The sequence below is a fragment of the Flavobacterium rhamnosiphilum genome (assembly GCF_004349195.1).
GTDB lineage: Bacteria > Bacteroidota > Bacteroidia > Flavobacteriales > Flavobacteriaceae > Flavobacterium > Flavobacterium rhamnosiphilum.
In genome coordinates this window covers 115,343-173,013 of sequence record NZ_SMLG01000001.1, presented here as the reverse complement: position 1 = coordinate 173,013, position 57,671 = coordinate 115,343, and the positions used below count along the sequence as shown (strand labels likewise).

Below are 57,671 nucleotides of genomic sequence, written 5' to 3'. Positions count from 1 at the left end.
AGAAATTGACGTCTTCAGAAATAAAAAAATACATCAGCCGAAAAACGGAAGCCATACAAAATCAATTCAAGGAAGTAAATATCACGCTGATTGAAGACGATAAAGACGTGGAACGTTATACTTCGAAAAAATCAAAAACAGCAACGCCTAAGAAATCAACGGTTCAGGAAACCTATGAATTGTGGGTAGAAAAGAAATCAATAACTGATATTGCGACAATCAGAGTGCTGACCAAACAAACGATTTACTCGCATTTTGTGAAGCTGATACAAACCAAAGCGGTATCCATTTCGGAAGTTTTACCCGAAGATAAAATGCAGGATTTAGCAGCAGCGTTTTCTGGATATAAAGAAGAATCCCTGAATGCCTTAATGGAAAAGCACGGTCATAAATTCTCTTGGGAAGAAGCCAGAATGTATAAAGCGAGTTTGAATTAAAAAAACAGAAAGGGCTAAAATGAAAAAAACCTATTCAAATGATTGTGTGAATAGGTTTTTTTATGTGTTATAGAGATTTGATAAAAATCATTCAGGTAGTTGTTTTTTATTAATAAAATTCGGGTTTAGCGGGATATAATTTAAAAAATTTATAGGATTAATAAAATTTTAACAAAAAAAATTGTACAATTCTAGTTTTAATTCTAATTTAGAGCAATTATTAGATTTCTAAATTTTTGTACCGATTGAGGAATTTTTTTAAATCTATTAAGAAACTACTTATTAATTAAATTAAAACGTATGAAAACAAAATCGATTAAATTGTTAGTTTTTGGAATTGCTTTAAGTTTGTTTAATGTTAGTTGTTCTTCTGAAATGGATACTAATCCAGAAAATTTAGGAGCAACATCAAATTTAAAAACAACATCTACTTCAAAAAGTTCGAAAAAGGCAAAATTCAAGAAAGAAACGTCTCTATTGATAGGGAGATTACTTTCGAAAAAAGAAGTTAGAGACGAAGTTTTATCAGAAATGAAAAAGGTGAGTCCTGATGGTGAGGTGATAAGTTTTGGGTATTTGTTAGGAAAAAATAAAGGAATCAGAAAAAATGAAAAAGGGAAATTAACTTCTAAGTTATCTAAAAAGAGTAATTTATTTTCTCAGTCCTTAGCTAAGGAATTGGAAGAGAATAAAGAGGATTATGTAGCAATTAGAGAATTAATTTCTAAGAAAAATAAGGTAGCATCGACGAGTAGATACTCTATTGAAGAGGATCCGTTTTCAGGCGAAAACTTGCAATTATACTCTCCGTATAATGAAGTTAATGGTTATTCTGCAACTTCCTATGATAGGTATTATACTTCTGAAGAGACTGAGGATGGTTCTCCTACAAATTCCGGTTATTATTTTAACGGTTTCGATGAAACATACATCCCCAGCATGGATAATAATTTTATCGATTCCCACCCAAGTTTTATTATATCAACTATTGATGATTGTGACTTAGAGGGAGGAGTATGTACTACAATAGAATTACTTGCAGCAGGAGTACCACCTCCATTGATTACCGCCCCCGTTTTATTAACTTACAGTGTTGATCATAATAATATACCAGATGCGGACATTGTTTCTTCAAGAATTCCTATGTTAAAAATAAATGGAACAGATTGGATGGAATTTGGAGGTACGCATCAAAAAATGAGAATTTTTAGGGGAAGTTATGAAGGGGGAATGACTCAAAATGCGGACGGAACAATTTCGGTCACTGGTTTAAAGTATCAAATCGGGGAAGATTTTAGAACCAAAAGAAGAAATGCCAGAAAATCTAATTGGATAACATTTAATACAGAATTTGATCCTGATTGGAATCAATCGGAAAACACGCAGCAATTAGTGATTTTTTCTCTTCATAAATGGAGAGGTAGTGATGAAATTTCAGCAGGCGTAAAATATGGTTTAAAGAAAAACGACAAAGGAGGTTGGGATAGCGCACCAGAAGCAACCGGAGCTGCGAGTGTTAAATTTACTTCAGGCTCGTCTATATTTAGAGCAAATTCAGAATTACCACGAAGACAAGTGTTATCTACTATTACAGGTGATGGTTCGACTGGAAAAACCTATTCAGATGGTGGTGTATTGTATAATGTAAAATCAGTAGGAATAGTAGATTATTATTATAAACATTGGTATACAGATTTGCAATAAATTTAACAGGCAAGGGGCTAGATGCCTCTTGCTTATTTTTAATAGATACAATGAAAAAAATATTTTTTATATCACTCTGGTTTTGTAGTTTTTTCACTTTTGCGCAAGAAAAAAACAAAGTCTTTGTCAATTCAGGACTGAGCATTTACCCAAATATGAAAGAAAACCAGAGAAATTTCAATATTTCAGTCAGTTACCACAGACAAAGAAACGAAAAATGGTCCATGGAATATTATTTTTTATATTCTCAAAACGATTACTTCCCCAGTTTTTATGACAATGAAAAAGAATTGGATCGATTTATTTTTACAGGTAATCCTGAAACAATTTTTGAAGATACCACATGGGATAAAGTACAAAACCATGAAATAGGAGCTAAAATTCATTATTCCATTTATAAAAACCAAAAAATAAACCTATCCTGCAACATGGGGTTGGGAATTATTGCTTATGATGGCAAATTATTTAGACTTTCATCGATTCAGGTCGATGAAAATAATGTCATTTATTCATACAATTGGTTTCAAGTTAAAGGTGTTGACGGCTATAGTTATACCGCTGGCATATTCCCGGGTTTACATGTAGATTATAAGGCAAATAAAAATTTTCTTATTGCTTTAGACGGTGGCTATCATAAAACGATAGATAATGGTTATTTTTGGAATTTTTCTTTAGGAATAGGCAGGAAGTTTTAAAAATTAAAACGCTGTTTGAAAATTTTTCAAACAGCGTTTTTTAATAGTTTTCTTTCTAAAACTAGATTACATATAAATGTAATTACAAAGATTGAATCAGTATCCAAGCCTCTGGATTGTGCTTTTCATTAATTTCCTGTTTCGCTTTTTCTGCTTCAGCAAATGTGGCATAGCTGCCATATAAAACTGGGAATAAACCGTTTTTGTTAGGAGCGATTCGTTTGGCAGCATATCCTAAACGATTTAAAATTCGCAACGTTTTATCAGCATTTTTTTCTTCTCTGTACACTCCAGCCATAATGTGATACGGCATTTTTATTTCCTTTGTCGATTTAACGGATAGTGTAACAGCGGGAACAGGGCTTTCAATGAAGAAAGTGGCTTGCTGAATTTTATTTTGAACTTGTTTTTGAACGGCAGTTTCAACAAGAATCGTTTCTGAAGCGATTTGGTTTTGATACATTGGATAACCAACACTTCCTGCAAGTCCCAATCCTAATACAAAAATAGCGGCGTATTTTAAATACGGATTCGCTGTTCTGGTTTCTTCTTCAGGAATTAATGTGATTGTTGCTTTTTCTTCAATTGCTTCTACTTCTTTTTCGAAGATTTCTCTTTTTACAAGTGGAGAAACAAAAGGTGCTAATCCAAAAGAACTGGTTAAATAATTCGTTTGATCGTACGGAGTGAAAACTATATTTTTATCCGCGTTCAAACGAAGATCACCTACATTCTTTATAGAAAAAAGTTCGTTTTCTTCTAATGCTTTTTTCCAATTAAAAACTTCATATTGAATTGCGCTTACTGCATATTCATAAGAAGTTTTCTCTGCTAAAGCGATATGATTGGCTAATAAACCATCATTGTTTTTCAAATTAGCATTGAAAGCGATCATTTTTTTGGGAGGAGAAAATGAATTCAAGCTTTCGTTTAGTTTAGCCGATTGAATTTCGGTCAAAAAAGCTCCGAAACCCGGAACGGTTACACATTGATAACGGTATAAAAGCTGCGCGATGTATAGTTCGATTTTCATACTTACAAAGTTATACAACGAAAATAGTTATCAAAATTTTATTCACAATTTTTATTAACAATCCGCATAAAAATTTATACATTTCACTCTCAAATAATTAGCATGAAAGAGCAGGATTTATTTTATTTATTGGCATTGCAAAGAATAGAAGGAGTGGGCGACATCATGGCTAAAAAACTGCTCACCCATTTTGGAACTGCAGAAGCTGTTTTTAATGTAAAGGCATCGCAACTTGCTGCAATTGATGGAGTAGGGTCTGTTTTGCTGAAAAATTTAAAAGATAAATCGGTTTTCGAAAAAGCAACTCAGGAACTGGAGTTTATAAAAGCGAATGAAATCAATGTAGTTTATTTTCAGGACTACGACTATCCGGAACGGTTGAAACATTGCATTGACGGACCACTTTTATTATTCACGTCGGGAAATATTAATTTAAAAAACAGAAGAATAATCAGCATTGTGGGAACGCGACAAATTACCTCGTACGGAACTGAATTTTGCAGAAAACTGATTGAAGATTTGGCTCCGCTCGATCCTATTATCGTCAGTGGATTTGCGTATGGTGTTGATATTGTCGCACACCAACTGGCGATGGAAAATAATTTACAGACGATAGGTGTGGTGGCGCATGGTTTGAACCAAATTTACCCGAAAACCCACAAAAAATATGTCGCCAAAGTGGAACAAAACGGTGGTTTCATGACTGAGTTTTGGAGTTCCTCCAATCCGGATAAAGAAAACTTCGTGAGAAGAAATAGAATCGTTGCAGGAATGTCTGAAGCAACTATTGTTATTGAATCAGCTGATAGAGGCGGATCATTGATTACGGCAAATATGGCGAATGATTACAACCGTGATGTTTTTGCTGTTCCGGGTCGTGTTACTGATAAGTACAGCCAGGGTTGCAACAATCTGATAAAAACCCAAAAAGCAAATGTCTTGACGAGTGCCGCGGATTTGATTTATATTTTGAATTGGGATATTCAAAAAGAAACGAAACCGGTACAAAAACAATTGTTTGTAAGCTTAGATGATGATGAGCAAAAAGTATACGATTACCTTTTAAAAACCGGAAAAGAACTGATGGATATTATTGCTTTGCGCTGTGATTTTCCTATTTATAAAATCTCAGGAATGCTGTTGAATATGGAATTGAAAGGCGTGATACGACCTTTGCCGGGGAAATTGTTTGAGGCGATTTGATTTTTACCATATAAGTCATATAAGCTTATGTGAAATAATATTACATTGAACTATAGTAACTTAAAAAAACTTAAATGACTTATATGGTTTAAAAAATGGATTGTTATATCTCAAACCCTAATTTTTTTCTCACTCTTGCCAGAACGGCATTAGCAACAGCTGCTGCTTTTTCGGCTCCTTTCTTGAGTAAAGCATCAACTTCAGGAAGGTTGTTGATGTAGTAATTGTATTTTTCTCTTTCGGTTTTGAAAGTCTCTGTAATCAATTCAAACAACTCCTGTTTGGCGTGACCGTAACCATAATTCCCACCAAGATAATTGGCTTTCATCGCCGCGATTTGTTCTTGATTAGCAAGTAATGAATAAATAGCAAAAGCATTGCACGTATCCGGATTTTTAGGATCTTCCAGTGGCGTGCTGTCGGTTTCAATACTCATCACTTGTTTTCGTAGTGTTTTATCGTCCAAAAAGATATTGATGGTATTATTGGCTGATTTACTCATTTTTCCGCCGTTGGTACCCGGAATTAGCATGCTGTCTTCCTGAATTTTTGCTTCTGGGAGTATGAATGTTTCTCCCATTTGATGGTTGAAACGGGATGCTACATCACGAGTGATTTCAACGTGCTGCAATTGGTCTTTTCCTACCGGAACCTGTTCAGCGTCGTATAATAAAATATCGGCAGCCATTAACATTGGATAGGTAAACAAACCAGCATTGACATCTTCCAATCTGTCTGCTTTGTCTTTGAAAGAATGCGCTAATGTCAAGCGTTGAAAAGGGAAAAAACAACTCAAATACCAGGATAATTCCGCTGTTTGCGGCACATCCGATTGTCTGTAGAAAACTACTTTGTCCACATTCAAACCACAAGCAAGCCAAGCTGCAGCGGTACTGTAAGTATTGGTTCGTAAGGTTTCACCGTTTTTTATTTGTGTTATCGAGTGTAAATCAGCAATGAAAAGAAAGGATTCGTTTTCAGGTTTATTTGATAATGCTATTGCGGGAATGATTGCGCCAAGTAAGTTTCCTAAATGCGGTGTTCCTGTACTTTGAACGCCTGTAAGTATTTTTGCCATTATGATTTTTAACTTTTACCGCAAAGGTTGCAAAGTTTTTCGCAAAGTTCGCAAAGATTAATGTTTTTTTCTTGTTATAAGGTTTAAAAGGAAATAAAAACCAAATGATTATAATTGATTCACGACTCTTCTAATTCCTTTTTTTAATAAAATTTCATTAAAGTTTATAAGAAGTCCCAGTTTATATTTCCCTAATTTTAAATACGTTAAAGTCTGAGCTAAATGAATATCAGTTAAACAATCTACACTTTTAAGTTCGATTATTAACTTCTTCTCAACTAACAAATCCACTCGATAACCACAATCTAAATAAACATTTTCAAAGACTAATGGCATAGCTTTTTCTTTTTCAACAAATAGCCCAGCTTGATTAATTTTAAAAAATAAGCATTCTTTATAAGCATTTTCTAACAATCCGGGACCAAGTCCACGGTGTACTTCAATTGCCAAACCAATTACAATATTAGAAATCTCATTTTCTGTCATTCTTATTTTTTTTACTTTGCGTAAAACTTTGTGTTCTTTGCGGTTATTAATTAGCAAATTTAATTCTTTTACCAATATTTACATCTGATTTCTTACTTTTGAACTTATGAAAGGATTAAAAATTGTTTTTTGGGTACTGTGGCGTGTATGGTTTTATGTTTTGATGACCATTCCCATATTGGTGATGTTTCCTTTTCTGGTATTGTCTATTTTGACCGAAGGCGGCTATCCCTATTTCTTTAAGATGGCTCGTATTTGGGCAAAATTTATTCTTTTTGGAATGGGATTTTATTATAAAATAGATAAAAGTCAAGAAATGGAATACCAAAAAAGTTATATGATTGTTGCCAATCATACTTCTATGGCCGATATCATGCTGATGCTTGCCTTGACTAGAAATCCGTTTGTTTTTGTGGGTAAAAAAGAACTTTCAAAAATTCCTTTGTTTGGATTTTTCTATAAAAGAACCTGTATTTTGGTGGACAGAAGTTCTTCAAAGAGCAGAATGGAAGTCTTTAATCGTGCTCAAAAAAGAATCAATCAAGGATTGAGTATCTGTATTTTTCCAGAAGGCGGCGTTCCAGATGATGAATCGGTACTGTTGGATACATTCAAAGACGGTGCTTTCCGCTTGGCGATAGAACATGAAATTCCCATTGTTCCCATTACTTTTGCGGACAATAAGAAAAGATTCTCCTATACTTTTTTCAGTGGAAGCCCAGGAATTATGCGAGTGAAAATGCATTCACACGTAGAAACTTTGGGAAAAACTGGCGTTCACCGAAAAGAAATTCGGGATGAAGTACGCGAAATAATTTATACTCAATTATTAGCTTTCGATTCTAATCCGATTAAAAGCTATAGCTGATACCAGAATACAATCCAATAAATAGCGGTTTAAAGTCGCCGGAGTTGTTTGAAAATGTATTCAGTTGATACTTAACCATTGGTTCCACATTAATTTGGAATGATTTTATAATCTGGTATTTAAATCCTAAACCTACATTAGTGCTAAAATGAACTTGATTCAAATTTTTTGCTTCGCCTAATTTTACATTGGTTTCAGATGAAACTAACGATATTTTATTCTGGTTTAGAAATAATGTACTTACACCTCCAATAATGTTAATTCCAAATTTTTTATCCAAAACAGCATAGGAAAGCTCCAAAGGCACTTCGTAATAGCCCATTTTTTGGTTTAGTACACCAGTATTCGTTTTTTGTAAGTCTTTTTCAAAAGTGGTTAACGTATTTAAAGCAGCCTGATTTTTAATCTCAATTAAAGTATTAGAGGTATAAGTAACATTTGCTAAATTATTACTTGATAATCCGGCCGAATAGAGCACATCATTGGTGTTGTATCCCACCGTAAGCTTGTTAATTCCGGATCTTAAGACCATTTTTTTAGAAATGGCATAATTCACTCCAATACCAAAACTAAGACCGTTATCGGTCGTTTTTTGGTTTTCCGAAAGCTGGGGGTCAATGGCAGATCCGCCTGAATTTGAATTTAAGTATACAGCCGCGATGTTTGGTGTGATTTGCCACTTGTTTTTCTGGTTAAGAACCAAAGCATCTTTTTCCCCTCCTTTTTTATTTTTAAGGATTTCCTCCAATTCGTTTGGAGTTTCAGTATTACTTGATGGCTGCTTTTTAGACTCTATTGCGGCAATTTTTGAGTTTTCAACCTCTTTTAAACCATTTTTTTCCTGTGTTTGATTTTGTTGGATATTTTCAAACGGGTTATAGGTTGTTGCGTTGTTTTTCTCCGCGATAACAGCCGTAGATTTTTGGTTGTTATTATTTGCCGTTGTTGGTTTTAGCGGTGAATTATCTTTTTGGAAATAAACAACAGAACCGTTCTGATTCTTCTCTTTGTTCGAATTGATTTTAAATCTATCAGAAGATGTAATTTCTTTTTCATTTCTTTTCGCTGTTTTAATTTTGCTAACTACGACCTGAGGAATTTTTTTTATTTCTAAAGGATTACGCTCTTTTTTTGTTTTATCAAGAGTAGAATCCTTCCCGTCAAACGAATTTTTTAAAATTTTGCTGTCTATAACAACACCATTTTTTAGTTCAATATTATTATTATTATTTAAAACGGTATTTAATGCAAATAAACCTAAAAGAAAAGCAGCTGCAATTCCTGAAGATTTTATCCAAAACGGAATTACTTTTCGTTCCTTCTTTTTTTCTTGTAAAGCGGTTTGGATGTTTATCCAAACATGCTTATTTGGTTCTGTTTCAAAATCTTTGAATTTTTCTTGAAACAATCGGTCTATATTTTTTTTATCGTTCATTTTGCCAATGAATTTATTTTAATTTTTGTGTGAAGATCAATTTTTTCTTTCAAAATTGCTCTGGCTCTGGCAAGATTTGACTTTGTTGTTCCAGTAGTAATTTTAAGCATTTCGGAGACTTCTTTATGAGAATATCCGTCAAGTACATAGAGACTGAAAACTAATCTATACTGGTCTGGTAATTCATGGATGATTTGCATTAGATAATCGATAGAAATATTTTCGTCGTCAATTTCGACTTCTTCCTCAGGAATATTGTCATTTATAACTTCCATATACCTAACGCCTCTGTATTTTTGAAGGGCATTGTTGATTAGTATTCTCTTTGCCCATCCTTCAAAAGAACCTTTAAAATTATACTGTTCAATTTTGCCAAAAATAATCAAAAAACCATCCTGCAGATTGTCCTCGGCATCTGCGTAATTGCTGGAATACTTTAAACATACCCCAAAGAATTTTTTCGCAAACAATTGGTACAATTCCTCTTGCGCTTTGGGGCAGTTTTTTTTACATTGATTAATTATTTGATCCAATCCCACAGTTTTTACCGACATTAATTAATTAGTCACTGGAATTTCAATTTCTTCAAAGATATTTTGACCATTGGCATCCTCGCCTTTATAAAACTTAAAAATATAAGAACCAGTGTTGGTTACATAAAATTTGAAAGAAACCTCAATTGGTTCTGCAGTTAAAGGTGTGCAATCTGTACTTTCCAGAACCGTGGTTTGTATGCCAATTGTTCTGATGTTTAATTCTTTATCATAATAGATTCCTTGAAAAGAATGACAGTTTGAAGGTTTTTTGTACTTCAATTTTATTTCATAAGTTTCTCCTAAAGTGAAAGATTCAGGCAACGTGTAACTGTCTATCGGGAGTACTTCATAGCTGTAATTTGGTTGATCATCGTCAATACTACAGCCCACTAGGGTCAATACAAACAGGGTGAGTAAAACAATTTTTTTCATCTTTAATAATTTAAATGTTACTATTATTCTTCCGTCTGTTTAAAAGTTTTTTGGAGACGGTTTCTTAAGAGATGAAATTTTTTAAAAAGGTTGCGTTATAAATCAAAAAAACCCGAAAATTTTCGGGTTTTAATTTTTATTCTTCTGCTAATTCTTTTATTCTAGCTTTAATTTTTGCTTCAAGTTCATCGGCTAATTCCGGATTATCTTTTATCAAAGACTTAACAGCATCACGGCCTTGTCCTAATTTGGTTTCACCATAACTGAACCAAGATCCCGCTTTTTTGATGATTTCAAACTCTACTGCAAGATCTAAAATTTCGCCAGTTTTTGAAATTCCTTCACCGTACATGATGTCAAATTCCGCAATTTTAAAAGGCGGAGCGACTTTATTTTTAACCACTTTTACTTTGGTTCTGTTTCCAAGGACGTTATCGCCATCTTTAATTTGCGTAGAACGACGGATGTCTAAACGAACCGAAGCGTAAAACTTTAATGCATTTCCTCCAGTTGTTGTTTCTGGATTACCAAACATTACACCAATTTTCTCTCTTAATTGATTAATAAAGAAAACAGTACAATTTGTTTTGCTGATGGTCCCTGTCAATTTACGTAACGCTTGAGACATCAAACGAGCGTGAAGACCCATTTTAGAATCTCCCATTTCTCCTTCAATCTCACTTTTTGGAGTCAATGCGGCAACCGAGTCAATTACTACAATGTCAATTGCTCCTGAACGAATTAAGTTCTCAGCAATTTCTAAAGCTTGTTCCCCATTATCCGGTTGAGATATGATTAGATTTTCGATATCTACACCTAGTTTTTCTGCATAATTTCTATCGAAAGCATGTTCTGCATCAATAAAAGCAGCAATTCCACCTGCTTTTTGAGCTTCGGCAATGGCATGAAGTGTTAAGGTCGTTTTTCCAGAAGATTCCGGACCGTATATTTCAATAATCCTACCTCTTGGATACCCGCCAACGCCTAACGCTAAATCGATTCCTAAAGACCCAGAAGAAATAGTTTCCACTTCCTCAATGGCTTTGTCGCCCATTTTCATCACCGTTCCTTTTCCGTACGTTTTGTCTAGTTTGTCAAGCGTAAGTTGTAGCGCTTTTAATTTGGATTCTTTCTCTGTACTCATCTTCTCTTTTACCTTTTCTTTCATCGATTTGTATTATTTTATAACTCTAAAAAACTGACAGGATGACTAATTATCCTGAAAATTTTATTTGTGTGCGAATATTTGTTTTCGTAAAAATACTTCTTTTTTTAATGTAAATTTTCTCTTTCAAGAATATTTTAAATCTAAATTTAAATAAAAAAATAAGTTAATCCTACTTGTTATATGAACAAAGCTTTCAGCTCTGTAGCATCTTCAGGTTTTATTTTTCCTGCCAAAAGTAAGCTGAGTTGCTTGCGTCTTAATGCGGCATCAAAACGTTGTTTTTCAAGCTCTGTTTCCGGAACTATTTGCGGCACTTCAACCGGTCTTCCGGTATCATCAACTGCAACAAAAGTATAAATCGCTTCATTGGCTTTGGTTTTGTTACCAGATTCTCGGTCTTCTACCCAAATATCAATAAAAATTTCCATAGAACTTTTGAAAGATCTTGAAACTTTTGCTTCAACAGTAACGACACTTCCCAGCGGAATGGCTCTGTTAAACGCAACGTGATTTACAGAAGCCGTAACTACAATTCTTCGGGAATGTCTTCGTGCCGCAATACTCGCTGCGCGATCCATACGGGCCAATAATTCACCACCAAAAAGATTATTCAAAGGATTGGTCTCACTTGGTAAAACCAAATCGGTTAATATCGTCAGGGATTCAGAAGGATGTTTTGGAGTCATGTTTTTTATGTAAAAATGTAAAAAGAAATTGTTGTTGTTTTTAATCGTTTTTGGAATTTTAGTTTAACCAATAAACCGCTAATATTGCGGGTATAAAATAGATGACAATTGTTCTCGCACCATCATAATCTTTGGCTAATCGCTGTCCGAAAAGCAACATTAATAAAGTGATACAAGAGAAAACAGCTCCGTAAAAACCAAAGATTCGGCCATTATTCACGAATAATTCAATACAGCCCACTACGCATAAAATACCGGAGATTAATTCTAACAGTAAAATGTTAAGTAATGCTAATGGTACATGGTTTTTTAATGGCGTTTTGGAAAAATGACCTTTTAACCAGTCCACATTGTCTTTCCAATAAAACAGTTTGTCGTAACCGGATTGCAGAAAAGTAATGGCTAGAAAAATTAAAATTAAAATCGAAGTAATGTTGTTCATTTTTTTATTTTTTGTGAATTAAACGGGTGAGTTTTATAGATAAATCGGTTAAAATAATTTTAGCATTTCCGTTGCGCTCGATGTGATACATGGCGTCTGAAAGTTCTTTGAAAATATCATTTATGTTGTTGCCATTGACGAAAGGGGCAAAATTCTCCAGTTTGAATTTTTCCACTTTTGGCTCCATGTAAACTAAGCTTGGAGTTTGATAATTCAGCAACAATGCCTGACGAAACATATCAATACAAAAATGTAAAAACTTCTTTTGGGTTTCTCTTCCTAAACCGGCAATTTGCTCGCTCCATTGGATCAAATCCTGAATGGCGGCGGCGTTTCCTTTGGCTCTAAAAGCAGCGCGAACCCAATCAACAAACCACTTTTCAAAAAAAACAGATTCGCTGTCCGGTTGTAATAATTGCAATGCTTTGTTATAATTTCCTTGTGCTTGATGCGCTGTTTTTAAGGCTTCTTTTGATTCCGTGTTTTCTCTTGAAACTAAGGCTTCGGCGATTACGGTTTCACTTAATCCATTAAAATGTAGCACTTGGCATCGGGAACGAATGGTTTGAATGATATCTTCTTCGTTTTCTGAAATCAGGATAAAAACTGTTTTGTCCGTAGGTTCTTCGAGTAGTTTCAATAATTTATTAGAAGCCGCAATATTCAATTTATCAGCCATCCAAATAATCATTACTTTGTATCCGCCTTCGTACGATTTTAAAGCGAGGGATTTCAATATTTCCTGCGCATCATCAACCCTTATTTCGCCTTGTTTGTTTTTAACACCTAACATTTGGTACCAATCAAATAGACTTCCGTACGGGTTTTGGCTCAAAAATTCTCTCCATTCCGTGATAAAATCGATGCTTTTAGGTTTTGTTTTTACATCTTCGGTACTTACGGTTGGGTATATAAAATGCAAATCCGGATGCGAAGTTTTCTGGAATTTGATGTTGCACGCTTCATTTGAACCTGAGTTTTCCGCGTTTTGATTGCTGCAAATAATGTATTGTGCATAAGCAATAGCCATGGGTAAAGTACCACTTCCTTCAGGACCAACAAACAACTGCGCATGGGGGATTCTTCCCAAATCAGCACTTCTTGTCAAATGACTTTTAATGTGTTCCTGCCCTAAAATTTCTGAAAATTGCATAAAGCAAAGATAGCAGAAAATGGTTTAGTCTAAAATTTTAGGATGCAAAGTTTCAGGAAAAGTAGCGTAATGAATGATATTGTGCACGCATCTTTTTTAATATGAAAATTTAACTTTTTTTTGGGAGAAATAGGTTTAAAACAGGTGAAAAACGGCATTATTTATGAAAATTTAACGGTTTGAAGTTATTGATATGTAGGTTTAATATTAATAAATGAAAAATTAATTGGAGAAAATTAAATTTTCTTTATAGAAGCTTTCCTAATACACTTAAAAAGTGTTAATCCCAATAATATCACATGTGTAATGAGAAATTAAAGCATTCGATAAAACGCAATTTTGTTCGATATAATGCGTTTTTTTTTACATTTTGTAATCTTTTGTGAGCAAAAAAAATAGTAACAAAATTGCATTTTTAGTTTTATTGTATATTTTTGTTTAATAAATTAATTCGTAAATTTAAATTATGAAAAGGAAAATTATTTTTTTCAGTGTGTGTTTTTTGTTAGCAACAGGTATGGTTTCGGCACAAGATAAAAATGCTCCTAAAAGTATTATTAGTACAAATGCGATAATAAAAAAATACCACTCTAAGGAAGAGTTGCAAGGGCTGAAAAAAGGGGAATTATTAGAACTCTACATTGAACGTATAAAAGTTCTTGTTAAAACATTACCCTACATTGCCTTAGCTACAAAACCAGGAGTCACTATGAATGATCTGGGAATTCCTAATGATGCAGATAATAGAAAGATATTAGCAGAACAAAGCGAAAGTACTACAAATTTTCTGGATGTAACCGTTGGATTTCAAAGAAGAATGGTGCCTTATTCAGATACAGATGATTTAGTAAAAGCAATTTTATTTTATGAAAACACATTGAGATCATTACATGAGTTCAATGATATGTAATAATTAGTAAAGCTTAGTTTAATTCCTTTTTTAATTTTTATTAACAAGTAATTTTTATAAGAGTATTGTAACGATAATCGAATATTAATTTAGAAAAAACTCGTTATCGATACATTCTGAAGTAATTCAGAAAAATCGTAATGAGTTTTTTTATTAGTACCAAAAGCATTTTAATATCAATAATTTTATCTTTTTATCCCATGAAAACAATTACTCAAATTATATGGATGCTCCTTTTTGGAGTTTTCGGTGTAAATGCACAGCAAGAAAAAGGAATAATAGGTTCAAACAACTGGCTCAATAACTGGACGGAATTTAAACCTAATAAAGTTGATTATGGTGAAGCCAATCAAATATTGGCGGGAAATATCACCGTAAACACAAAATTGTACAAGAAAAACGTCTACATATTGCAAGGCAGTGTTTTTGTGACCAATAATGCAACGCTGACCATTGAACCCGGAACAGTAATAATAGGCGATTATGAATCAAGTGCTTCACTTGTAATCACAAAAGGTGCTACTATAATAGCCGAAGGTTTAGAGACAGATCCAATTGTTTTCACTTCAAACAGAAGCTCCAGAAAAGCGGGAGATTGGGGAGGAATAGTGATACTGGGCGATGCGCCTACAAATAAATTTGGAAATGCTTCATCAGTAAATTTTGATCTGGATACTTCTTTAACATCATATGGCGGTAGTAATGTAAGTAGCAATTCCGGTGTTTTAAAATTTGTAAGAATAGAATTTGCAGGAAAAAAAATTAAAGGCTTAGGTAACTTCAATGCATTGTTACTGGCAGGTGTAGGAAATAAGACGGTATTAGAAAACATAATGATCAGTTATTCAGCAGGTGATTCTTTTGAAATATTTGGAGGAGAACTTACTTTGAATAAGATGGTTTCTTATAAGTCAAGCAGTGATGATTATAAATTCAATTTTGGAACACAATGTCGAATCGATAATTCCCTGGCCATTAGATCGTCTTATTTAACCAGCAGTTTGGGTTCAAGATGTATAGATGTTGCTTCTTATGATAAAAAAGAGGGAATTGATTTCACTAAAAAACAAACCTCAGTTATTGCAACAAACTTAACGTTGGTCAATAATAGCGAAAACATAAATGCCGATATTCAATTAGGGTTAGTTAAAGAGGCTGTATATGTCTCTGAGAATACTTTTCTCGATCTTAAAAGAACAGTGATTTCTGGTTTTAATCCAGCAGTTTTATTGGATAATAAGATTGAAATTAATGGTGAAAATCTTAAGAAAATAAAATTTGAAGAGATGTATTTCAATTTTTGCAAAGGGAATATTTTTACAGAATATAATTCGAATAACGAAGATTTAGAAAATTGGTATGGCAATAGTGCCTTTTCTAATGTGTATTCTAAAAGTGATAATAAGGAAACATTCATTGATCTTTTTAATGATAAAAAACCTGATTTTAGATTGCGAATCGCTAAAATTACAGCGTCAAATGACCATTAAAATAATTCAGGACTTTTCTTTGGTCTATACTATTAAATTCGTCAAAACGATTTTTTTGTGTAAAGTATAAAACATAAAAAATCGATTTGACTTTTTTTATTCTTGCTAAGAACCCAAAAATCATAAATTACACCTATTTTCTTATTTTATTACATATATTTGTGCGTTTTATCGATTAAATTGGTATTTAAACGGTTTATCTCATTTGGTTTGTTAAATTTGAATAGTGTGACACGGAATTGAATATTTAGAAAATGAACTAAACTTGGATAATTTAATTGCGCCCATAAAGATCAGGTAGCATTAAATGCATAAATTATTTTTTAGTGATTTAATGCCTATCTTAAAATTAAATTAATGGATTGAATCATCTCCAATTGGATTATGAAAGACAGAGTTTTTATTGTAAAATACATTTTATTCTCGTGGCTGATTTTATCTTCAACCGCGTCCTTATTTGCACAGACCATCACTCCAAAAAAATTATCATTTTCCCAAATTTGCGCAGGTGGCCCTCACCCTACTAATGCAGGTCAGGTTTTTAATGAATATCAGGCTGCCTTTACAATTAGTAATTTCCCTGCAGGTACAACTTTTGTTGTGGAACTTTCAGATCCTTCAGGGTCTTTTACTACTCCAATTGCTACAACAACTTTACCGTCTTTAGCAGGAACGCTTCTAGACACGGCTATGGATAAAACCATTACTTTCGCAGTTCCAACGAATTTAGTAGGTTCTAATACTTATCAATTAAGAGTAAAACCCTCTACTGGTTTACCAAGTCCTAGTTTTACTTGCGCCACTAATACAAAATCTTTTCCCGCTTATTACAAAGCGTTTGATGGCTCTTTTTACATCAACAAAAAAGCCTCAACTATCGGTTTATGCAGTGGTGGCAGTATTAGTCTTTCCATCGATAATCCAACTCCAAACATACAAAATTCGTCTCCGGTAAATTATCCTAGTTTAAGGTACAAATGGTATAAGGATGGTGGTGTAATTGGAGGCGAAACAGGCACTTCATTAAGTGTAAACACAGCGGGGACTTATTACGTAGAAATGGACTATGGTGTATGTACGGACCCAAATTCCCGCTCTCAGTCCGTAATAGTAAGCATAGCTTCGGGTGCAGTAGCCACGATAACTTCTAGTTTAGGAAATCCTTTTTGTTCTGGGGGAGCTTCTACAACGCTTAGCACGCCAACAGGAAATTCTTATGTTTGGAAAAAAGACAATGTCGCAATCCTTGGTGCAAATACAAATACGTATCAAACTAATCAGGCAGGTTTATATACTGTTGCTGTTGATTTTGGGGGTTGTTCATCCACTGCAACAGTCGACTTAAAGACGTATGAAATAACAAGTTCCATAAATGTGCCGAGTACAAGCACAATGCAAGAGGGAGAATCCAAGACCGTTATTGCAACGACAAACGCGACTAATCCTGCCTATCAATGGTATTTAAATGAAACCGCAATCCCAAATGCTATAGGAAGCACTTATGATGTGACGACCGAAGGGGATTATAAAGTGATCATTACGCAAACTTCCGCTTGTAGTATTTCAAACGAAATCCCATTTGTCATAAAGTATCCTTTCGTTGATCCAAACATTGTCGCTATTCCGAACTTAATAAGCCCTAACGGTGATGGTATCAATGATACCTGGATCATCCCGCAAGATTATGTAAGCGGCACAAATACAAAAGTACTATTGATAAGTTCCCTGGGGGAAATTGTACTCGACACAAATGATTATCAAAATAACTGGCCCGAAAACGGAAACGATTTCAAAAATATAAATCCAGTTTATTATTATATCATCACTACTCAAGACCAAAAAGTGAATAAGGGGTCAATAACTGTAATTAAATAATATGAAGAAATTTTTACTATTCATAACTTTTTTTTATGGTGCATCTCAAGTACTCTATTCTCAAGACGAGGTCAAGGAAGATGGAGTTGTTTCATTTGCGCTACCCGTCCGAAATTCTTTAAAGTTTAATAGATTCCTTATCAATCCAACTTTTAGTTTTGTTAGAGAACAAAGCACTATTGTCAGTTTTTATAATAAAAGACAATGGGTTCAATTTGACAATGCACCTCAGACTTATTTACTCAGTTATTCCGGGAGATTTAAAGAAAATGAAGGAATTGCTGTTGGATTGTTCCAGCAGAATTATGGTGTTCTTACCACCTTTGGCGCTGTTGGAAACTTTGCTCATAATGTCATGCTTCAAGAAGACAGCAATCTGACTTTTGGAATGAATGTAGGATTTTATAAAAGTGGTTTAAATAAAGGCAAGGTCATTACAAACTATCCTGATCCATCATTAGAAAGCATACCTTCAAATGCTTTAATTACGGTGAATCCGGGCATAAACTATGGAACTGCTTTCCTTGATTTTGGACTTTCTGTCAATAATCTGATTTTATACAACCTTAAAACGTCTAAAGTAGTCGAAGACGATCCTGAACAAAGCATTCAGGCTCACATCATGCACACGGGATATTTAGACGCCTATGGTTTTTTTGACAAAAGTAAATTCTCGGCTTTACTTAAAACAGAGGTTAAAAAGGATAAAACGGTTGTTTCAGGATTAATGATGTTTGCTATTCCCAAAGGAATATGGGCTCAAGCGGGTTACAATAGCGTATTTGGGATGTCTGGCGGGATAGGTTTGAATATTACTCCAAAAATTTCTTTAGAGTATAATTTTGAAAAGGGTATAGGGAATTTGTCAAATTTTGGCTCTTCTCACGAAATTGTTTTTGCTTATAAATTTAAAAGTAATTCATACTATTATGGCGATGACGAGGAAGAAGGCTCTATTATTACTCCAACAGAAGTAAGAAAATCAGTTCCTGCAGAATCGAAAGAATCTAGCATTTTATCTCCTGAGGATGCTCAAAAACTGAAGGAACTTAAACTTGCTTTGGCAGCTCAAAAAGAAGAAAGAAGATTACAAAAATTAAAAGAAGTTGCTGATGCTGCAGCTAAAGCCAAAGCAGATGCACTTGCTCAAACCAAATTGGCTGCAGATGCCAAGGCTAAAGCGGATGCACTCGCTCAAGGGCAACTTGCGGCTGATGCCAAAGCCAAAGCGGATGCCCTTGCTAAAGCAAAATTAGCAACGGATATTAAACCTAAACCTGATGCTCTTGCTCAAGCGAAACTTGCCGCTGATGCCAAATCCAAAGCTGACGCACTTGCTAAAGCAAAACTTGCTGCTGATGCCAAAGCCAAAGCGGATGTTCTTGTTCAAGCGAAACTTGCTGCAGATGCTAAAGCCAAAGCCGATGTACTTGCTCAGGCAAAACTCGCTGCAGATGCCAAAGCCAAAGCCGATGCTCTTGCCCAAGCGAAACTTGCTGCGGATACTAAAGCCAAAGCCGATGCATTTGCTCAAGCGAAACTTGCTGCTGATGCCAAAGCTAAAACCGATGCTCTTGCTCAAGCGAAACTTGCGGCTGATGCCAAAGCTAAAGCCGATGCCAAAGCTAAAGCCGATGCTCTTGCCCAAGCGAAACTTGCCGCTGATTCTAAAGCCAAAGCGGATGCACTTGCTCAAGCGAAACTTGATGCGGATACTAAAGCCAAAGCTGATGCACTTGCTCAAGCGAAACTTGCTGTAGATGCTAAAGCCAAAGCCGATGCACTTGCTCAGGCAAAACTTGCGGCTGATGCCAAAGCTAAAGCCGATGCTCTTGCCCAAGCGAAACTTGCCGCTGATTCTAAAGCCAAAGCGGATGCACTTGCCCAAGCGAAACTTGACGCTGATGCCAAAGCTAAAACCGATGCACTGGCTCAAGCAAAACTTGATGCAGATACTAAAGCAAAAGCAGATGCACTGGCTCAGGCAAAACTTGACTCTGATGCTAAAGCCAAAGCGGATGCTCTTGCTCAAGCGAAACTTGCTGCAGATGCAAAAGCCAAAGCCGATGCACTTGCTCAGGCAAAACTTGACGCTGATGCTAAAGCCAAAGCGGATGCTCTTGCTCAAGCGAAACTTGCTGCAGATGCAAAAGCCAAAGCCGATGCACTTGCTCAGGCAAAACTTGACTCTGATGCTAAAGCAAAAGCAGATGCACTTGCCCAAGCAAAACTGGATGCGGATACTAAAGCCAAAGCGGATGCACTTGCCCAAGCGAAACTTGACGCTGATACTAAAGCCAAAGCAGATGCACTGGCTCAGGCAAAACTTGACTCTGATGCTAAAGCAAAAGCAGATGCACTTACCCAAGCAAAACTGGATGCGGAAGCCAAAGCTAAATTAGCAGCAATACAGAAGGATGCCACTACAAAATCGATGGATAATTTAAGCAAATTAGTAGAAGAATCTAAAAACACACAACAGCAGTTATTGATGCGATTAGGCGAAACGGTTGCTAATAAAGAAAAAGACCTTAAAGAATTAAAAGAAGAGAATGATCTAAGTGAGAAAGGTATTTTCAAAGAGCCAAAGCCCTTCAAAAGCATATCTGCTGAAAACAATGCATTGGAAGCTTTAAAATTAGATATAGCTGAGGTAAATAAAACTCAAAGCACAAAAATTAAAGAGTTAGAGAATTTATACAAAGAAAGACTGAAAAAAGTGCCGAATAAGAATGATGAAACGAATCAATATTATTTGAAAGCAATAGAAACATTAAAAGAAGAACAATTAAAAGTAGTGCAGTCCAATACGAATTTGATTTCTTCACTAGAAAAAATTAAAACAGAGACGGAAATTGAAAGAAAACGAAGAATAAAACGTGCTGCTTTTGAGGATGAACAAGGTAGGTATTTGCAGGATAAAGCGACATTAAACAGGATAAAAGAGAAGACTGCTTTAAGTTCTGTTCCTTTAAAGGCAACAGATTTTGATTCTGGTGAAGAGCTGTCTAATATGCAAATTCTAAAAAATGTCAAAAATGTAGAAAGTGGTTATTATTTAGTTGTCGCGGTACATAATGATGTGGCTAAAAGAGATGATTTCTTAACAAAATCAGTTGCTGCAGGACAATCAAATATAGATTTCTTCTACGATATTAATACCAGTAAATATTTCATTTACTATGACAAATTTGATAACATAGAAGCGGCAAAAAAAGCATTAGAGTCAAAAGGCAGTAAGACTTATAACAGTAAGATGTCTATTGCTAAAATTGAAAATTAATTAATAAAAACAGTTGTCACAGAACATTTGTTGGCTTAAGAACCTTCAAACGGCAAAAGTTTGAATCAAAATAAATTAAGAACACTTTTTTTGCATACACAAAAAAAGTGTTAGTTATAACATTAAATTGCAAATTACAAATTGCTTTTCTTTTCTCCAATGCCCCTTGGATGGAGAGTAAAGTGAATTGATTAATACCAAATACCATGAAAAAACCTACTATTTCTAAAGCAGTCCTTGCTGTTTTAATGCTATTATTGAATGCCCTCTCTAATGCTCTGAATTGCTTCGGGTTTGTTTTTAAATGTAATAAGGAAGCAAAAGTTTATTCACGTAAAGCGGGTGTCAATTCCTCTTTTAAATTAAAAACCTATCTTTTAATAGTTGCTTTATTTATACTATGCAATACTTCTGTTTTTGCTCAAAATCTAGTTCCCTTTACCCCTAGATATGATCAAACCATTAAAGGGGACATGCTTTTAATTGGAAATAACTTACTTAGTAAACACGTTTCAAATAATTACAATTCTACCGGATCGAGGACGGCTAATAATGATATTGACCCAATGGTAAATGTTGATATTGATGGTGACCCAAGTACCTTCAATTCCAGCAGTGCCGATTTGGCAATTCCAAATAGTAGCTGTTTTAAAATTAGATATGCCGGATTATATTGGGGTGCAGTGATTAAAGGAGCAGATCCTATAGCTAACATTAAATTCAAAATGCCTGAAGCTGTACCTGTATATAAAGACATAACAGGAACCAAAATTTATTATCAAAATGCGGCCTCAAATAATAACTCGAATTCATATGCCTATTATGCAGATGTAACCACTTTAGTCGCGGGTCTTACAAATCCTCAAGGAACTTATACGGTAGCGAATGTTTCTACATTGACAGGCAGTAAGCCTAATTCTGAGGGGCTTTCTGCAGGTTGGTCTCTTTTTATTGTATATGAAGACCCTACCTTACCAAGTAAATACATTACTTCATTTGATGGGTATAGTAGAATTAGCAGTAGCCAAAATCTAAATATTCCAGTTTCAGGTTTTAAAACAATACCCGTTGGTCCAGTACGTGCAAAATATGCATTTAGCGCATTGGAAGGCGACAATCCATATACGGGAGATTATTTACAAATTAATGGGAGCACCATTAGTGCTACCAATAATGCCAAAATTGGAATACGTCCAGCGAATAATTTTTTCAACAGTTCCGTCTCCTATATAGATACAGCCACCAATACACCGGAACTTTTTACAACGAGAAATCCAAAAAGTGCAAATACCTTAGGTTTCGATGCGGGTATTTTGAATATTCCTAATCCGGCTAATGTAGGTAATCCGGGTGGTAGTGTAATTAAAAATGGAGATACTTCTGCAACGATTCGCTTGGGAAGTACTAATGACATTTATTATTTTTATTTTAATGCTTTTGCGGTAGATGTTATTGAGCCAAAAATAGTACTTACAAAAGTAGTCCAAGATGTTAATGGTACGAATATTGGCAATTCTAATGTCACCTTGGGTCAAGAATTATTTTATGACATCAGTTTTCAAAATATTGGTAATGACGACGCTACTTCATTTACGATAAAAGATATATTACCAATTAATATTCTTTTTGACCCAGCGAATATAATTGTACCCAATGGTTCCGGAATAACCTATACATATAACGCTGCCTTAAGAGAAATTTTATTTACTATTCCTGATGCTTTAGTTAAAGTGTCTGATTTAAATAATCTGCCTGGTAGAATATATCATATAAAGTTCAAAGTACAGGTAGTTCCTAACTGTAATGATTTAAGTGATGCCTGTTCGGACAAAATACAAAATCAGGCCTTTTCAGCTTATACAGGTACTTTTAACCAAACTCCAATGGGCGATGCAAGTTTGTCTTCTTTTACTGCCTGTAATCTAGGAACACCATCTGCAACTAATTTTCTGGTTGGTGTTGAAGGTTGTAAATTTACTAAAAGCGCCATTTTATGTGGAGCCAGTGTAAATTTAACCGCTGCCAATGGCTATAACGCATATTCATGGTCAACCAGTCCGACGGGTACCCCAGTGATTGGAACGACCCAAACAATTACGGTAACCCAAGTTGGAACGTATTATGTTCATAATACAGCTATTGCTCCCTGTTTGTCCATAGATCAAACAGTAACTGTGTCTCCTTTTGGAGGCACAATAAATAATCCGGTAAAACCATTTGCCGACGAAGAGGTTACCTGTCCGAATGATGGGAAAAAATTATATAATATTTTCTTGTGTGGAGCAAATGCCACTCGCTTGATTCGTACAGGTATTAATGATGCCACTTCTATTGTTTGGGAAAAATTAAATGAAGCCAGTTGTGTTGCGATAACTGTTGCTAATTGTGCCAATGAAAATACGGCTTGTACCTGGACAGAGGTAGGGACGGGACCAGACTATACTGCAAACACTTCTGGGCAGTTTAGGATAACCATAAATTATGCGGGGGGATGTTTTAATCGTTTTTATTTTAATGTCTATCAAAATTTATTAAATCCTACGGTTACAACAAAAGACATAATTTGTAATACTCAGGGTGAAATAACCGTTGGGGGCATTGGTTTAGGATATGAATATAGTTTAGATAATGTTACTTATCAAGCGTCTAATGTTTTTCCTATTAGTACACAAAATTCCTATACTGTTTTTATCAAGCAAATAGGAGTAAGTTCATTCCCTTGCATTTTTAGCGTGCCGGGAATTCACATTAGAAAAAGAGATTTTACCGTTTCCACTTTTGTTACACAACCTTATTGTAATGGAGGGAAAGGTTCTGTCAAACTTGCTGCCAATGATGTTCAAGGACAATACCATTACAAAATTTATCAAGGGACAACTTTGGTTAATGATTCTGGACTTATAGCCGCCAGTGATTATACTTTCTCTAACCTAAACGCAGGAACACTTTCGAGTCCAATCATATATACGTGGGATGTGTCTACTGATGATGGATGTCATTTAACGGGAACTGTTGATTTAAAGGAGCCAGATGTTTTAACGGCAACTTCAGCACTTACCGTACCCTTAACCTGTACTGACGGTGAAATTACCGTGACTCCAGTTGGAGGAACACCTCCTTTTTCTTATTTTGTAAACAGTACCATTGATTTCCAAAGTGTACCGCAAATCGTTGTTAGTTCGCCTTTGCCTCCGGGAGGTGTTTACAATATTACTGTTGTAGATAATAATAACTGTAGCACTACGACCTCAATTACAGTAGCAGCCACACCAGCTCCGGCTTATACAATTGCCAAAACGGATGTTTTATGTTCAGGAGCTAATACAGGCTCTATCACAGTTAACGTGAGCAATGCCAACGGAAATGCCTTGCGCTACAGTATAGATAACGGTGTTACATTTTTCAACTCACCAGTATTTACCGGTCTTGCCGCTGGGAATTATGATGTGGTTGTAGAATACACAACCGGAATTTCAGTTTGTACAAGTACTCCAGAGACCAAAACAATTAATACAGCTACACCGATTACAGGAACAGCAACATTAACCAAACCTTATCTTTGTGGTAGCACAGCAGAAATTACCGTTTCGGGTGTTTCAGGAGGTACCTCTCCTTATGAATATAGTAAAGATGGTGTGGTATTCCAAGGGAGTAATGTTTTCGCCGGATTGACCGCTGGTACGTACACAATCACAATCAAAGACAAAAATGGCTGTACATTTGTTATATCGCCATCGATAACAATAGCGGCACTAAAGGGCCCAACGGATTTAACGTTTACCTACAAAAGTTTCAATTGTAGCGATAATACGTCAGCATTTAATGTTAATTTGCCACCGGGAACTGGTGGTCAAACACCAGTGAGGTTTCAAATAGTTGGTGTTCCGCCCTCTATTACTGTTGGCTCTCCCCTTTACATCTTCTTAACCCAAGTAAATGCGGACGGACAATATTCTGGAGTACCTGCGGGCATGTACACTTTTGAAGTGACGGATAAAAATAATTGTAAGTACCAAGAGACTTATGATCTGGTGGCAGAGCCCCCAATAGAGGTTTCAGGTGAGTTACTAAACAATGTAAAATGTTTTGGTACAGCAACAGGTTCCATAAAATTTACGGTAAAAGGAACGTTTACTGGAGGTAATTCGGTTTATGATTATGTTGTTACAAGGGGGGGATTAATAGTCCGTTCCGCTACGAAGCAAACTGCTCCTACGATTACGCTGACCAATTTACTGGCAGGAGACTATATCATTACCGTTACCGATAAGCCAACTGGTTGTACAGCAACAGCCACAGTTACCGTATCGGAACCAGCAGCTGCATTAGACTTTACCTATAAAACGAGCCCAATTAAATGTTTGGGTGTTAATGGAAGTGTTGTGATCACAGCAACAAACGGATGGGGCGACTATTCCTATACGCTTACACCACCATCAGGGCCAGTAGTAGGCCCACAACCGGGTAATACCTTTGCTAATCTAAGTGTAGCTGGAAATTATTCCGTTACCACAACAGATGCGAATGGTTGCACCGTAACAAAAGACTTTACATTAACAACACCTATTCCCCCAACAGCTACAATAGATGTAACATCTGATTATTGCTATGATGGCACTAATGCAGCTAAATTAGTGGTAACAGCAACAGGTGGACAAACTCCTTATGAATACAGCATTAATGGAGGAGCATGGGATACGAACAATATTTTTACAAACTTAACGCCTAATACCTATACTATAAAAGTAAGAGATGCTTATGGTTGTACCGTTACCTTGCCAATACAAACTATCGCAGCACAGCTTACCGTAAGCGCTAAAGTATTCAAAGATTTAGATTGTGTCACTCCAAACGGTACTATTACAGTAGCGATAGGAGGCGGGTATCCCGATTTTAAATACAGAGTAAATGTAAACGGAGCAGGATATTCTGGTGCGCTAATCCCATTGGGAGCAGCGGGAGCTACCACATTCTCTTATCCATTTTCGGCAGCAGGAACATACCAATTTCAGATTACAGATGCCAAGGGTTGTACAGCTGAATCTGAGGAGATTACCATAAATTCATTGGTTAAACCTGTGGGAACGCCAACGGTTACCAATGTTACTTGTAACGGTGGAGCGGACGGAAGTGTTACACTCGTAGGAAGTTTAGGGGTTCCACCTTATACCTATAATTTTAATAATTTAGGTTATTCCACAACTACGGTATATACAGGATTAAGCGCAGGAATTCCTTATCCATATTTGGTGAAAGACAGTAAAGGCTGTATTTCTCTTCCTGCAGATGTTACTTTGACCCAGCCAGATGCAATGACTGGAACGGTAATTTTAACCGCAAATTATACGTGCACCGGTCTAGGGGAAATAACCGTTTCTGGAGTTGCAGGTGGTACTTCGCCTTATACATACAGTATTGGTGGGGCTTTCCAAACCAATCCTATTTTTACAGGGTTAACAAATGGAACCTATACCATTACGGTACAAGACAAAAACGGTTGTAGCAACGCATTAGCTACAACGATAACCATTGCCCCATTAACGCCACCAACGGATTTAACTTTTGATGCAACTGGATTATCGTGTTCTATTATCACCCCTAATACGCTACCGAATACTTCGTCAGTAACAATAACAGGGACAACTGGCGGATCTGGGACATTATCTTATCAAATAACGGCACCAGCTGCTTCAGCTACTGCTTACCAGCCATCAAACGTGTTTAATGATTTAGCGCCAGGAACTTACACGTTCCAGGTGAAAGATGCAAAAGGCTGTACGTACAGTGAAAGTTATACCATTGATGAACTGCCAGTTGTAACGGTGGTTGGAGCAGTAGTCAATAACGTACGCTGTGCCGGTTCGGCAACTGGAGCGGTGAAGTTTACCGTTTCGGGATTCGGAACGGGTTATACCTATACTATCAATGGAGGGACTGCTACGCCAGGACCAACAGGGCCTGCTGAAATTAATTTAACAGGTCAGTCACAAGGAGATTATATCATTGTTGTTACGACAGCAACAAACTGTACTGCCACAACTACCGTTAAGGTTCTAGATCCTCCTACGCCATTGACCGCTGCAATAACAACGACGCCAATAACTTGTTTGGCTAAGGGTAGTGTTACCTATACCGCTGGAGGTGGATGGGGAGGTTATGCATACACCCTTACTCAACCAGACCTTACACCTGTAGGGCCACAAGCAGGTGGTACGTTTACCGATTTGACTCAGATTGGAAGTTACACAGTTAAAGTTACCGATTCGAATGGATGTGAAATATCTAGTTCATTTATTTTAAGCACGCCAGTTGGTCCTACTGCCAGTATTGCAGGATCTGATTTATGCTATGACACAACAGACCAAGCGACAATAATAGTGTCGTCAACTACTGGAGTTGGTCCATTTACGTATAGCATAAATGGAGGGTTATCCTATCAAAACAGTGGCACTTTTGCAAATTTAACGCCAGGCAGTTATTCTATTATTGTTAAGGATTTTTATGGATGTCCTTCCACAGTATTGACACAAATTATTGCTCGACAACTTACCGTTAAAACTGTTTTGACCAAAGACTTGGATTGTAACGGGGATGCCAAAATTACGGGTACTATAACGGACGGTTATGCTCCATATGCAGTTACGCTACTCCAAGGAACCGGCACACCAACGGTTAGCGGAAATACTTTTACACTAGAAACATCTACCCCAGGAGACTACCAGTTTCTGGTAAACGATGCCAATAATTGTCCGGTAAATTCATCTGTTATTACAGTAACTCCAATTTCATTTCCTGCAATAACAAGTGTAACACAAACGCAACAAATTCTATGTTATGGAGAGGCTAGTGCTGCCATAGATGTGATTATAGATACTACAGTGGGTACACCAGGTTACGTTATAAATGTATTTAATAATACAACGAGTACCGATTTTTTCACTCAAACTTCAGGATTACCGGCTGGGAGTTATACTATTACGGTTACAGATGCGAAATCGTGTACGGCTACGAAACCGATTTTAATTGACCAACTTCCTCCGATTGCATTTCCAGAAGTTTTTTCTCAAATTACCTGTAATAGTGATGGTTCAGGAACTTCTTTGGGATCTATTTCAGTTATAGGTTTAACTGGCGGAAAAGCGCCATATACCTACATATTGACTGACAATCTTGGAAGTCTGGCACAAACTTTTACTGCCACAACAGGTGAAAATTATGCTTTTAAAGTATTAAATTTTGGTATTTATGAATTGAATGTGGTTGATGCTTATGGTTGCTCTTTTAAAAGGACTATAACCATGTCATCACCACCGAGTGACTTGGATATAAATGTTACAACCACAACAGTTTCTTGTGCTGCCGGAGGAAAAGCAGTTGTTAAAGTAACCAGTGCAATTCCTGGTGGGGCTTATCATTTTGCGATTTATAAAGCACCTTATCCACTATATACGGTATCTCCAGGTTCATATCAAAATGCAGATGCCGTAGTTCCTCCAGCTCTTCCAGGAGACCCGTTACTTCTGCAATCTACATTTACAGGATTGACACCGGGAGTTGTATATTCTTTTGTAGTTTATGATGAAAACACAAAATGTTATTTCTTTAAACAGGCAAGTGCCCCTATAGATCCAGTATCTAATTTAACAAGTACCATAGATGTTGTCAATAATGTGACTTGTAATGGAATTGCCAATGGGAATGTTACATTTACATTTGCTAATTATGATGCTACATCAGTAACATATCAATTTTTTAATTCACAAACGAATACCGCAGTTTCGCCTGCAATAACAGGAACATTAACAGGTTTAACAGGAACACCAAAAACAGTTTCAAATGTTGTACCACTAACCCCTACTGGACCACTAGCCCCGGGCACTTATTATATTTTATTTACCGAAAACGATGGTATTAACCCAGGATGTACCAATGCATCAGCGACATTCACAATTACCCAATCTGCAGTTGCTTTAACTATTAATGCTTCGGAGATTAAAAAAGACAATTGTGGTGATAAAGCTGGTCAAATAACAGCTATTGCACAAGGGGGAACTCCAGCATATTCTTATCAAATATTACCTGATTCAAGTCCGGCTCCAACAGCTTCTTCCTCAGGTTGGTTAGCTTCAAATACGTTAAATGCAGAATCGGGGAATTATATCGCTTATGTAAAAGATGCGTATGGTTGTATCAAATCCACTCCAGTAACTTTAGGATTAGACCCATCACCAACAATTGGGGCATCGGTAAGTAATCAATGCACAGGAACAGAAGGTAATTTTTCAATAGATGTTACATACCCATCGGGTCCAACAGCTGGAATCCCTCCTTACAGTTATAGCATAGATGGTGGAGCGTACCAAAATAAAACGGCTGCATTTACAATATCTAATTTATCTTCAGGAACACATACAGTTCAGGTAAAAGATTTTAACGGTTGTGGGAATCCTGCTGTATCTGTAACTATTTTGGCTCCTCTAGGGCTTACGCCAACGGTTAGTGCAGTAGTAACCTGCCCGACAAATCTTGGGACAATTACGGCAAATGCCACTGGGGGTACAGCAACATACATTTATTCCATAAGCCCTCCAGCAGGAACCTTGACTGGAAATGTGTTTTCTAATCTTCCCCCAAATACGTATGATGTTACAATTACTGATGCAACTACGTCTTGTGCCAAAACGGTACAAGTTGTACTAGTTGCACCAACGGCAGTTACATTTGATCCTGCAACAGTAACCCATGTGAGTTGCAAAGGAGATTTTACGGGAACTATTATAGTAAATCTTAAGGCATCAAATGATAATCCTGTATATCAATACGAGCTTATTGCACCTTCGCCTGTTACAAAACCAAAACAAGATTCCAAGATTTTTGCAGGATTGCCAGCGGGTAGCTATACCGTACAGGTAACTTCCGGAAAAAATTGTATTGCTACACAAGTTGTTGTTATAAATGAACCTTCAATCGCATTAAGTGTTTCCGGATTAGTGACCACTGCTTTTGCGTGTGCGGCTAATAATACCGTAAATACGGCTACTATTACGGTAACTGAAGGTGCGGGTTCAGGTACTGCTCCTTATACGTACAGTATTGATGGAACCAACTATTTTACTACGAATACCTTTGATATAATTGATACAGGAGTGCCTCAAACCATCACGGTTTATGTTAAAGATTTTAATGGATGTAAAGCATCTAATACAGTTCCCGTAAATCCATTGTCAAAATTACTGACTGCCACAGCAACAAAAGTGACGGCTATTGATTGTACCAATGGTGCAGAAACAATAACAGTGGCTGTAACCGGCGGAACCACTACTCCTGTTGTTAGCTTTAGCTATGAAGTATCAATAAATGGAGGTGTTTTTAGTGCGCCAATTCCTTTCCCGATTGCAGGTAGTTCTACATTCAATTATTCCGCTACAGCAGCAGGAAGTTCGTATGTGTTTAGAATAACGGATGATGCCACAGGCTGTACCATAAACACGGCTGCTTATGATGTTCCTTTATTCAATACCATTGATGTTATTGCCAGTGCCAATGCATCGGTGAGTTGTAAAGGAGGTTCTAATGGCAAAATAGCTATTAATGTAATTGGTTATACAGGCGCTTATACTTATATTGTTTATAATAGCCTGCTTGCCAATGTAGCATCTGGTAGCGGAAATACATCGACAAACCCATTTGTAATTCCAACAGGATTGCCAGCGGGTAATTATACTGTTGAAGTTACGGGAGGCACACTTTGTATCAAAACATCGAATGTGGTTTCTATTACGGAACCAGCATTTCCTTTGACTATAAATGTAGTTTCCAATGTTCCTAAAAATTGTAGTACTACAGGTGCTCAAGTTACAGTGAAAGGTGTCGATGGAACTCCAGGGTATATGTACGCCTTTTTGCCTGCGGGAAGCTCTGTTCCAGACTTAGTGACAGGTTACTCGATTCCAAATACGGCAACGCTAAATACAGCTACAGCTTCTTGGGATATTTATGTAAAAGACAGTAAAGATTGTTTCACATTTACCACAGTAGCAATCACTACAGATTTACCACCAACAGTCACTGTCCCTGCATTGACTTCAAACCAATGTAATTTAGCAGGAACGCCTTATACTTTTACCGCAACAGGGACTGGAGTAGCCCCATTATGGTTTTCTATTGATGGTGTTAATTTTCAACCAACTGGAACATTTAAGCTTTCAGCTCCTGGATCCTACACCGTCACCATAAGAGACGGAAATGGCTGTACAGCAACTAGCCTTACTCAAATAACTATCTATGCACCGCTAGGGCTTACGCCAACGGTTACTGCTTTGCCATCTTGTGCAACTAATGATGGCGTAATCACGGTAGCAGGATCTGGAGGATCAGCGTCATATACTTATTCTATTGCTCCGATGCAACCATCTATAACTTTTGCCGCAAATGCTTTTTCTGGTGTGCCAGCTGGTTCTTATACCATCACCATCACCGATGGGATTACGGGATGTACCAATACAGCTGCAGTAACTCTTGGATTGCCAACACCGGTTACTTTTACAGTATCAGATGTTGTAGTAACAGATGTGAATTGCAACGGAGGGAATGATGGAACAATTACGGTAAATTTACCGGTATCTAATAACAATCCAGTTTACACGTTTGAGATTACTGGTGGGCCAAAACTTTTTGCCGCTCAAAATTCAAATATATTTACAGGGTTACCAATGGGAACTTATGATGTTAAAGTAACATCAGGAAGAGGATGTAATTTAACACAGTCAATTACAGTTGGTGAGCCACCCGCTTTGTCAGTAAGCGCTACTGTTTATGGATGTCCTACTAATAATCCATTTAATACAGCTGTGGTAACTATTACGGAGGTGGGAGGTACATCAGGATACACCTATAGTATTGATGGTACAAATTATTTCCCCACTGCTACATTTAATGTTGTGGCTACAGCTGTGGCTCAGCCCATAACGGTTTATGTAAAAGATGCACATAATTGTATGGCAACTAACACAGTAATAGTAAATCCATTGCCAACGCAGACTGTTTCACAAGCCACCGCAATTACTTGTGCCAATGACGAAACGGTTACCATAACAGGAACTGGCGGTGCAGGTCCATTTACTTACCAAGCTTTACCTGTTGGCGCTTTAAATGTGGTTCAAGATGCAGTATTGCCGAACGTTTTCCACATTAGTCAGCCAGGCACATATTATTTCCAAGTGAATGATACGGCTACAGGTTGTTCAATCACGACAGCGGCTTACACAGTAGCGCCATTCAACACGATTGATGTTGTGGCAACTGCCACTACAGCAGTAACTTGTTTTGGAGATGGAAGCGGAGCAATAACTATCAATGTAACGGGCTATACGGGTGCTTTTGATTATGAAGTTTTTGATAGTCTTGGTAATTCAGTTGGAACCGGTTCAGGAATTGCACCAACGAGCCAATTAATTTCGGGACTTTCCGGTGGTAATTTTACAGTTAATGTGAAAGAAACGGCGACACCATATTGCATAACAACATCGAATGTGGTTACAGTAGCTTCACCAGTCACGGCATTATCAGTTTTGGCTTCTGAAACGGCTAATGTTACCTGTACTAATAATAAAGGAACGATAACTGCAGTCGCCACTGGCGGTTGGGGTTCTCTTCAATATGAATTAACTGGATCTGCAACTGTTGCTTATTCTTCAAATGGTACTTTTGCTAATTTATCGGCAGGAAATTATACCGTTAATGTAAAAGATGCGGGCGGATGTATAAAATCATCAAGTGTTACACTTACTTCTCCACTACCTATTGGTTTTAATGCCAGTGCTAATGTAACCAGCGTTACCTGTTATGGCGATACGTCTGGGGTTATAACGGTAACCAATACAGTAGGAGGCCAAGGAAGTAATTATTCATACACCTTGAATACGACTTCGGCTACACCACCAACTTTTTCTGGACCACAAGCCTCTTCTGTTTTCAGCGGGCTGGGTGCAGGAACTTACACCGTAACCGTAAGTGATGGATACAATTGTAGCACGACTTCATCGCCAATCACGATAGCCGAACCTACAAAAGTAACAGCAAGTTTGGTGGTTGCTACAACGCAAACGTGTCTGACGAATGCAACACTTACTTTGAGTGCAACAGGTGGAACAGCACCGTATTCCTATAGTGCGGATCCAAACTTTGGAACTGCAACACCTATGGTGGGCACTTCGGCTACTTTTGATGTACTGGTAGGAACCTATCATTATTATGTTAAGGACGCTAATGGCTGTGTGAGCTATTTGTCTAATGACATCCAGATTGATCCATTGGTTCCGTTAACCATAAATTTAGATTTAACCAATGCGGTTATCAATTGTCGGGGAGATGCTTCAGGAGTAATTGTGGCTACGGCCCAAGGAGGTTTGGGTAATTATGCTTATACATTGACAAACGTGACGACAGGAGTGGTTACAGGTCCTCAACCTACGGGTAATTTTACTGGACTTTTCGCAGGGGATTATAGAGTTCATGTGGATAGCGGTGATTGTAAAGATGATAAATCGGTTACGATTACACAGCCACCTACTCAATTAATAGCACCTTATGTAACAACAAATGTAACCTGTAACGGTTCTAATAACGGAATGATAACTGTTAATGCTTCCGGAGGAACGGGAATTATCAAATATGCTATATCACCACGTTTAGATCAGTTTTTCGTGTCCAATGTTTTTGATCAGCTTAAGCCAGGTTTTTATGATTTCATTGCCCAAGATCAAAACGGGTGTTTTGTTTATGTTACTGGGGTTGAAATTACCGAACCCAATCCAATAACTCCATCAACCGTTGCAGGATCAATAGTGCCTGAGATTTGTTTTGGAGATAGAGATGGTGCATTTAGTATTGATATTACAGGTGGCACTGCTCCATATAGCGTGAGTTTGGATAATCCTAATGGAACATATTCGACAGGTACTTTAACGCAAACGCAATTTGATTTTACAGGTTTAACAGGAGGGGATCATATCGTGTATATTCGTGATGCGAATGGATGTACCACTGAATGGACAGTTCCATTGCCAGCATCAATTAAATTGGATCCAAAAGCCATTGTGGACTATGGCTGTTTGAACAATTCACCTAGTTTAACCGTTACGGTAACACTAGATGCCAGCGTTAATTCTGCCGATGTGGATTATTCATTGGATGGAGTATCATCTTATCAGCCAAGTAATGTGTTTACAAACGTTCCTCCGGGCATACATTTTATAAGAGCAAGACACACGAATGGTTGTGAAAAAGACACGCCAGATTTCACAATTTTGCCATTCGACCCATTAGCCTTAACCATAGCCGATGGTGGATTAAATGAGATTGTGGCAACAGCGACAGATGGAGCCGGAGGGTATCAATATACTTTTAATGGTGAAGATAACGGTGGAAACAATAAGTACATCATCTACAAATCGGGGGATTATACGGTTGAGGTTACGGATGTCAATGGTTGTGTGGCTTCAGCTACCCGATATTTTGAGTACATAGATGTCTGTATTCCAAATTACTTTACACCAAACGGTGACGGAGTGATGGATGGATGGGCTCCCGGATGTACGATCAATTATAAAGACTTGACATTCGATATTTTTGACAGATACGGTCGAAAAATTGCAACCTATCGTCTTGGCCAAAATTGGGATGGTAAATACAATGGCACTGAACTTCCTTCCGGAGATTATTGGTATGTTTTAAAATTGAATGATTTGAAAGATGCTCGAGAGTTTGTTGGTCATTTTACCCTTTACAGATAATACATAAAAACGAATGGCCAAGTTGTCCCAAAATAAAATGATTCAAATGAAAAAAATAATAATAGCACTCCTTCTCTTGACTGTAACTTCGGGCTACAGTCAGGAGTTAAATTTGCCTGTTTTTACACAATATTTAGCAGACAATCATTTTGTAATAGCTCCAACATTTGCAGGTATTGGTGATAATCTTAGAATTAGAGCCAATGGCTTAACACAATGGGTCGGTATAAAGGATGCACCGGATAATCAATCGGTGTATGCCGATTTTAGAATCGCAGATCAATCAGGGGTTGGAGTGTCGCTTTACAATGACAGTAATGGAAACACGAGACAGACAGGGCTTAAACTTTCCTTTGCACATCACTTAATACTGGATTATTATTCAAAACAATACTTGTCTTTTGGGATGTCTTATAATATTAATAATTTCAAAATAGACATTAATAATTTCAATACAACGTACGAAGCACCAGTCTTAGATCCAAGTATAACGGATAACAGATTTGTATCCAATAATAATTTTGATATTGGCGCATTGTACAGAAATAAATCATTTTATTTGAGCCTTAATGCCAGTAACATTTTAAATAAAAATGCCGATAAGTTTTCAGGAGTAGAGCCATCATTGCTAAGGAATTATCAGGTTTATTCCGGATATGTTTTTAAAAGCCCCACTAATAACAGGGTGGAGTATGAGCCATCTGTTTTCTATCAATATTTTGCCGGTGACCAACGTTCCAGTACGGATGTGAATATAAAATACAGACATTTCAATAAATATGAGGATTACTATTGGGCTGGAATATCCTACCGTTTTCTGAATGATCAGTTTTTCAAACCATTGAATGCGGGGCCGATGCTCGGTTTTAAGAAGTCTAATTTTTATTTTGCATATTCCTATCAACTTACCCTTAATCAATTTACAGCATACAACTCAGGAACCCATGTTGTTACAATTGGACTTGATTTTCTGGCAGGAATCAGCAACTGTCCTTGTACGCAAAGTCCGGTACATGATTAACGGGTTATCCGTTGAGGGTTATGGGTTAGGAGTTATGTGTTAAAGATTAGTGACTTTAGTTTAATCCCTATACTTCTGAACAACATTCAACTTTTAACTTACACATTTTTAGTACAGTATCTTTGTCATAATAAAGGAATGATTATAGGGTGAAATGATTGAGCGAATATTCCTCATTCCAAAACCCAAAAGGACTGAATTAAAAAGGATGAGGTTTGAACCACAATCCTAACGCCTAACCCATAACGTCTAACTCTTAAACTTTTAAAGATTTACAACGATTTCGTTGGTAAAAGCTGTTTTTTTCTAAGTTTTTCAAATTTATTAATAATTTAAAAGTTCTATATTTGTTTTTCTTTCAAAAAAACAAACTAAAAAAATACCTGATGAAAACTTTAAATGACTTTGATTTTGCAACTAAAAAAGCAATAATACGTGTTGATTTTAATGTGCCTTTGGACGAAAATTTCAACGTAACAGATGCGACCCGTATCGAAGCGGCAAAACCTACAATTGAAGCTATTCTTGCTCAAGGTGGAAGCGTAATTTTGATGTCACATTTGGGCAGACCAAAAGGTGTTGAAGAGAAATATTCATTGAAACACATCCTGAAAACAACTTCAGAAGTGCTTGGAGTACCCGTTCAGTTTGCTTCCAATTGTATTGGTTCAGAAGCTGCGACTGCTGCGGAAAAATTACAGGCAGGAGAAGTTTTATTATTAGAAAATCTACGTTTTCATGACGAAGAAGAAGCTGGAGATGTTGCTTTCGCAAAAGAATTAGCGTCACTTGGTGATATTTATGTAAACGACGCTTTTGGAACGGCACACAGAGCACACGCTTCAACTACAATTATCGCTCAGTTCTTCCCAACGGAGAAATGTTTCGGATTATTATTGGCTAAAGAAATCGAAAGCTTGAACAAAGTTTTGAAAAACAGTGAAAAACCAGTAACAGCAGTTCTTGGTGGATCTAAAGTTTCTTCTAAAATTACGGTTATTGAGAATATTTTGGACAAAGTAGACCACATGATAATTGGTGGTGGAATGACATTTACTTTTGTGAAAGCATTAGGAGGTAAAATTGGAGATTCTATTTGTGAAGATGACAAACAAGAATTGGCATTGGAAATCTTGAGATTGGCTAAGGAAAAAGGAGTTCAAATTCACATTCCGGTTGATGTTGTGGCTGCAAATGCTTTTTCAAATACTGCCGATACTCAAATTGTTGACGTTTCAGCAATTCCTGATGGATGGCAAGGATTGGATGCAGGACCAAAATCTTTGGAAAACTTCAAAAAAGTAATTATGGATTCTAAAACAATCCTTTGGAACGGTCCATTAGGTGTTTTTGAAATGGAAAATTTTGCTAATGGAACAATCGCTTTGGGGAACTTCATTGCTGAATCAACGGCAAACGGAGCTTTTTCACTTGTAGGTGGAGGAGATTCTGTAGCAGCGGTAAAACAATTTGGTCTGGAAGAAAAAATGAGTTACGTATCAACTGGTGGTGGTGCCATGCTAGAAATGCTTGAAGGTAGAACATTGCCAGGAATAGCAGCTATTCTTGACTAATACAGGTATTAATAATTAATTCGTACCAAGTCTTTTTTGCCACAGATTTCACTGATTCACACAGATTTTATATGCATTATTAAAGGAATCTGTGAAATCTGTGGCTAATTTTATCGCTTAGGTATTGGTCATGGACGGTCATATTAATAAAACACAAACCGTTTGATTTGTAATGATTTCAAATTAAAAAAACGGTATCAGAATTCAATGAAAACCTTAGCGATACTATTTATCGCTGAGGTTTTTTTGCATTAAATTTCAATAATTGATTTTTTAAAGGGATTTTTGCCTCAAAAACCACTGAAAATTCTTTACAAATGAACGAAAGATTGCATTTTTAACAATATTTATAGAATTTTTTAGTTTAAACCTGTTAAGTTTGTAAAAACAAGCTTTGTAATCATTTGAAATATAGGTCTTTGATCGTAAAAATATGAATATAAAAAACACCACCCTATCGTTTTTTCTATTAGCATCCGTGCATTTATTTTCGCAAGAAACAGTTGTAAATAAAGACTTCGCAAAAGTAGAAACAAAATTATCCTATTTAGATTCCATCAAAAAAACCTTCATAAAAGATGACCTGGCATCTTGTGTTGACAGTTTGTGGATGAAAGAATTGACAAACTTAGATTTATACAACAACCTATCGGAGGATATTAAGAACATTAATATGGACCAAATAGTGGATTATGAATTGCCTACAGCCCTTTTGAAAGAAAGACTGGCAGCAATGGATGCTAAATCCCCTTTCAATATTGAGTACAATCAAGGTCTGGAAAATATCATTAAATCATTTCTAAAAAATAGAAAAAAATCTTTTGAGCGCTTGATGGGCACATCAGAATATTATTTCCCGATTTTTGAAGAAGCTTTGGCGAAACAAAATGTTCCTTTGGAGATAAAATATTTGGCGATTGTAGAATCGGCTTTGAATCCAAAAGCAGTTTCGAAAATGGGTGCTACAGGACTTTGGCAGTTTATGTATCAAACAGGAAAACAATATGGGTTGAAAATCGATTCGTATGTAGATGAACGTAGCGATCCATTGAAAGCCAGTGAAGCCGCAGCGCAATACATGACAAATATGTATAAAATATTTGGCGATTGGGATTTAGTTTTGGCCTCTTATAATTCTGGTCCGGGTAATGTCGCAAAAGCCATTAGACGTTCCGGAGGACAACAAAACTATTGGAACATCAGAAAAAATCTTCCTAAAGAAACACAAGGATATGTTCCCGCTTTTCTTGCTACAATGTACATTTATGAATACCACAAAGAGCACGGAATTGTCCCTAACAGAGCCTCAGTAAAGCATTTTGCCACGGATACTATTATGATCAAGAAGCAAATGACGTTCAAGCAAATATCTGATCTGTTAGATGTTCCTGTGGCGCAATTGCAGATTTTGAACCCGTCCTATAAGCTAAATGTGATTCCGTTTTATCATGATGATAATCATTATTTGAGATTGCCACAAGAAAAAATAGCCGTTTTTGCGTCAAATGAAAACCAGATTTACGCTTACACTCAATATGAATTAAACAAACGTGAAAAGCCATTTCAGATTGAAAAAGCAATGGACGTAAAAGACACTGCGAATTATACGATTCAAAGAGTTGCGCTTGCCAAAACAACCTATTATAAAGTAAAACGTGGGGATAATCTGGGTACAATTGCCAGTAAATATGACGTTGATGTTTCAGACCTAAAAAAATGGAATAAACTCAAAAGCAATACTTTGGTTTCTGGTAAAAGTTTAAAAATAGTGATGGGGCAAACGAATATGGCAACCGTTATAAAAGAGCCTAAAATAGATCCGGTTCCTTCTGAGAAAATTTCGAGCAATCAAAGGATAGTTGCTTCTGAAGCGAAAGCCAATAAGGATGAAAAAACAAAAAAAACGGTACAACCAGACACATTATCCTCTAACGCAACAGCATTTTATGTGGTTCAAAAAGGAGATAATTTAGGAAGCATTGCTAATAAACATGATGTTACCGTTGCCGAAATCCAAGAATGGAATCATCTTTCAAATGATAATGTACAATTCGGAGCTTCATTGCAAGTTGTAAAAAAAGCGTTAGACAGTAAAGAAGAATTAGTTTCAGGTCCCGAACGAAAAGACATTGAGTATGTTGTGCTGCAAGGAGATAATTTAGGGAATATCGCTAAGAAATTCGGAGCTTCATTAGCGGATTTAAAACAATGGAATAATTTACCTGATAATACGATTGGCATAGGCGCCACTTTGATTGTTGCCAAAGATGAAATAGTGATCAATACGAATAAAGCAACGGTAAGTTTATTTAAGAAAAAAATGAATATCACTGATTCCTTTAAGAAAGAAGCGATTGATTACTATGTTAAAAAAGGAGATTCCTTGTATAGTATTTCTAAAAAATATCCAGGAGTAACCATTTCTGATTTAAAAAAATGGAACGGTATTCGCAGTGAAGAACTCAAGCCCGGAATGAAGTTAAAAATAAACGGATAATACGATAAACTTCTATAAATTTGGGTTTTATTTTATAATTGAATAGCAATGAATAAAACCCATTTTTTATTTCTTCTGATTTCTTTGATGTTGTTTTCCTGTAAAAAGGAAAATGACTCTTTGCCGCGAAAAACTTCGGGAAAAATCAATACTATTTCAGTTATTATTGAGGATCAGTTATGGAATGGTGATGTAGGAGACAGCATTCGAAACAAGTTTGCATCGCCAGTAATTGGATTGCCACAGGAAGAACCGCTGTTCAACATAAATCAATATCCAGTTAAGCTTTTGGAAGGTTTTATGACCGATACCAGAGCGATTATTGTGGTAAAAAAAGGCGAAATAAATAAATTTGAGATTGTCAAAGACCAATATGCATCTCCTCAGAATGTATTTCATATTTCCGGCAAAACAAGTACGGATATTATAACAAGCATCGAAAAAAATGCACCCAAAATGATTCAGCTGATCAAGCAGGCAGAAATAGCCGAAAGCCAGAGAATAAATGGTCAATCCCATATTGACCCTAAAGTAATTTCGAATAAATTCCATATCACATTGCAGGTTCCTTCCGGTTACGCATACGTGCTTCACAAAAGCAATTTTATGTGGTTAAAAAAGGAAATTATCGGCGGAAACACGAGTCTTTTAATTTATCAAGTTCCTTTAAGCACGATTAAAAAAGATGCTGATTTAATCTCCAGCATAATTAAAATGCGAGATTCTATCGGTAAATTATATATCAGCGGAACCGAGCCTGACACCAATATGACTACGGAAGAGGCTTACGCACCTTATCTTTTCAAGATTACTCTTGATGATAAGGAAACCTATGAAACTAAGGGAACTTGGGAGTTAAATAATGATTTCATGTCGGGTCCATTTATCAATTATGCCATTGTCGATAAGGAGTACAATCGGATTCTGGTTTTAGAAGGTTTTTGTTACGCGCCATCCAAAGAAAAACGCGATCTCATGCATGAACTGGAAGCTATTATAAAATCAGTAGATGTATTGAAAAGATAATCTTTATTTTCTTTTATTTGTACGATACAAAAAACATAAAAAAGGCACGATGTTACAATGGAAAATTAAGGCGTTTGACGCACTAACGGTTCACGAACTATACGATTTGTTGCAATTAAGAAGTGAGATCTTTGTCGTGGAGCAAAATTGCGTTTATCTTGATCTTGACGGGAAAGATAAAGTAGCGTTACATCTTATAGGCGAATTTGAAGGTAAAATTGTCGCTCATTCCAGATTATTCAAACCCGGAATCAGTTTTGATAATGCTTCTATAGGAAGGGTAACTGTTGATGCTAATTATCGCGACAGAAAATGGGGACATGACTTAATGCGAGAATCGATTGCCGGAATCGCTCATCATTTTGGCGAAAGCAAAATCACTATTGGAGCACAGTTGTATCTAAAAAAATTCTACGAAAACCACGGATTTGTGCAAACCAGCGACATGTATCTGGAAGATGATATTCCGCATATTGAGATGAAAAGAGAGTAATTAAGTTTTCACAATAAGAAATTCGACTCTTCGGTCTAGCGCTTCTCCCAGACCCGTAGGGAATTTGTTTCCACTTCCTATGTATTTCATTCTAAGGCTGTTTATGCCTTTGGATATTAGGTATTTGTATACACTTTTGGCCCGATTCAAAGAAAGTTTCCTTTCGTGACTGTCTTTATCGATAGCGTCATCGTAATAGCTTGGAGTGCAACATACGTGTCCTTTAATCTCGAATTGTACGTTTTTTTGTTTTTGTATAATTTTTGAAATTTTGTCTAATTCCAGTTTGGATTGTTCAGTTAATTTGCTGCTTCCCAAAGGAAATAGAATATTATCTAAGTAGACTCGATCACCAACTTTATGATTGTCCTGAAAAGAGTTGTAAATTCCTTTTCCAAAACTATTTTTCTTAACAAGAAATAAGTCAACACGTCTGTTTTTGGAACGGGTTTCGTTTAAATTCTCAAATGGATCATTGGTTAAAATCACCCGACCTTTTCCTTCGATAATAACAATTTTATTTTTATTAAAACCATTAGAAGTCAAGATATCTTGAACCGTTTTTACTCTGTTATCCGATAATTTATAATTGTAATCATTATCGCCTCTATCGTCACAATACCCATAAATCTGTATGGATTCGACTTTTGTAGTATCTACTCTTTTTATAAAATCGACTATAATTTGTACTTGGTTATTATAAAGATTGTATTTGTCAAATTCAAAATATACAGTCTCTACAGTTTTACTCTGAGCAGATAGATAACCAAAAAACAACAGGAATAGTAGACTAAATAAGTTTTTCATCATATTTTTAAAATAGTCTTATACTCGGAATTATTGTTCAAAATACTTATGGCTTTCTTAATTTCGGAGTTGTTTTTTATGTAATATTGATACAATCCTTCTTGATATTGATAGCGTTTAATGATTTCATCCAAAATCAGATTTTTAATTTCTTTTTGGTTTTTATCCAATAAAGCATTCTCACTTTTCTGAAGCGCAGTAAGCAGTTGTTGGTATTCTACAAGGATGGATTCCTCTATTTTTTCTTTTTTGGCTACAGCCAAAGTGTTCTTCAAAGCGAGTTCCGTTTCAGTATCAAAGGAGAATTTCTGTACTTTTAAAAACTGTTTGAAATCCAAGAAATCAGCATCAGTAACGGCAGGAATACGATTTCCTAAATCGGGGTTTTTATAATAATAACTGGTTACGTAATTGAAAATCCCATCATTTCTTATCAAAGCATCCGTTATTGGACTTGATTTTGCTTCTTCCAGTTCCACATCGGGCTGAATACCACCGCCATCATAAACTGTTCTTCCTTTTCGGGTTTTAAAAGCATTGTAATTTTTCTCATCAGTCTTTATAGCTTTGCCGTTTGTGTCTTTATGAGCATAATCCAAGGCCTGAATGCATCTTCCTGATGGCGTGTAATAGCGCGAAATGGTTACTTTTAGTTGCGTTCCATAGGTTAAATCCACTGGTCTTTGCACCAATCCTTTTCCAAAACTACGGCTTCCTACCACCACAGCGCGATCTAAATCCTGCAAGGCGCCAGCCACAATTTCTGATGCCGAAGCACTTCTGCCATTCACAATAATAATCAAAGGAATTTCAGTGTCTACAGGATCTTTACTCGTTTTATAGGTACTGTTGTGTTTTTCTATTTTTGATTTTGTAGTAACAATGATTTCATTTTTTGGAACAAAGAGATTACAGATATTCACCGCTTCATTCAAAAGTCCGCCCGGATTATCTCTTAAATCCAATATAATTCGTTCGGCACCGTCTTTTTTTAATTGTTCCAATGCTTCTTTGGTTTCGAAGGACGCTTTTTTGTTAAAATGAGATAACACAATATATCCGGTTTTGTCGTCTATTTTTGCAAAAAAGGGAACCGATTTAATTTCGACTTCGTCAAGGACAATTTGAGTAGTGTTCATTTTCCCTTGTCGGATGTATTTGATGTCGATTTTAGTGTTTTTCGCACCTTTAAAAAGCTGTGAAGCATCTTCTTTGAAATCAGATAATAATACATCGCCTATTTGAGTAATTTCATCACCCGCTTTAAGACCCGCTTTATCCGCAGGGAAGTTCTTATACGCTTCCTTGACTATTAATTTATCTTCTTTCCGAGTCAATAAAGCGCCTATTCCGGTATATTCTCCAGTGTTGTTTATCTTGAATCGCACCACATCCTGTTCGTTGAAATAAACGGTGTAAGGGTCTAAATTGGCTAGCATCCCTTTGATGGCTTTATCCATTAATTCCCCGGGATTCGTTTCATCGACATAATTCCGGTTCAATTCCTTGAAAAGGGTAGTGAATATCTCGATTTGCTTGGCAATTTCAAAAAAATCGTCTTTGAAACTAGCACCAATAAACAGAAATGCCGAAGCGACAACGGGAAGTATGAATTTTTTTTTGAAGAAAGAATACATTGTTTTATATTTTTTTTGTCTTAAATCTTTTTCTAATAAAGTAACCTATAGCAAACAGGATAATGATAAACGGCCAAATACTCAGTAAATTTATAAATAAACTAGAAACGCTATTGAACCCAGATTTGATGGCAGTCCAAATTTTCATTCCATAAGAAGCTGTTACGCCACTTTCTTCAGCGATAGATTTGTAGAATTCTATGGTAATGGTGCTGAATGAAACTCGGTTTTGCATATAGTTCAACTGGCCTTCTTTTGCTTCGATTTCTTCGCGAATGGAGGAAAGTTGTGCCTCAATTTCTAACATCTCAGAAACTTTATTTGCTTTTTTTAGAAGTTCGAGATAACGGTTTTCCAGTACTTTTTTAGCTTTTAATCGAGCATCGATATCAATATATTCTGCGGTTACATCTTGAGATGATATTTCTTTATTGTCAAAATAAGCAACTCCTTTTGAAATGTCTTTCAAAAATAAATCGAAATTTTTGCTTGGAACACGAATGATTAATCTTCTAAAAACAGACCCATAATCCTTTCCCTCAGTATCATTCTGAATAGTAGCATTGTGACTCTTTACTGCATTCTGTATTTGAGTATAAGTGGCTGTTAAATCATTGGTTTGAAAACGAAGATTGCCTTCTTTGATGATTTTTGGTTCAATGTTTTGAGGAGCTTCCTTTGCCGACGCATTTAAATCTGCTTTGTCATAAAGAGCATTTCCAGCTGAAGCTTCTTTTGGAGGAAGTTTGATAGCCGATACTTTCATATCTAAATCAGCCTCGGCTTTTTTACAACTGGAAAAAGAAAGTATTAATAGAAAAAACAAGGCTATTGATTTCATAAACATTAAATTTTAATGCTAAAAATACAAAAAATAGAATTGCTACTCTTCTTTTTTTATTTGAAGCAAAAACTTCTCAAACAATTGAATGGTTTTGGTATTAATTTCGGCATACGTCAATCGGTCTTTGGTTTGGTAAAAAAACATAAAGGAATACGGTTGATCCAGATTGTCAATCAAAAGGTGTTTGTTGAGACGATAGGTTTCGCGCAACACACGTTTGAAATAATTGCGGTCTACGGCTTTCTTAAAATTCTTTTTGGAAACCGAAACGCCCATTTTTATTTTTTCGCCTTCGCCAAAAGAACCGGCTTTATACACCAATCGCAGCGGATATTTAGATACTGATTTCCCTTCGGTAAACAATAATCCAATGGTGATTTTACTTTTTAGCTTTTCGTTTTTTGGGTAAGTGAAGTTCATTTTAATAGAAAAAAGACATAGATTTTAATGTACAAAGTTACGATTAAACGTTGAGCCTGTATATTGTTTCCGATTTAAATCGGGCTAAAAATATATTTCTTACTTTTGTGGCAAATTTTTAAAGCATGCAAAAACTAATTTCGTATCCCACTTCCGTAATTTATTATTTATGTTTCGGTCTTACATTGGTTATATTTCATCCAATTCAGTGGGTTTGCTTCAATGTTTTTGGATATCAAGCTCATAAAAAAAGTGTCGATTATTTGAATTTTTTCTTATTGAAATGCACGAACCTTTTGGGAACAACGTACAAATTTGAAAACATAGAAAGCATACCTAAAAATGTTCCACTGATTTTTGTGTCGAATCATCAAAGTATGTACGATATTATTGCTATGATTTGGTTTTTCCGCCGATTTCATTGTAAATTTGTAAGTAAGAAAGAATTAGGAAAAGGAATTCCAAGTGTATCGTTTAATTTACGTCATGGAGGCTCTGCTCTTATCGATCGTAAAGATCCCAAACAAGCCATTCCTGCCATCAAAGGATTGTCAGAATATATTGAAAAACACAACCGTTCTGCAGTCATTTTTCCGGAAGGAACACGTAGTAAGACTGGTAAACCAAAAGAGTTTGCGCAAAGCGGTTTGAAAATTTTATGTAAATATGCGCCATCGGCATATGTGGTTCCAGTAAGCATAAACAATTCTTGGAAAATAGTTAAATACGGGTTTTTTCCTTTAGGTTTAGGAAATCGCCTTACCTTTGTAGTTCATAAACCATTAGCGGTTAAGGATTATGATTTTGCTGATCTAATGGAGAAAACAGAAACAGCAGTTGTTCAAGGAATAAAAATTTAATTTATATATAATGTCAATAAAAAACATTCGATTAGAAGTAATGCAGTTTTTGGAAAAAAACGTAGACAGCTTTGTCGATCAGTATCTAATTCCAGTGGAGAAAATATGGCAACCAACGGATTTTTTGCCTAATTCTCAAAGTGATACTTTTTTTGATGAGGTCAAAGAATTACGTGAAATTGCAAAAGAATTACCGTATGATTTCTGGGTGACTTTAGTAGGTGACACGATTACTGAGGAAGCTTTACCAACCTACGAATCCTGGTTGATGGACGTAGACGGAATTGATAATGTAGAACGAAACGGTTGGTCTAAATGGATCAGACAATGGACTGGAGAGGAAAATCGTCATGGCGATTTATTGAACAAATATTTGTATTTATCAGGTCGTGTGAACATGCGTGAAGTAGAAATCACGACGCAACACCTTATCAACGACGGTTTTGATATTGGAACCGGAAGAGATCCATACAAAAACTTTGTATATACCAGTTTTCAAGAATTAGCGACCTATGTTTCTCACAACAGAGTGGCGCAAATGGCTAAAAAATATGGCGATAACAAATTGTCTAAAATGTGCAAAATGATTGCCGGTGACGAGATGCGTCATCATCATGCGTACAGCGAATTTGTAAACCGTATTTTTCAAGTTGATCCAAGTGAAATGATGCTTGCGTTTCAATACATGATGAAAGCAAAAATCGTTATGCCTGCGCATTTCTTGAGAGAATCCGGTGAAAAGATAAGCACAGCTTTCGAACAGTTTTCTGATTCGGCACAACGAATTGGAGTTTACACTGCGGCGGATTATGTGGATATCATGCAAAAACTAATAGACAAATGGGAAATCGATAAAATTTCCGGTTTGACAGATGAAGCAGAAAAAGCTCGTGATTATTTGATGAAATTACCGGGAAGAATGGCGAAAATATCGGAAAGATTAGTGATTCCAAAAGAGTCGCATATCTTTAAATGGGTGGAGCCAGCTTTAGTAAGATAGATTTTTGAATTCTAAATAAAGAATGAAGATGTTGAATTTTGAAGTTGGAGAACTTTGAAATTCAACATTTTTTTTAAAAGTATATAAACAATGACAAACCCTGATTTAATAAGCAAAACGATTCTTTTTGTAAAAGAAAAACTAGAAAATGCCGAAGGCGGACACGACTGGTTCCATATCGAAAGAGTGTTTAAGAATTCTGTTCTGATTTCAAAAAATGAAGTTTGTGATACCACTGTTGTTAAACTTGGGGCTTTGCTTCATGATATTGCCGACAGTAAGTTTCATGACGGTGATGAAACCGTTGGGCCAAGAATAGCCAGAACATTTTTGGAATCAGAAAATGTTGATGAAGAAATCATCACGCATGTGGTGAATATCATTGACAACATCTCGTACAAAGGCGGCAATTTCGAAAAGAAATTCTCTTCAATAGAATTGGATGTGGTTCAGGATGCAGACCGTTTAGATGCGATTGGCGCCATTGGAATTGCCAGAACATTCAATTATGGCGGATTCAAAAACAGAGCGCTTTACGACCCTAAAATCGCTCCAAATTCCAGCATGACCAAGGAGGAATACAAGAAGAACGATTCTCCAACGCTCAATCATTTTTATGAAAAGTTATTGCTTTTGAAAGATAAGATGAATACCGAGACCGGAAAGCAAATTGCACAAGAAAGACACCGTTATATGGAAGGATTTCTGGCGCAGTTTTATGCAGAATGGGAAGGGGAGAAATAGGATTTTTGATTGCAGATTAACGATTTTAAATTTCAGATGTTTTTTCGATTGCTGATTTTTAAATCAAAAATCAGCAATCGTTAATCAAAAATCTTAAATCGAAATCCCTTTGGCTTTCATTTCCAGAATCACATCCGAAGCGTTTTTAAAAGTTGGCGCTTGCTCAATAATGCTTCCCACTCTTTTTTTATTGAGTTTAAAGGTGATATCATTCTCTGTTGTAAACAGCAAAGCGGTTAAAAACGGGTTATTCATGTACGGAGCCAATATGATAAAAGCTTCGTCAAGCGTATGGAAACTTTCTACTTCTTCGGTTTTGTAACGCGCTGTAACCGAAAGACTAAAAACGTCATTTTCCAGTAAAACGGGACGCACATAAATATTTTTCAGTTCCGTATCACCAATGGTTTTGGCAAGTGTTAGTTTAGCGTAGGTATGGTTTTCGATGCTTTCTTTTACCTTTTCCCAGAAAAGTGCAAATACAGGTTGGAAGGACATAAGTTTAATTTTAGATGGTGTGTTATATTCCGAAACGGGTCTGTAAAATTAAGTGTTGTAAACCAAACAATCCCTTTTTAAGGAAAGATTATTTTAAATTGATAATCACTTATAAACTAAAAAGAGAACCAATGTGGCTCTCTTTTGTTATTATTTCCCAGTAAACACTGCTTTTCTTTTCTCCAAGAAAGCGGTTGTTCCTTCTTTAAAATCTTCGGTTCCAAAGCATTTTCCAAAAGCTTTTATTTCGGTTTCATAGCCGTTTTTTCCTTCTTTAAAGTTGGCATTTACCGCTTTGATGGCTTTGCCAATAGCGTAAGGAGAGTTCTTGATTATTTTATTGGCCACACTCACACAGTAATCTAAAAGTTCTGCTTCAGGGACTACGTGATTCACCAGTCCAGTTCTGTAAGCGTCTTGTGCCGTTACCATTCCTGCGGTCATAATCATTTCCATTGCACGTCCTTTTCCTATCAATTGTGGTAAGCGTTGTGTTCCTCCATAACCCGGAATTACGCCCAGCGAAACTTCTGGCAATCCCATTTTTGCATTTTCCGAAGCCACTCTGAAATGACACGCCATGGCTAATTCTAATCCGCCGCCCAATGCAAAACCATTGACTGCTGCAATTACCGGTGTTTTTAAATTCTCTATGAAATCAAATAATTTTTCTTGCCCTTCAGCTGCTAATTGCATCCCTTCTTCAATAGAAAAATTAGCAAATTCAGAAATATCAGCTCCGGCCACAAATGCTTTTTCACCACTTCCAGTTAGAATAATAGCACGAATTTCATTGTTTTTCCCTAATGTTTTGAAAGCTTTGTTCAAATCAGAAATAGTTGCAACATTCAAAGCGTTTAGTTTTGTAGGACGATTAATGGTAATCGTTGCGATGTTATTTTCAGTTGCAATTAAAATATTTTCGTAATTCATAATTGTATTTTTAAGTGTTAATTATTGGAAGTGATACAATAAAAGTAGTTCCTTTTCCAAATTCAGTTTCAAAGGTAATTGTTCCTTTATAATTTTCAATAATGTTTTTTATAATACCAAGACCAAGACCCATTCCACTGCTTTTAGTGGTGAATTTTGGTTCGAATATACGGTCGATGTCTTTGGGCTGAATGCCAATTCCATTATCGGCAACGGTGATTAGAACGTTGTTTAATTCTTTCTTTACGGACACAATGATGGACTTGTTTTCCTGCTGTTCCGGAATGGACTGAATGGCATTCTTTGCTAAATTTGTGATAATTCGAATGAGTTGCGTACGGTCAATTTTCGAAATAATTTCGGGAGAATCACTTTGAAATTCAATATATTCTTCATTGAAAATATCCATTGCAAGTTCTACTACTTCAACCACGTTTAAGGTTTCATTTTGTTGTGCTGGCATCGATGCAAAATTCGAAAAAGCAGAAGCCACCGCACTCATCGTATCAATTTGTTGAATTAAAGTTTCGGAGTAGTCATTCATTTTCTGCTTTACATTCGGATCATTCGGATCAAATTTCCGCTGAAAACTCTGCACTGTTAATCGCATTGGCGTAAGCGGATTTTTGATTTCATGTGCCACCTGTTTCGCCATTTCGCGCCAAGCTTCTTCACGTTCGCTTTGCGCTAGTTTGATGGCACTTTTCTCCAGTTCATCCACCATTCCGTTGTATGCTTTTATTAAAAGATTAATCTCTTTGCTGCTGGCTTCCAAAACAATTTTTTCGTTTTTTTGATTCAAACTCGTTTCGCTCAACTTATCTGAAATTGTTTTTAATGATTTTGTTATGTATGTAGAAAGAAAATAGGCTAATGCAAACGCGACGATAAGCATAAAAGAATATACTTGTCCCAAACTGATAAGAAAACTATTTAACTCATTTTTATAAAATTCATCGTCTTCAATATAGAGTAGATTTAAAATACCAAGCGGTTTAAACTTGTCGTCCTTTATTTGGCTGTAAGAGGAAAGACTCTTAATCCCATCAATGGTTTTAATGTCCACGTATCTTTTTTCAATAGAGGAACGAACTAATTTTAGGATGTATTTTGGGATAGGAGGAGCTACTTTATCAACAGAAAACGATTCTTTTGATGATTTCAACAACTTTCCGTCCAGACTATAAATGTTGATTTCAATGTTATGAATTTGTGCTAATTCGTGAATTTTATCTTTAAAAATTAAATCTAAATTCCCTGATGTCAACGGATATGTAGTTGTGGAAAGCACATAGTAGATATGCTCTTTTACAGCATTTTCTTTTCGCTCCAGACGTTCTTGATGGTATTCCTTGGCTTCGTTTTTAAACTGAAAAATAGAAATGGAAGCCAATAAAACGGAAGCCATTACTATCAATACAATCATCGAAAGGAAAATCCTGATTCGTAACGAAAGCATTGATATTTTGAAGCTTTTAAACATATTAAGATTGATTTCTTTCTCTGATTTTTTTATAAAATTTAAAGCCTAGCATTATCAAAACAGAAAATAAAATTATTCCTATTACACCATAAATCCAGTTAAAAGCATTTTTTAAAATTACTAAAAAAACCACTGCAAAAAGGATTATTGTCGCGCCTTCGTTCCACAAACGCATGAAGTTCGAAGTATAATTGACTTGATTATTTTGCAATTGCTTGAAAATTTGATGGCATTTTGCATGGTACAAATACAACACAAATACGAAGCCAAGTTTTACATGCATCCAAGGCATTTTTAACCAAGCATTGCCTAAATCAGTAAAAAACAACATCCAAAAAGCAAAAATACTTGCTAATATCGCCGAAGGCCAAGTGATAATATACCACATGCGATAGGTCATTATTTTGAATTGTTTTTGTAAAATTTCTTTTTCAGGCGAGGGTTTATCTGCCGCCTCTATTTGGTAAACAAATAGCCGTACAATATTAAATAGACCTACAAACCATGTGATTACAAAGATGAGGTGTAATGATTTGAGGTAATTATAATATTGATCCATCGGTAGTTTTTGTAAATTTAGTATTCATTTCTTTTTTTAGAAAATAGCCAGTCAATAGTGTTGATAAAATATCAGCAATTGGGAATGCAATCCATACTCCAAAAATACCTAAAAAATTTGGTAGAATCAGCACTAATGGAATCAGGAAAAATCCTTGTTTGCTTAAGGTCAAAAGCAATGCTTTTTTTGCCTTTCCCGCTGCTTGAAAATAAGCCGCACCAATTAGTTGAACGGCTATGATTGGCGAAGCCGCAAATACCCAGCGCAATGCTTCCGGAGTTTGGGCAATCACGAGTGGATCGGTGGTAAAAATAGCGACTATAGGTTTGGCAAAAATTAGAATAATCACAAAAATAAGGGAGGCTAAAAAGACTGCGTATTTTATCGAAAGCTGTACACTTTCTTTGACTCTTTCATAATTTTCAGCACCATAATTAAAGCCTGCAATTGGGAGAAATCCTTGCGTAATTCCCAGAATCGGGAACAAAGCAAACATCAACATTCGGCTTATAATTCCATAAATAGCAACGGAATGTTCACCACCACACGTGTATAAAGTATGATTCAGTATTATGGCTAAAATGCTCACCACACCTTGTCTCGAAAAAGTTACAAAACTCAATTCGGTTATTTCCTTTACAATAGGAATGTTGAATTTGAAATGTCTGGCTTTTAGTTTTAGTTCACTTTTAAAATAAAAAAACCAAAACACAAATAAGAAGCACGTAAAATAGGATATGGCTGTAGCCAAAGCAGCGCCAAACATTCCTAAATTCAGGTATTTTATAAAAATAATGTCTAGTAAAATATTTATAAAAGCGGGAATAATCATCGCTACCATGGCAAATTTCGCCTTGCCTTCTGCACGAATTACGTTGTTTCCCATCATGCAAAGTGCTAAAAACGGAACACTTATAATTATGGGAAAGAAAAATTCTTTTGCAGGTTCCATTATGGCTCCTTTCGCACCAAAAAGCATCAGCATTTCTTCGCTGAAAAAAAGACCAAATAGCACAAAAACAGATGCCAATAAAAAAGTCATGATGATTTGATTGCCAAAGGTATGCAATGCTTTTTCCTTGTGATTGGCTCCCAATGCCCTAGAAAGTACAGAACCTCCGCCCACACCAATCGCCATTCCCAAAGAAGAAATCAAAAAGGTGATAGGCAAGACCACGGTTACCGCCGCAATAGCTAAAGTGCCAATCCATTGCCCAACAAAAATGGTGTCGATTAAAATATTAACCGACATGAATAAAATCCCAATAGAAGACGGAACGGCTTGTTTTATCAAGAGTTTTTTGATGTCCTGAGTTCCTAACTCATCGGCGGTAACAGCCATTTATGCGTTTATTTTTTCTGAGTCAACTTTAACGGATGAAGAGGCGTTCGACCAGTTTGAAATCCAGTTGCTTACGGTTTTACACCAATCATCACTGTCATTCAAACACGGAATTGCTAAAAATGCTGACCCACCATGTTCTTTAAACTGATGATTGGCTTCCATGGCAATTTCTTCCAAAGTCTCCAAACAATCTGATACAAAAGCAGGCGTTACAACGGCAAGTTTTTTAATTCCTTTTTCAGGCATTTTGTTTATTTCCACATCAGTATACGGTGTCAACCATTTGTCTCCAGCTAATCGCGATTGAAAAGTCTGACTGTATTTTTCTTCCGGGATTCCCAGTAATTTTACCACTTGTTTGGTGGTTTCATAACATTGGTGACGGTAACAAAATTCATGTGCCGGCGAAGGCGTGTTGCAACATGAACCGTCTATTTTGCAATGTGATTTGGTGATATCCGTTTTGCGAATGTGACGCTCCGGGATTCCGTGGTAGGAGAATAATAAATGATCGTAATCAAAACCTTCTAAGTGACTTTTGATAGAATCGGCCAGATTTTGTAAATAATCAGGTTTGTTATAAAATGCAGGAACAATTGTGAATTTCATTTCCGGGAAATGCTTTTTGCGCAATTCTTCGGCCAGTTCTAATATTGTAGTCGTAGATGCCATCGCATGTTGTGGGTACAATGGAAAAAGCAGCACTTCATTCACTCCTTTGTCATGTAATTCTTGTAAACCAGATAATAAAGAAGGATTTCCATAACGCATCGCTAGTGAAACAGGAATGTCAACTAATTGCTTTACTTTCTCGTGCATTCTTTTGGAAATGACCACAAGTGGAGAACCTTCGTCCCACCATATTTTTGCGTATGCGGCAGCCGATTTTTTAGGTCTTGTTTGTAAAATTATTCCACGAACCAATAATGCTCGCAACAAAAACGGAACGTCAATTACGTATTTGTCCATTAAAAATTCATCTAAATACGGTTTAACATCCTTAGGAGTTGGACTTTCTGGAGAACCTAAATTGACTAATAATACACCTTTCATGTTTCTGGTTTTTGTTGGTACAAAAGTAAATAAACTTACTTTTTTATAAATTGTGATTAACTATTTTTTATTTATTGTTTAATATAAGAAATCAATTCTTTACTGCATATTTGGGTTGATTGACATCAAATATTTCTTTGGCGTGGTGGCAAATTTCTTTTTGAATGCCGCTATAAAATGACTTCCGGTGCTGTATCCAATTTTCAGTCCTACTTCGTTCACATTATAAGAGCCGCTGTCCAGTAATTTTCGGGCAAAATCCATTTTGTAGTCAAATAGAAATCCATAAACAGTATCGCCATAGATTTGTTTGAAACCCATTTTTAGTTTCTTTAGATTCAAACCTATTTCATCGGCTAATTCCTGCAATCCTGGCGGTTCGGCCATATTGGCAATGATGATTTCTTTGGCTTTTCTAATTTTCATTACATTATCCTCATCAATTAAAAACGGACATTGTTCTGCATTTGGATCTTCGGTTCTATTGAAATACAAACTCAATAATTCGTATCCTTTTCCTTTATAATACAGGTTTTTTATAGAAGGATGCAAACTGTAATGAAACAGTTGCGACAAAACAATTGCCATCGAAGGGCTGATATTTCCTTCGTTATAATATTTTTTGTCTTTATTATCGGCACTTAAAAAAGTAATATAATCGGCTTCGGTCGAAAATAAAGCATGAAACTTCTTGATGGAAATAATCACAGAAATCACCCAGGAATTTGGCGCCAATTCCAGATGTAAAGGCAATTCCTTTTGTGGATTGTACAAAAGCAATGATTTTTCCTCTTTCAGTTCCAAAGCATAATTGCCTTGGTTGAAAATGAATTTTGCATTTCCTTTTAATCCAAAATGAAACTGAATCAATCCGCTGCTTACTTCACGTTGGGCTTGAAAGACATCGGTGCCGTCATTCTGAAAGCGAATTAAGGTAAAGTCATCTTCAATTTTTATAATTTCTTGAGAACTCATAGCGATGTTTTTTTAATGTAAAAATGATAATTATCAGGTTGTTTTATTTAGAAACGCTCTAAATAGGGCGATTAAAAGAACCCATTTCTGCTACAAAAATAAGGGTTTTTATAATAAAACAACGATTTAAAACCAAAAAATCACATAGCGATACAAAAAGAACTTCTAGCGTTACTTTTATAAATACTATAGTTCTAATTTTGTTCCACTTTCTGGAAAAGTGCAAATATGGAAAACAATAACACATCAAAGCATCACTATTTTTACGCAGTTGGATTGAGCTATAAAAAAGCGGATGCGGAGATTAGAGGTAAGTTTAGTTTAGACGCCGCTGCAAAAACGCGTTTACTGGAACAAGCTAAGAATGAAGGAATAGAGAGTTTAATAGTCACTTCTACCTGCAATCGTACTGAAATTTACGGTTACGCAGAACACCCGTTTCAATTAATCAAATTAATTTGTGAGAATAGTCAAGGCTCTGTTGAAGCATTTCAAAAAGTGGGTTTTGTCTATAAAAATCAAGAAGCCATCAGTCACTTGTTTCGTGTAGGAACCGGTTTAGACAGTCAAATTCTTGGTGATTTCGAAATTATCGCGCAAATAAGAAATTCTTTTTCACAATCAAAATCATTGGGTTTAGCCAATGCTTTTATGGAAAGATTGGTGAATGCCGTTATCCAAGCCAGTAAAAAAATAAAAACCGATACGGAGATCAGCTCAGGCGCTACTTCAGTTTCTTTTGCTGCGGTTCAATATATTTTCAAGAATGTAGAAGACATTGGAAACAAAAACATTCTATTATTTGGTACTGGAAAAATTGGTAGAAATACCTGTGAAAATTTAGTGAAGCACACTAAAAACGAACACATTACGCTGATTAATAGAACCAAAGAGAAAGCAGAAAAATTAGCCGGAAAATTGAATTTAATTGTAAAAGATTATTCGGAACTGCATTTGGAATTACAAAAAGCAGATGTTGTTGTGGTAGCTACCGGCGCACAAAATCCAACTATTGACAAAGCGATTCTGAATTTGAAGAAACCACTTTTGATTTTAGATTTGTCCATTCCGAAAAATGTGAATGAAGATGTTCAGGATTTAGAAGGCGTTACGCTGATTCACATGGATTATTTGTCTCAAATGACAGATGAAACTTTAGAAAATAGAAAAAAACACATTCCTGCCGCTGAAGTTATCATCGAAGAAATAAAAGAGGAATTTATTACCTGGACCAAAGGCAGAAAATTTGCCCCGACAATCAATGCTTTAAAAGCAAAATTGAATGCGATAAAAACATCCGAATTGGATTTCCAAAGTAAGAAAATTTCAAACTTCAACGAAGAGCAAGCCGAAATAATCAGCAACCGAATTATCCAAAAAATAACGACACATTTCGCTAATCATTTGAAAGATGATGATACGATGGTGGATGAAAGTATCGAATGGATTGAGAAAGTTTTCAAAATAGGAGCGACTACAAAATAATGAATAAAACGATACGCATAGGAACCCGCGACAGCGAACTCGCACTTTGGCAAGCCCATAACGTCGAAAAAAAACTAAATGATTTAGGGTATAAAACCGAAATCATAGCGGTGAAATCACAAGGAGATATCATCCTTGACAAACCACTTTACGAATTAGGAATCACAGGAATTTTCACTAAAACACTAGATATCGCCATGATCAACGGTCAGGTTGATATTGCGGTGCATTCGATGAAAGATGTTCCTACGGCTTTGCCAATAGGGATTGTACAAGCGGCCGTTCTGGAAAGAGCGAATACGTTGGATATTTTGGTATACAAAGGAAACCTTGATTTTCTTAACGGAGCAGGAACAATTGCCACAGGAAGTTTGCGTCGTCAGGCACAATGGTTGAATAAATATCCCAATCATACCGTTGTTGATTTACGTGGAAACGTCAATACGAGAATGCAGAAATTGCAGGAAAGCGATTGGAACGGAGCTATTTTTGCTGCGGCAGGATTGGAAAGAATCAACTTGAAACCTTCCAATTATATTGATTTGGATTGGATGATTCCAGCGCCGGCTCAAGGCGCAATGGTAATTGTTGCTATGGCAAATGATGAATTTTGCAGAGAAGCCGTTTCTGAATTGAATGATATTGAAACCGAAATATGTACACATATTGAAAGACAGTTTCTAAAGACACTCGAAGGCGGTTGTACGGCACCAATTGGCGCTTTAGCAGTTTTTGTAGAAGATGATATTTTGTTTAAAGGTGTTTTGTTTTCTATCGATGGAAAGCAAAAAATCGAAATCGAAAAAACCGTTCCGATGCAAGAATGGAAGAAATTAGGCTTTTATTGTGCCAAAGAAATTTTAGAAAATGGCGGAGCAGAATTGATGACAGCAATTAAAATTAATTTGAAAAAATAATGAGTCAAACAAGCATTTTATCCACCAAAACATTGTCGGCAGAACAAAGGCAAGTATTTCTTGATGCTAATTTTGATCTTTTAGAACAAGATTTTATCGAAATAAAAAACAACCTTTTTGAACTGAAAACAATCAACAACAACTTAATTTTTAGCAGTCAAAATGCTGTTTTAAGTTTGATAGAACAAAACGGTTGGGAAGTTTTAAAGACGAAACCTGTTTTTTGTGTCGGTATTAAAACCAAGGAATTACTCGAATCGCATGGCTTTACAGTTGATGTTTATTTGGATTACGCATCTGAATTAGCCGAAATAATCACTTTAATTTACAATAAGGAAAGCTATACTTTTTTGAGCGGAAATTTGCGTAAAGAAACGTTGCCAGAAGCATTAAAAAGTGCAGGAATAACTTTTAACGAAATCGAAGTTTATCAAACAACACTTGCGCCTTTTAAAATATCAGACCAAGAAAATTTTGACGGAATTCTGTTTTTTAGCCCATCTGGCGTTGAAAGTTATTTGACAAATAATAAAATCAAGAATGAAGTTTGTTTTTGCATAGGCACTACTACAGCATCAGCATTAGAAACAAAGAAAATTAAAAACATAGTAATTGCCGAAACGCCAACTATCGAAGAGGTGATTGAGGAAGTTATTGAATATTATAAAACGGAAAGCATCTAGCAATCTGCTAAAATTTAAATACATGATTAAGAACGACCTATTTTTAAGAGCACTAAAAGGAGAAACAGTACAACGTCCACCAGTTTGGATGATGCGTCAAGCCGGAAGAT

The 57,671-nt window shown here is 36.1% G+C and carries 43 protein-coding genes (2 of these 43 running past the window's edge); 22 read left to right on the top strand and 21 right to left on the bottom strand.

What is annotated here, in order from left to right; genetic code table 11:
* From E0I26_RS00655 to E0I26_RS00645, 3 genes are all read left to right on the top strand, one after another.
* A protein-coding gene (locus E0I26_RS00655; RefSeq protein WP_131914575.1) for a helix-turn-helix domain-containing protein crosses the window boundary here: on the top strand, nt 1-437 show its final stretch. Its footprint begins 1,831 nt before the window's first position; only the last 437 of its 2,268 coding nucleotides appear in the window; its start codon lies off the left edge, out of view; it ends in the stop codon at nt 435-437.
* A 300-nt stretch (nt 438-737) separates the two neighbouring features.
* Entirely contained in the window at nt 738-2,141 is a 1,404-nt protein-coding gene (locus tag E0I26_RS00650) for a hypothetical protein (RefSeq protein ID WP_131914574.1), read from the top strand.
* A gap of 155 nt (nt 2,142-2,296) precedes the next feature.
* Nucleotides 2,297-2,836: a hypothetical protein gene (locus E0I26_RS00645; protein WP_131914573.1), complete on the top strand. Its 540-nt coding sequence runs from the start codon at nt 2,297-2,299 to the stop codon at nt 2,834-2,836.
* Nucleotides 2,837-2,918: 82 nt separating this feature from the next.
* Here E0I26_RS00645 and E0I26_RS00640 read toward each other — a convergent pair whose 3' ends face one another.
* The gene (locus tag E0I26_RS00640) at nt 2,919-3,869 is read right to left on the bottom strand and encodes an HU domain-containing protein (protein WP_131914572.1); all 951 of its coding nucleotides are present in this window, start codon (nt 3,867-3,869) and stop codon (nt 2,919-2,921) included.
* 102 nt (nt 3,870-3,971) lie between these two features.
* On the opposite strand from E0I26_RS00640, the gene dprA reads away from it, so the two are divergent.
* Entirely contained in the window at nt 3,972-5,072 is a 1,101-nt protein-coding gene (dprA, locus tag E0I26_RS00635) for a DNA-processing protein DprA (protein ID WP_131914571.1), read from the top strand.
* Nucleotides 5,073-5,175: 103 nt separating this feature from the next.
* Here the strand turns inward: dprA and trpS are convergent, their stop codons facing one another.
* Together trpS and E0I26_RS00625 are read right to left on the bottom strand one after the other, a co-directional pair.
* On the bottom strand, nt 5,176-6,150 hold the full coding sequence (gene trpS / locus E0I26_RS00630) for a tryptophan--tRNA ligase (protein ID WP_131914570.1): 975 nt from the start codon (nt 6,148-6,150) through the stop codon (nt 5,176-5,178).
* A 108-nt stretch (nt 6,151-6,258) separates the two neighbouring features.
* On the bottom strand, nt 6,259-6,636 hold the full coding sequence (locus E0I26_RS00625) for a GxxExxY protein (RefSeq protein ID WP_131915132.1): 378 nt from the start codon (nt 6,634-6,636) through the stop codon (nt 6,259-6,261).
* Nucleotides 6,637-6,742: 106 nt separating this feature from the next.
* Between E0I26_RS00625 and E0I26_RS00620 the strand changes: the two genes are divergently transcribed.
* Entirely contained in the window at nt 6,743-7,504 is a 762-nt protein-coding gene (locus tag E0I26_RS00620) for a lysophospholipid acyltransferase family protein (protein ID WP_131914569.1), read from the top strand.
* Here E0I26_RS00620 and E0I26_RS00615 read toward each other — a convergent pair.
* The 7 genes from E0I26_RS00615 to E0I26_RS00585 form a co-directional block, all read right to left on the bottom strand.
* The gene (locus E0I26_RS00615) at nt 7,488-8,939 is read right to left on the bottom strand and encodes a hypothetical protein (RefSeq protein WP_131914568.1); all 1,452 of its coding nucleotides are present in this window, start codon (nt 8,937-8,939) and stop codon (nt 7,488-7,490) included. The genes E0I26_RS00620 and E0I26_RS00615 overlap by 17 nt on opposite strands.
* Nucleotides 8,936-9,478 (bottom strand): RNA polymerase sigma factor, encoded by a 543-nt coding sequence (locus tag E0I26_RS00610; RefSeq protein WP_131915131.1) that lies wholly within the window; start codon nt 9,476-9,478, stop codon nt 8,936-8,938. The genes E0I26_RS00615 and E0I26_RS00610 overlap by 4 nt, the downstream gene beginning before the upstream one ends.
* A gap of 18 nt (nt 9,479-9,496) precedes the next feature.
* Complete coding sequence (locus E0I26_RS00605) at nt 9,497-9,907, bottom strand: hypothetical protein (protein ID WP_131914567.1); 411 nt, start codon at nt 9,905-9,907, stop codon at nt 9,497-9,499.
* Nucleotides 9,908-10,043: 136 nt separating this feature from the next.
* Entirely contained in the window at nt 10,044-11,051 is a 1,008-nt protein-coding gene (gene recA / locus E0I26_RS00600; RefSeq protein ID WP_131915130.1) for a recombinase RecA, read from the bottom strand.
* 200 nt (nt 11,052-11,251) lie between these two features.
* Nucleotides 11,252-11,761, bottom strand: a complete 510-nt coding sequence (locus tag E0I26_RS00595; RefSeq protein ID WP_131914566.1) for an acyl-CoA thioesterase — start codon at nt 11,759-11,761, stop codon at nt 11,252-11,254.
* Between the two features lie 58 nt (nt 11,762-11,819).
* Complete coding sequence (locus tag E0I26_RS00590) at nt 11,820-12,203, bottom strand: DoxX family membrane protein (RefSeq protein ID WP_131914565.1); 384 nt, start codon at nt 12,201-12,203, stop codon at nt 11,820-11,822.
* Nucleotides 12,204-12,207: 4 nt separating this feature from the next.
* Entirely contained in the window at nt 12,208-13,356 is a 1,149-nt protein-coding gene (locus E0I26_RS00585) for a DNA polymerase III subunit (protein WP_131914564.1), read from the bottom strand.
* 466 nt (nt 13,357-13,822) lie between these two features.
* On the opposite strand from E0I26_RS00585, the gene E0I26_RS00580 reads away from it, so the two are divergent.
* The 10 genes from E0I26_RS00580 to E0I26_RS00535 all read left to right on the top strand — a co-directional run bounded on the left by E0I26_RS00580 (nt 13,823) and on the right by E0I26_RS00535 (nt 41,318).
* Nucleotides 13,823-14,266 (top strand): hypothetical protein, encoded by a 444-nt coding sequence (locus E0I26_RS00580; RefSeq protein WP_131914563.1) that lies wholly within the window; start codon nt 13,823-13,825, stop codon nt 14,264-14,266.
* Between the two features lie 200 nt (nt 14,267-14,466).
* Entirely contained in the window at nt 14,467-15,756 is a 1,290-nt protein-coding gene (locus tag E0I26_RS00575) for a hypothetical protein (protein WP_131914562.1), read from the top strand.
* A 384-nt stretch (nt 15,757-16,140) separates the two neighbouring features.
* The gene (locus tag E0I26_RS00570; RefSeq protein WP_131914561.1) at nt 16,141-17,631 is read left to right on the top strand and encodes a T9SS type B sorting domain-containing protein; all 1,491 of its coding nucleotides are present in this window, start codon (nt 16,141-16,143) and stop codon (nt 17,629-17,631) included.
* A 1-nt stretch (nt 17,632) separates the two neighbouring features.
* On the top strand, nt 17,633-20,914 hold the full coding sequence (locus tag E0I26_RS00565; RefSeq protein ID WP_131914560.1) for a PorP/SprF family type IX secretion system membrane protein: 3,282 nt from the start codon (nt 17,633-17,635) through the stop codon (nt 20,912-20,914).
* Between the two features lie 206 nt (nt 20,915-21,120).
* Nucleotides 21,121-34,707, top strand: coding sequence for a T9SS type B sorting domain-containing protein (locus tag E0I26_RS00560; protein WP_131914559.1), 13,587 nt, complete (start codon nt 21,121-21,123; stop codon nt 34,705-34,707).
* A gap of 46 nt (nt 34,708-34,753) precedes the next feature.
* The gene (locus E0I26_RS00555; RefSeq protein ID WP_131914558.1) at nt 34,754-35,728 is read left to right on the top strand and encodes a PorP/SprF family type IX secretion system membrane protein; all 975 of its coding nucleotides are present in this window, start codon (nt 34,754-34,756) and stop codon (nt 35,726-35,728) included.
* Between the two features lie 386 nt (nt 35,729-36,114).
* Nucleotides 36,115-37,302 (top strand): phosphoglycerate kinase, encoded by a 1,188-nt coding sequence (locus E0I26_RS00550; RefSeq protein ID WP_131914557.1) that lies wholly within the window; start codon nt 36,115-36,117, stop codon nt 37,300-37,302.
* A gap of 433 nt (nt 37,303-37,735) precedes the next feature.
* Complete coding sequence (locus E0I26_RS00545; RefSeq protein WP_131914556.1) at nt 37,736-39,799, top strand: LysM peptidoglycan-binding domain-containing protein; 2,064 nt, start codon at nt 37,736-37,738, stop codon at nt 39,797-39,799.
* 48 nt (nt 39,800-39,847) lie between these two features.
* A complete protein-coding gene (locus tag E0I26_RS00540) occupies nt 39,848-40,825 on the top strand; it encodes a DUF4837 family protein (RefSeq protein WP_131914555.1) in 978 nt (325 codons plus the stop codon).
* A 49-nt stretch (nt 40,826-40,874) separates the two neighbouring features.
* Nucleotides 40,875-41,318, top strand: a complete 444-nt coding sequence (locus E0I26_RS00535) for a GNAT family N-acetyltransferase (protein ID WP_131914554.1) — start codon at nt 40,875-40,877, stop codon at nt 41,316-41,318.
* Here E0I26_RS00535 and E0I26_RS00530 read toward each other — a convergent pair whose 3' ends face one another.
* The 4 genes from E0I26_RS00530 to rnpA are packed head-to-tail and all read right to left on the bottom strand — an operon-like array spanning nt 41,319 to nt 45,026.
* Nucleotides 41,319-42,128, bottom strand: a complete 810-nt coding sequence (locus E0I26_RS00530; RefSeq protein ID WP_317126106.1) for an OmpA family protein — start codon at nt 42,126-42,128, stop codon at nt 41,319-41,321.
* Complete coding sequence (locus tag E0I26_RS00525) at nt 42,125-43,762, bottom strand: S41 family peptidase (protein WP_131914553.1); 1,638 nt, start codon at nt 43,760-43,762, stop codon at nt 42,125-42,127. The genes E0I26_RS00530 and E0I26_RS00525 overlap by 4 nt, the downstream gene beginning before the upstream one ends.
* Before the next feature lie 4 nt (nt 43,763-43,766).
* Complete coding sequence (locus E0I26_RS00520; protein WP_131914552.1) at nt 43,767-44,603, bottom strand: DUF4349 domain-containing protein; 837 nt, start codon at nt 44,601-44,603, stop codon at nt 43,767-43,769.
* A gap of 42 nt (nt 44,604-44,645) precedes the next feature.
* Nucleotides 44,646-45,026: a ribonuclease P protein component gene (gene rnpA / locus E0I26_RS00515; protein ID WP_131914551.1), complete on the bottom strand. Its 381-nt coding sequence runs from the start codon at nt 45,024-45,026 to the stop codon at nt 44,646-44,648.
* Between the two features lie 125 nt (nt 45,027-45,151).
* Here rnpA and E0I26_RS00510 point away from each other — a divergent pair, with 125 nt between their 5' ends.
* From E0I26_RS00510 to E0I26_RS00500, 3 genes are all read left to right on the top strand, one after another.
* Nucleotides 45,152-45,886: a lysophospholipid acyltransferase family protein gene (locus E0I26_RS00510; RefSeq protein ID WP_131914550.1), complete on the top strand. Its 735-nt coding sequence runs from the start codon at nt 45,152-45,154 to the stop codon at nt 45,884-45,886.
* A gap of 10 nt (nt 45,887-45,896) precedes the next feature.
* On the top strand, nt 45,897-46,886 hold the full coding sequence (locus tag E0I26_RS00505; protein ID WP_131914549.1) for an acyl-ACP desaturase: 990 nt from the start codon (nt 45,897-45,899) through the stop codon (nt 46,884-46,886).
* Nucleotides 46,887-46,976: 90 nt separating this feature from the next.
* A complete protein-coding gene (locus E0I26_RS00500; protein ID WP_131914548.1) occupies nt 46,977-47,630 on the top strand; it encodes an HD domain-containing protein in 654 nt (217 codons plus the stop codon).
* A gap of 93 nt (nt 47,631-47,723) precedes the next feature.
* On the opposite strand, the gene E0I26_RS00495 is transcribed toward E0I26_RS00500, so the two are convergent.
* The 7 genes from E0I26_RS00495 to E0I26_RS00465 form a co-directional block, all read right to left on the bottom strand.
* Nucleotides 47,724-48,128, bottom strand: coding sequence for a hypothetical protein (locus tag E0I26_RS00495; protein ID WP_131914547.1), 405 nt, complete (start codon nt 48,126-48,128; stop codon nt 47,724-47,726).
* A gap of 150 nt (nt 48,129-48,278) precedes the next feature.
* Nucleotides 48,279-49,061 carry an enoyl-CoA hydratase/isomerase family protein gene (locus E0I26_RS00490; protein WP_131914546.1) on the bottom strand — a complete coding sequence of 261 codons (783 nt, stop codon included), beginning with the start codon at nt 49,059-49,061 and terminating at the stop codon, nt 48,279-48,281.
* Nucleotides 49,062-49,071: 10 nt separating this feature from the next.
* Nucleotides 49,072-50,544: a sensor histidine kinase gene (locus E0I26_RS00485; protein ID WP_394346094.1), complete on the bottom strand. Its 1,473-nt coding sequence runs from the start codon at nt 50,542-50,544 to the stop codon at nt 49,072-49,074.
* A gap of 1 nt (nt 50,545) precedes the next feature.
* A complete protein-coding gene (locus E0I26_RS00480) occupies nt 50,546-51,103 on the bottom strand; it encodes a CopD family protein (protein ID WP_131914545.1) in 558 nt (185 codons plus the stop codon).
* The gene (locus E0I26_RS00475) at nt 51,087-52,445 is read right to left on the bottom strand and encodes an MATE family efflux transporter (protein ID WP_131914544.1); all 1,359 of its coding nucleotides are present in this window, start codon (nt 52,443-52,445) and stop codon (nt 51,087-51,089) included. The genes E0I26_RS00480 and E0I26_RS00475 overlap by 17 nt, the downstream gene beginning before the upstream one ends.
* Nucleotides 52,446-53,501 carry a ferrochelatase gene (gene hemH / locus E0I26_RS00470; RefSeq protein WP_131914543.1) on the bottom strand — a complete coding sequence of 352 codons (1,056 nt, stop codon included), beginning with the start codon at nt 53,499-53,501 and terminating at the stop codon, nt 52,446-52,448.
* A 99-nt stretch (nt 53,502-53,600) separates the two neighbouring features.
* Complete coding sequence (locus tag E0I26_RS00465) at nt 53,601-54,476, bottom strand: AraC family transcriptional regulator (protein WP_131914542.1); 876 nt, start codon at nt 54,474-54,476, stop codon at nt 53,601-53,603.
* Nucleotides 54,477-54,704: 228 nt separating this feature from the next.
* Here E0I26_RS00465 and hemA point away from each other — a divergent pair, with 228 nt between their 5' ends.
* The 4 genes in view from hemA to hemE are tightly spaced (at most 22 nt apart) and all read left to right on the top strand, a layout consistent with a single transcriptional unit that may run on beyond the window.
* Entirely contained in the window at nt 54,705-55,961 is a 1,257-nt protein-coding gene (hemA, locus tag E0I26_RS00460; protein WP_131914541.1) for a glutamyl-tRNA reductase, read from the top strand.
* The gene (gene hemC / locus E0I26_RS00455) at nt 55,958-56,878 is read left to right on the top strand and encodes a hydroxymethylbilane synthase (protein WP_131914540.1); all 921 of its coding nucleotides are present in this window, start codon (nt 55,958-55,960) and stop codon (nt 56,876-56,878) included. Before hemA ends, hemC begins: the two co-directional genes overlap by 4 nt.
* On the top strand, nt 56,878-57,561 hold the full coding sequence (locus E0I26_RS00450; protein WP_131914539.1) for a uroporphyrinogen-III synthase: 684 nt from the start codon (nt 56,878-56,880) through the stop codon (nt 57,559-57,561). The genes hemC and E0I26_RS00450 overlap by 1 nt, the downstream gene beginning before the upstream one ends.
* Nucleotides 57,562-57,583: 22 nt before the next feature.
* Nucleotides 57,584-57,671, top strand: partial view of a uroporphyrinogen decarboxylase gene (hemE, locus tag E0I26_RS00445; RefSeq protein WP_039108302.1) — the 5' end (the start) only. 938 nt of this gene lie beyond the right edge of the window; 88 of the gene's 1,026 nt are visible here — the first part of the coding sequence; it begins with the start codon at nt 57,584-57,586; the stop codon falls past the right edge of the window.

Bases quoted from the DNA above. Each gene is read 5' to 3' on its own strand.
- E0I26_RS00650 (WP_131914574.1), top strand. From the start codon at position 738: ATGAAAACAAAATCGATTAAATTGTTAGTTTTTGGAATTGCTTTAAGT.
- E0I26_RS00645 (WP_131914573.1), top strand. From the start codon at position 2,297: ATGAAAGAAAACCAGAGAAATTTCAATATTTCAGTCAGTTACCACAGA.
- E0I26_RS00640 (WP_131914572.1), bottom strand. From the start codon at position 3,869: ATGAAAATCGAACTATACATCGCGCAGCTTTTATACCGTTATCAATGT.
- dprA (WP_131914571.1), top strand. From the start codon at position 3,972: ATGAAAGAGCAGGATTTATTTTATTTATTGGCATTGCAAAGAATAGAA.
- trpS (WP_131914570.1), bottom strand. From the start codon at position 6,150: ATGGCAAAAATACTTACAGGCGTTCAAAGTACAGGAACACCGCATTTA.
- E0I26_RS00625 (WP_131915132.1), bottom strand. From the start codon at position 6,636: ATGACAGAAAATGAGATTTCTAATATTGTAATTGGTTTGGCAATTGAA.
- E0I26_RS00620 (WP_131914569.1), top strand. From the start codon at position 6,743: ATGAAAGGATTAAAAATTGTTTTTTGGGTACTGTGGCGTGTATGGTTT.
- E0I26_RS00615 (WP_131914568.1), bottom strand. From the start codon at position 8,939: ATGAACGATAAAAAAAATATAGACCGATTGTTTCAAGAAAAATTCAAA.
- E0I26_RS00605 (WP_131914567.1), bottom strand. From the start codon at position 9,907: ATGAAAAAAATTGTTTTACTCACCCTGTTTGTATTGACCCTAGTGGGC.
- recA (WP_131915130.1), bottom strand. From the start codon at position 11,051: ATGAGTACAGAGAAAGAATCCAAATTAAAAGCGCTACAACTTACGCTT.
- E0I26_RS00595 (WP_131914566.1), bottom strand. From the start codon at position 11,761: ATGACTCCAAAACATCCTTCTGAATCCCTGACGATATTAACCGATTTG.
- E0I26_RS00590 (WP_131914565.1), bottom strand. From the start codon at position 12,203: ATGAACAACATTACTTCGATTTTAATTTTAATTTTTCTAGCCATTACT.
- E0I26_RS00585 (WP_131914564.1), bottom strand. From the start codon at position 13,356: ATGCAATTTTCAGAAATTTTAGGGCAGGAACACATTAAAAGTCATTTG.
- E0I26_RS00580 (WP_131914563.1), top strand. From the start codon at position 13,823: ATGAAAAGGAAAATTATTTTTTTCAGTGTGTGTTTTTTGTTAGCAACA.
- E0I26_RS00575 (WP_131914562.1), top strand. From the start codon at position 14,467: ATGAAAACAATTACTCAAATTATATGGATGCTCCTTTTTGGAGTTTTC.
- E0I26_RS00570 (WP_131914561.1), top strand. From the start codon at position 16,141: ATGAAAGACAGAGTTTTTATTGTAAAATACATTTTATTCTCGTGGCTG.
- E0I26_RS00565 (WP_131914560.1), top strand. From the start codon at position 17,633: ATGAAGAAATTTTTACTATTCATAACTTTTTTTTATGGTGCATCTCAA.
- E0I26_RS00560 (WP_131914559.1), top strand. From the start codon at position 21,121: ATGAAAAAACCTACTATTTCTAAAGCAGTCCTTGCTGTTTTAATGCTA.
- E0I26_RS00555 (WP_131914558.1), top strand. From the start codon at position 34,754: ATGAAAAAAATAATAATAGCACTCCTTCTCTTGACTGTAACTTCGGGC.
- E0I26_RS00550 (WP_131914557.1), top strand. From the start codon at position 36,115: ATGAAAACTTTAAATGACTTTGATTTTGCAACTAAAAAAGCAATAATA.
- E0I26_RS00545 (WP_131914556.1), top strand. From the start codon at position 37,736: ATGAATATAAAAAACACCACCCTATCGTTTTTTCTATTAGCATCCGTG.
- E0I26_RS00540 (WP_131914555.1), top strand. From the start codon at position 39,848: ATGAATAAAACCCATTTTTTATTTCTTCTGATTTCTTTGATGTTGTTT.
- E0I26_RS00535 (WP_131914554.1), top strand. From the start codon at position 40,875: ATGTTACAATGGAAAATTAAGGCGTTTGACGCACTAACGGTTCACGAA.
- E0I26_RS00530 (WP_317126106.1), bottom strand. From the start codon at position 42,128: ATGATGAAAAACTTATTTAGTCTACTATTCCTGTTGTTTTTTGGTTAT.
- E0I26_RS00525 (WP_131914553.1), bottom strand. From the start codon at position 43,762: ATGTATTCTTTCTTCAAAAAAAAATTCATACTTCCCGTTGTCGCTTCG.
- E0I26_RS00520 (WP_131914552.1), bottom strand. From the start codon at position 44,603: ATGAAATCAATAGCCTTGTTTTTTCTATTAATACTTTCTTTTTCCAGT.
- rnpA (WP_131914551.1), bottom strand. From the start codon at position 45,026: ATGAACTTCACTTACCCAAAAAACGAAAAGCTAAAAAGTAAAATCACC.
- E0I26_RS00510 (WP_131914550.1), top strand. From the start codon at position 45,152: ATGCAAAAACTAATTTCGTATCCCACTTCCGTAATTTATTATTTATGT.
- E0I26_RS00505 (WP_131914549.1), top strand. From the start codon at position 45,897: ATGTCAATAAAAAACATTCGATTAGAAGTAATGCAGTTTTTGGAAAAA.
- E0I26_RS00500 (WP_131914548.1), top strand. From the start codon at position 46,977: ATGACAAACCCTGATTTAATAAGCAAAACGATTCTTTTTGTAAAAGAA.
- E0I26_RS00495 (WP_131914547.1), bottom strand. From the start codon at position 48,128: ATGTCCTTCCAACCTGTATTTGCACTTTTCTGGGAAAAGGTAAAAGAA.
- E0I26_RS00490 (WP_131914546.1), bottom strand. From the start codon at position 49,061: ATGAATTACGAAAATATTTTAATTGCAACTGAAAATAACATCGCAACG.
- E0I26_RS00485 (WP_394346094.1), bottom strand. From the start codon at position 50,544: ATGTTTAAAAGCTTCAAAATATCAATGCTTTCGTTACGAATCAGGATT.
- E0I26_RS00480 (WP_131914545.1), bottom strand. From the start codon at position 51,103: ATGGATCAATATTATAATTACCTCAAATCATTACACCTCATCTTTGTA.
- E0I26_RS00475 (WP_131914544.1), bottom strand. From the start codon at position 52,445: ATGGCTGTTACCGCCGATGAGTTAGGAACTCAGGACATCAAAAAACTC.
- hemH (WP_131914543.1), bottom strand. From the start codon at position 53,501: ATGAAAGGTGTATTATTAGTCAATTTAGGTTCTCCAGAAAGTCCAACT.
- E0I26_RS00465 (WP_131914542.1), bottom strand. From the start codon at position 54,476: ATGAGTTCTCAAGAAATTATAAAAATTGAAGATGACTTTACCTTAATT.
- hemA (WP_131914541.1), top strand. From the start codon at position 54,705: ATGGAAAACAATAACACATCAAAGCATCACTATTTTTACGCAGTTGGA.
- E0I26_RS00450 (WP_131914539.1), top strand. From the start codon at position 56,878: ATGAGTCAAACAAGCATTTTATCCACCAAAACATTGTCGGCAGAACAA.